At 65.5% G+C, this 56,981-nt stretch carries 53 protein-coding genes and 2 pseudogenes (2 of these 55 cut by a window edge); 31 read left to right on the forward strand and 24 right to left on the reverse strand.

Going from position 1 to position 56,981, the window contains the following annotated elements; genetic code table 11:
* The 4 genes from BST12_RS08790 to BST12_RS08805 form a co-directional block, all read left to right on the forward strand.
* Positions 1 to 260 carry the final stretch of a class I SAM-dependent methyltransferase gene (locus BST12_RS08790; protein ID WP_083112723.1) on the forward strand. It extends 532 nt beyond the left edge of the window, so only the last 260 of its 792 coding nucleotides appear in the window; its start codon lies beyond the left edge, outside the window; the stop codon is at positions 258 to 260.
* Positions 261 to 328: 68 nt separating this feature from the next.
* Positions 329 to 1,096, forward strand: a complete 768-nt coding sequence (locus BST12_RS08795) for a glycerophosphodiester phosphodiesterase family protein (protein WP_083112807.1) — start codon at positions 329 to 331, stop codon at positions 1,094 to 1,096.
* Between the two features lie 27 nt (positions 1,097 to 1,123).
* Positions 1,124 to 1,909: a DUF1906 domain-containing protein gene (locus tag BST12_RS08800; protein ID WP_083112724.1), complete on the forward strand. Its 786-nt coding sequence runs from the start codon at positions 1,124 to 1,126 to the stop codon at positions 1,907 to 1,909.
* An 11-nt stretch (positions 1,910 to 1,920) separates the two neighbouring features.
* Positions 1,921 to 2,760 (forward strand): alpha/beta fold hydrolase, encoded by an 840-nt coding sequence (locus tag BST12_RS08805; RefSeq protein ID WP_083112725.1) that lies wholly within the window; start codon positions 1,921 to 1,923, stop codon positions 2,758 to 2,760.
* Between the two features lie 274 nt (positions 2,761 to 3,034).
* Here BST12_RS08805 and BST12_RS08810 read toward each other — a convergent pair whose 3' ends face one another.
* Both BST12_RS08810 and BST12_RS08815 read right to left on the reverse strand, forming a co-directional pair.
* Entirely contained in the window at positions 3,035 to 4,495 is a 1,461-nt protein-coding gene (locus BST12_RS08810) for an APC family permease (protein WP_264061253.1), read from the reverse strand.
* 33 nt (positions 4,496 to 4,528) lie between these two features.
* Positions 4,529 to 6,115, reverse strand: coding sequence for a PE family protein (locus BST12_RS08815; RefSeq protein ID WP_083112809.1), 1,587 nt, complete (start codon positions 6,113 to 6,115; stop codon positions 4,529 to 4,531).
* 97 nt (positions 6,116 to 6,212) lie between these two features.
* Here BST12_RS08815 and BST12_RS08820 point away from each other — a divergent pair, with 97 nt between their 5' ends.
* Positions 6,213 to 6,983, forward strand: coding sequence for a hypothetical protein (locus tag BST12_RS08820; protein ID WP_083112726.1), 771 nt, complete (start codon positions 6,213 to 6,215; stop codon positions 6,981 to 6,983).
* Between the two features lie 148 nt (positions 6,984 to 7,131).
* On the forward strand, positions 7,132 to 7,995 hold the full coding sequence (mmaA2, locus tag BST12_RS08825; RefSeq protein WP_083112727.1) for a cyclopropane mycolic acid synthase MmaA2: 864 nt from the start codon (positions 7,132 to 7,134) through the stop codon (positions 7,993 to 7,995).
* Between the two features lie 60 nt (positions 7,996 to 8,055).
* On the opposite strand, the gene katG is transcribed toward mmaA2, so the two are convergent.
* The 3 genes from katG to BST12_RS08840 form a co-directional block, all read right to left on the reverse strand.
* On the reverse strand, positions 8,056 to 10,293 hold the full coding sequence (gene katG, locus BST12_RS08830; RefSeq protein ID WP_083112728.1) for a catalase/peroxidase HPI: 2,238 nt from the start codon (positions 10,291 to 10,293) through the stop codon (positions 8,056 to 8,058).
* A gap of 48 nt (positions 10,294 to 10,341) precedes the next feature.
* Positions 10,342 to 10,746 (reverse strand): Fur family transcriptional regulator, encoded by a 405-nt coding sequence (locus BST12_RS08835; protein WP_276028783.1) that lies wholly within the window; start codon positions 10,744 to 10,746, stop codon positions 10,342 to 10,344.
* 76 nt (positions 10,747 to 10,822) lie between these two features.
* Complete coding sequence (locus tag BST12_RS08840) at positions 10,823 to 12,100, reverse strand: L,D-transpeptidase (RefSeq protein ID WP_083112730.1); 1,278 nt, start codon at positions 12,098 to 12,100, stop codon at positions 10,823 to 10,825.
* A 218-nt stretch (positions 12,101 to 12,318) separates the two neighbouring features.
* Here BST12_RS08840 and BST12_RS08845 point away from each other — a divergent pair, with 218 nt between their 5' ends.
* From BST12_RS08845 to BST12_RS08855, 3 genes are all read left to right on the forward strand, one after another.
* Complete coding sequence (locus BST12_RS08845; protein ID WP_083112731.1) at positions 12,319 to 13,083, forward strand: C39 family peptidase; 765 nt, start codon at positions 12,319 to 12,321, stop codon at positions 13,081 to 13,083.
* 73 nt (positions 13,084 to 13,156) lie between these two features.
* Positions 13,157 to 13,432 (forward strand): hypothetical protein, encoded by a 276-nt coding sequence (locus tag BST12_RS08850; protein ID WP_083112732.1) that lies wholly within the window; start codon positions 13,157 to 13,159, stop codon positions 13,430 to 13,432.
* Between the two features lie 46 nt (positions 13,433 to 13,478).
* Positions 13,479 to 14,150, forward strand: coding sequence for a class I SAM-dependent methyltransferase (locus tag BST12_RS08855; protein WP_083112733.1), 672 nt, complete (start codon positions 13,479 to 13,481; stop codon positions 14,148 to 14,150).
* Here BST12_RS08855 and mmpH read toward each other — a convergent pair.
* The 3 genes from mmpH to manT are packed head-to-tail and all read right to left on the reverse strand — an operon-like array spanning position 14,140 to position 17,211.
* Positions 14,140 to 15,216 carry an MMP endo-(1,4)-3-O-methyl-alpha-D-mannosidase gene (gene mmpH, locus BST12_RS08860; protein WP_083112734.1) on the reverse strand — a complete coding sequence of 359 codons (1,077 nt, stop codon included), beginning with the start codon at positions 15,214 to 15,216 and terminating at the stop codon, positions 14,140 to 14,142. The two genes, BST12_RS08855 and mmpH, sit on opposite strands and share 11 nt — an antisense overlap.
* Complete coding sequence (locus BST12_RS08865; RefSeq protein ID WP_083112735.1) at positions 15,203 to 15,961, reverse strand: class I SAM-dependent methyltransferase; 759 nt, start codon at positions 15,959 to 15,961, stop codon at positions 15,203 to 15,205. Before BST12_RS08865 ends, mmpH begins: the two co-directional genes overlap by 14 nt.
* Entirely contained in the window at positions 15,955 to 17,211 is a 1,257-nt protein-coding gene (manT, locus tag BST12_RS08870; protein WP_083112736.1) for an MMP alpha-(1->4)-mannosyltransferase, read from the reverse strand. Before manT ends, BST12_RS08865 begins: the two co-directional genes overlap by 7 nt.
* A gap of 394 nt (positions 17,212 to 17,605) precedes the next feature.
* On the opposite strand from manT, the gene BST12_RS08875 reads away from it, so the two are divergent.
* Both BST12_RS08875 and BST12_RS08880 read left to right on the forward strand, forming a co-directional pair.
* Positions 17,606 to 18,664, forward strand: a complete 1,059-nt coding sequence (locus BST12_RS08875; protein WP_083112737.1) for an LOG family protein — start codon at positions 17,606 to 17,608, stop codon at positions 18,662 to 18,664.
* 162 nt (positions 18,665 to 18,826) lie between these two features.
* Positions 18,827 to 20,995, forward strand: coding sequence for a PPE domain-containing protein (locus BST12_RS08880; protein ID WP_083112738.1), 2,169 nt, complete (start codon positions 18,827 to 18,829; stop codon positions 20,993 to 20,995).
* A 279-nt stretch (positions 20,996 to 21,274) separates the two neighbouring features.
* Here BST12_RS08880 and BST12_RS08885 read toward each other — a convergent pair whose 3' ends face one another.
* A complete protein-coding gene (locus tag BST12_RS08885) occupies positions 21,275 to 21,643 on the reverse strand; it encodes a DUF732 domain-containing protein (RefSeq protein ID WP_083112739.1) in 369 nt (122 codons plus the stop codon).
* A gap of 265 nt (positions 21,644 to 21,908) precedes the next feature.
* On the opposite strand from BST12_RS08885, the gene BST12_RS08890 reads away from it, so the two are divergent.
* The 3 genes from BST12_RS08890 (at position 21,909) to BST12_RS08900 (ending at position 25,456) form a co-directional block, all read left to right on the forward strand.
* Positions 21,909 to 23,627 carry a PE family protein gene (locus BST12_RS08890; RefSeq protein ID WP_083112740.1) on the forward strand — a complete coding sequence of 573 codons (1,719 nt, stop codon included), beginning with the start codon at positions 21,909 to 21,911 and terminating at the stop codon, positions 23,625 to 23,627.
* A 29-nt stretch (positions 23,628 to 23,656) separates the two neighbouring features.
* Entirely contained in the window at positions 23,657 to 24,529 is an 873-nt protein-coding gene (locus BST12_RS08895) for a hypothetical protein (RefSeq protein ID WP_083112741.1), read from the forward strand.
* Between the two features lie 87 nt (positions 24,530 to 24,616).
* Complete coding sequence (locus BST12_RS08900; protein ID WP_245850179.1) at positions 24,617 to 25,456, forward strand: bile acid:sodium symporter family protein; 840 nt, start codon at positions 24,617 to 24,619, stop codon at positions 25,454 to 25,456.
* A 56-nt stretch (positions 25,457 to 25,512) separates the two neighbouring features.
* Here the strand turns inward: BST12_RS08900 and BST12_RS08905 are convergent, their stop codons facing one another.
* The gene (locus BST12_RS08905) at positions 25,513 to 28,689 is read right to left on the reverse strand and encodes an ATP-binding protein (RefSeq protein ID WP_083112743.1); all 3,177 of its coding nucleotides are present in this window, start codon (positions 28,687 to 28,689) and stop codon (positions 25,513 to 25,515) included.
* A gap of 111 nt (positions 28,690 to 28,800) precedes the next feature.
* Here BST12_RS08905 and BST12_RS08910 point away from each other — a divergent pair, with 111 nt between their 5' ends.
* Positions 28,801 to 30,033, forward strand: a complete 1,233-nt coding sequence (locus BST12_RS08910) for a nucleotide disphospho-sugar-binding domain-containing protein (RefSeq protein WP_083112744.1) — start codon at positions 28,801 to 28,803, stop codon at positions 30,031 to 30,033.
* Positions 30,034 to 30,043: 10 nt separating this feature from the next.
* On the opposite strand, the gene BST12_RS08915 is transcribed toward BST12_RS08910, so the two are convergent.
* Positions 30,044 to 31,129: a PPE family protein gene (locus tag BST12_RS08915; protein ID WP_083112745.1), complete on the reverse strand. Its 1,086-nt coding sequence runs from the start codon at positions 31,127 to 31,129 to the stop codon at positions 30,044 to 30,046.
* Positions 31,130 to 31,418: 289 nt separating this feature from the next.
* On the opposite strand from BST12_RS08915, the gene BST12_RS08920 reads away from it, so the two are divergent.
* A complete protein-coding gene (locus BST12_RS08920; RefSeq protein WP_139801560.1) occupies positions 31,419 to 32,276 on the forward strand; it encodes a L,D-transpeptidase in 858 nt (285 codons plus the stop codon).
* A 67-nt stretch (positions 32,277 to 32,343) separates the two neighbouring features.
* On the opposite strand, the gene BST12_RS08925 is transcribed toward BST12_RS08920, so the two are convergent.
* Positions 32,344 to 32,925 (reverse strand): hypothetical protein, encoded by a 582-nt coding sequence (locus BST12_RS08925; RefSeq protein ID WP_083112747.1) that lies wholly within the window; start codon positions 32,923 to 32,925, stop codon positions 32,344 to 32,346.
* A 249-nt stretch (positions 32,926 to 33,174) separates the two neighbouring features.
* Between BST12_RS08925 and BST12_RS08930 the strand changes: the two genes are divergently transcribed.
* Positions 33,175 to 33,504, forward strand: coding sequence for a DUF1330 domain-containing protein (locus BST12_RS08930; protein ID WP_083112748.1), 330 nt, complete (start codon positions 33,175 to 33,177; stop codon positions 33,502 to 33,504).
* Between the two features lie 77 nt (positions 33,505 to 33,581).
* Here BST12_RS08930 and BST12_RS30675 read toward each other — a convergent pair whose 3' ends face one another.
* A complete protein-coding gene (locus BST12_RS30675) occupies positions 33,582 to 33,917 on the reverse strand; it encodes an NHL repeat-containing protein (protein WP_139801561.1) in 336 nt (111 codons plus the stop codon).
* Between BST12_RS30675 and BST12_RS30680 the strand changes: the two genes are divergently transcribed.
* A complete protein-coding gene (locus BST12_RS30680; RefSeq protein WP_139801562.1) occupies positions 33,917 to 34,519 on the forward strand; it encodes a hypothetical protein in 603 nt (200 codons plus the stop codon). The two genes, BST12_RS30675 and BST12_RS30680, sit on opposite strands and share 1 nt — an antisense overlap.
* On the opposite strand, the gene BST12_RS30685 is transcribed toward BST12_RS30680, so the two are convergent.
* From BST12_RS30685 to BST12_RS34825, 3 genes and pseudogenes are all read right to left on the reverse strand, one after another.
* A complete protein-coding gene (locus tag BST12_RS30685; protein ID WP_211281241.1) occupies positions 34,516 to 35,142 on the reverse strand; it encodes a GH12 family glycosyl hydrolase domain-containing protein in 627 nt (208 codons plus the stop codon). The genes BST12_RS30680 and BST12_RS30685 overlap by 4 nt on opposite strands.
* Positions 35,143 to 35,340: 198 nt before the next feature.
* Positions 35,341 to 35,988 (reverse strand): annotated as a pseudogene (locus BST12_RS34200) (cellulose binding domain-containing protein); the annotation flags it as partial.
* A pseudogene (locus BST12_RS34825) lies at positions 35,983 to 36,996 on the reverse strand (PE domain-containing protein); the annotation flags it as partial. The pseudogenes BST12_RS34200 and BST12_RS34825, both read right to left, overlap by 6 nt.
* 417 nt (positions 36,997 to 37,413) lie before the next feature.
* Here BST12_RS34825 and BST12_RS08950 point away from each other — a divergent pair.
* Positions 37,414 to 38,040, forward strand: a complete 627-nt coding sequence (locus tag BST12_RS08950; protein ID WP_083112752.1) for a hypothetical protein — start codon at positions 37,414 to 37,416, stop codon at positions 38,038 to 38,040.
* Entirely contained in the window at positions 38,037 to 40,895 is a 2,859-nt protein-coding gene (locus BST12_RS08955) for a DUF4349 domain-containing protein (protein WP_083112753.1), read from the forward strand. Before BST12_RS08950 ends, BST12_RS08955 begins: the two co-directional genes overlap by 4 nt.
* Here the strand turns inward: BST12_RS08955 and BST12_RS08960 are convergent.
* Positions 40,875 to 41,639: a sensor domain-containing protein gene (locus tag BST12_RS08960; RefSeq protein WP_083112754.1), complete on the reverse strand. Its 765-nt coding sequence runs from the start codon at positions 41,637 to 41,639 to the stop codon at positions 40,875 to 40,877. The genes BST12_RS08955 and BST12_RS08960 overlap by 21 nt on opposite strands.
* A gap of 128 nt (positions 41,640 to 41,767) precedes the next feature.
* On the opposite strand from BST12_RS08960, the gene BST12_RS33275 reads away from it, so the two are divergent.
* The 3 genes from BST12_RS33275 to BST12_RS08975 all read left to right on the forward strand — a co-directional run bounded on the left by BST12_RS33275 (position 41,768) and on the right by BST12_RS08975 (position 43,744).
* The gene (locus tag BST12_RS33275) at positions 41,768 to 42,040 is read left to right on the forward strand and encodes a hypothetical protein (RefSeq protein WP_083112755.1); all 273 of its coding nucleotides are present in this window, start codon (positions 41,768 to 41,770) and stop codon (positions 42,038 to 42,040) included.
* Positions 42,041 to 42,179: 139 nt separating this feature from the next.
* Positions 42,180 to 43,112: an SAM-dependent methyltransferase gene (locus BST12_RS08970; RefSeq protein WP_083112756.1), complete on the forward strand. Its 933-nt coding sequence runs from the start codon at positions 42,180 to 42,182 to the stop codon at positions 43,110 to 43,112.
* On the forward strand, positions 43,109 to 43,744 hold the full coding sequence (locus BST12_RS08975) for a class I SAM-dependent methyltransferase (RefSeq protein WP_083112757.1): 636 nt from the start codon (positions 43,109 to 43,111) through the stop codon (positions 43,742 to 43,744). Before BST12_RS08970 ends, BST12_RS08975 begins: the two co-directional genes overlap by 4 nt.
* Positions 43,745 to 43,887: 143 nt before the next feature.
* Here BST12_RS08975 and BST12_RS08980 read toward each other — a convergent pair whose 3' ends face one another.
* Genes BST12_RS08980 through BST12_RS08990 form a run of 3 tightly spaced genes read right to left on the reverse strand, consistent with a single transcriptional unit; the run spans position 43,888 to position 45,348 of the window.
* Complete coding sequence (locus BST12_RS08980; RefSeq protein ID WP_083112758.1) at positions 43,888 to 44,619, reverse strand: esterase; 732 nt, start codon at positions 44,617 to 44,619, stop codon at positions 43,888 to 43,890.
* Between the two features lies 1 nt (position 44,620).
* The gene (locus BST12_RS08985) at positions 44,621 to 45,007 is read right to left on the reverse strand and encodes an NHL repeat-containing protein (RefSeq protein ID WP_139801563.1); all 387 of its coding nucleotides are present in this window, start codon (positions 45,005 to 45,007) and stop codon (positions 44,621 to 44,623) included.
* A gap of 17 nt (positions 45,008 to 45,024) precedes the next feature.
* Positions 45,025 to 45,348, reverse strand: a complete 324-nt coding sequence (locus BST12_RS08990; RefSeq protein WP_083112760.1) for a hypothetical protein — start codon at positions 45,346 to 45,348, stop codon at positions 45,025 to 45,027.
* Positions 45,349 to 45,485: 137 nt separating this feature from the next.
* On the opposite strand from BST12_RS08990, the gene BST12_RS08995 reads away from it, so the two are divergent.
* Positions 45,486 to 46,862, forward strand: coding sequence for a serine/threonine-protein kinase (locus tag BST12_RS08995; RefSeq protein ID WP_083112761.1), 1,377 nt, complete (start codon positions 45,486 to 45,488; stop codon positions 46,860 to 46,862).
* Positions 46,859 to 47,995 (forward strand): BTAD domain-containing putative transcriptional regulator, encoded by a 1,137-nt coding sequence (locus BST12_RS09000; protein ID WP_083112810.1) that lies wholly within the window; start codon positions 46,859 to 46,861, stop codon positions 47,993 to 47,995. The genes BST12_RS08995 and BST12_RS09000 overlap by 4 nt, the downstream gene beginning before the upstream one ends.
* Positions 47,996 to 48,007: 12 nt before the next feature.
* Here BST12_RS09000 and BST12_RS09005 read toward each other — a convergent pair whose 3' ends face one another.
* Positions 48,008 to 49,882: a serine/threonine-protein kinase gene (locus tag BST12_RS09005; protein ID WP_083112762.1), complete on the reverse strand. Its 1,875-nt coding sequence runs from the start codon at positions 49,880 to 49,882 to the stop codon at positions 48,008 to 48,010.
* A 234-nt stretch (positions 49,883 to 50,116) separates the two neighbouring features.
* On the opposite strand from BST12_RS09005, the gene BST12_RS09010 reads away from it, so the two are divergent.
* The 3 genes from BST12_RS09010 (at position 50,117) to BST12_RS33280 (ending at position 52,929) form a co-directional block, all read left to right on the forward strand.
* Positions 50,117 to 50,548, forward strand: coding sequence for a nitroreductase family deazaflavin-dependent oxidoreductase (locus tag BST12_RS09010; protein WP_083112763.1), 432 nt, complete (start codon positions 50,117 to 50,119; stop codon positions 50,546 to 50,548).
* 100 nt (positions 50,549 to 50,648) lie between these two features.
* Entirely contained in the window at positions 50,649 to 52,589 is a 1,941-nt protein-coding gene (gene htpG / locus BST12_RS09015) for a molecular chaperone HtpG (RefSeq protein WP_083112764.1), read from the forward strand.
* A gap of 70 nt (positions 52,590 to 52,659) precedes the next feature.
* Positions 52,660 to 52,929, forward strand: coding sequence for a hypothetical protein (locus BST12_RS33280; protein WP_083112765.1), 270 nt, complete (start codon positions 52,660 to 52,662; stop codon positions 52,927 to 52,929).
* Here BST12_RS33280 and BST12_RS09025 read toward each other — a convergent pair.
* Entirely contained in the window at positions 52,895 to 53,863 is a 969-nt protein-coding gene (locus BST12_RS09025) for an aldo/keto reductase (protein ID WP_083112766.1), read from the reverse strand. The genes BST12_RS33280 and BST12_RS09025 overlap by 35 nt on opposite strands.
* 120 nt (positions 53,864 to 53,983) lie before the next feature.
* Between BST12_RS09025 and BST12_RS34830 the strand changes: the two genes are divergently transcribed.
* Entirely contained in the window at positions 53,984 to 54,439 is a 456-nt protein-coding gene (locus tag BST12_RS34830; RefSeq protein WP_083112767.1) for an STAS domain-containing protein, read from the forward strand.
* Here the strand turns inward: BST12_RS34830 and BST12_RS09035 are convergent, their stop codons facing one another.
* On the reverse strand, positions 54,440 to 54,748 hold the full coding sequence (locus BST12_RS09035; RefSeq protein WP_083112768.1) for a hypothetical protein: 309 nt from the start codon (positions 54,746 to 54,748) through the stop codon (positions 54,440 to 54,442).
* 170 nt (positions 54,749 to 54,918) lie between these two features.
* On the opposite strand from BST12_RS09035, the gene BST12_RS09040 reads away from it, so the two are divergent.
* Positions 54,919 to 55,479: a hemerythrin domain-containing protein gene (locus BST12_RS09040; protein WP_083112769.1), complete on the forward strand. Its 561-nt coding sequence runs from the start codon at positions 54,919 to 54,921 to the stop codon at positions 55,477 to 55,479.
* Positions 55,480 to 55,500: 21 nt separating this feature from the next.
* Here BST12_RS09040 and BST12_RS09045 read toward each other — a convergent pair whose 3' ends face one another.
* Positions 55,501 to 56,103 (reverse strand): PAS and ANTAR domain-containing protein, encoded by a 603-nt coding sequence (locus tag BST12_RS09045; protein WP_245850163.1) that lies wholly within the window; start codon positions 56,101 to 56,103, stop codon positions 55,501 to 55,503.
* A gap of 139 nt (positions 56,104 to 56,242) precedes the next feature.
* Between BST12_RS09045 and BST12_RS09050 the strand changes: the two genes are divergently transcribed.
* Positions 56,243 to 56,981: the 5' portion of an SDR family oxidoreductase gene (locus BST12_RS09050; RefSeq protein ID WP_083112771.1), read on the forward strand. The gene runs 47 nt beyond the window's last position; only the first 739 of its 786 coding nucleotides appear in the window; its start codon is at positions 56,243 to 56,245; its stop codon lies beyond the right edge, outside the window.

Genomic DNA, 56,981 nt, shown 5'->3' on the forward strand with positions numbered 1-56,981 from the left:
TCAAGCGGCGCACGCCGCTGCGGCTGACGTTGTCGGCGCTACTGCTGCTGCCGCCGCAGCTGCTGTTCGCGTTGGCTTCGCCGTCGATGCGGCTCGTCATACATGACGGTGTCATCAGCGCGTTGCGTGCCTACAGTGCGTCGGCGTTCGAAGCGTTAGGCCGCGCCGTCGATCCTGCGATGAACGTCGATATCCGGCCGGCGGGGATCCGGTTCCCGCCCTCGATCGCTGTCGTGTTCTCCCGTCCACAGCGAATCTAGGCATTGCGGCGACATCGCCGCGACCGCATTGACATACTTGGCCAATGGTCGACCGCGACGCAGCAGGCATGGAGTTTCTTCGCGGAGCCGGGCGAATTGCCATGGCACACAGAGGATTTACCGCGTTCAAGGTACCAATGAACAGCATGGCCGCGTTCCGGGAAGCCGCCAACCTCGGACTCCGCTACATCGAGACCGACGTGCGGGGCACTCGGGACGGAGTGGCAGTGATCCTGCACGACCGGATGCTGCGGCCCACCTGGGGCGTCTCCGGCGCGATCGACCAGTTGAACTGGTCAAGTGTACGGCGCGCCGATCTCGGTGGGGGAGAGTCGATCCCGACCCTGGAAGAGCTGCTCGCCACGTTTCCCGATATGCGAATCAACATCGATATCAAAGCCGAGCCGGCCATCGAACCGACCGTCGATGTCATCGAACGGCTCAACGCACACAACCGCGTGCTCGTCACGTCGTTTTCCGATCGCCGCCGACGGCGTGCGCTGCGGCTGCTGTCCAAGCCGGTCGCCACTTCGGCCGGTACCGGAGCGTTCGTCGGGTGCCTGGCGGCGAAAACACCCGCCAGCCGGGCCTACGCGTGGCGGGTGCTGCGCGACAGCGATTGCCTGCAACTGCCGCCGCGGTTGGGCCGGGTGCGGGTCATCTCGCCGGGGCTGGTTCGTGCCGCACATGCTTCGGGGCGCCAGGTGCACGCCTGGACGGTCGATGACCCCGAGGTCATGCACATGCTGCTCGATATGGGCGTCGACGGCATCATCACCGATCGCTCCGATCTGCTCCGGGATGTGCTGATCGCCCGTAACGAGTGGTGGGCCTGAGACCCGGGCCCTTGCTACCATCGCGCCGTGCACGATTCGGCTGCACGGGGTGGACGCGTTTCCCGGCGCGATGCCCTCAAGTACGCCCTCACGCCGGTCCTCCTCGGCTCAGCGCCGCTGGCCTTCGACGGGAGCCGGGCAGCCGCCGACGATATGCGGCTGATCGACTTCGCCGAGCGCAGGATCGCGCCGGATGAAATCAAGGCGGCCGGCTACGACGGCGTCGTCAACTACGTGTCCGAATCGCGGCCCGGCGCCGACTTCGAGGCGAAGCCCATCACCCGCCAGTACGCGGACGCGCTGCGCGCGGCGGGTCTGCACATCGTCAGCAATTTCCAGTACGGCAAGCCCGGGTGGTCCGCGCCGTCGGACTTCACCCGCGGCTACGACGGCGGTGTCGCCGACGCCCAGACGGCGCTGCGGCTGCATGCAGCGGCGGGCGGTTCGGGTTCGGCCCCGATCTTCTTCAGTGTCGACGACAACATCGACCTCAACACCTGGAACGGCACTGCCCTCGACTGGTTTCGCGGCATCAACTCGGTACTGGGCGTGGCGCGAACCGGCATCTACGGGCATTCCCAGGCCTGCACGTGGGCGATCAAGGACGACGTGATCGGCCACTCGAGCACCCCCGGGCATCGCTGGGCCTGGCAGACCCGGTCGTGGTCCAACGGTCAGCGCGAGCCCGCCGCGGTGCTCTACCAGGAGGTCGTCAACACCGCGGCCAACCCGGGCCCGCTGCTGGGCGGGATACACGTCGATGTCGACGAGGTTCTGGCCGCCGATTTCGGCCAGTGGGATCTCGATCGCTGATCTCAACGGCGATGGATCAGGTTCATTGGACGCCGTCTGGGGTGCGGTTGCGCCGACGAGCGGGCCGTCCCGGAAGGCTGAACTGGCTGTTCCTGCCCGGGGGCCCGGGCATCGGTTCGGAGAGCCTGCACGAACTGGTGGACACCGTCGAGGTGGCGGGCAATTGCTGGCTCGTCGACCTGCCCGGTGACGGCTCGAATGTCGACGCTCCGGGCGCACCGGCCGATCCCTACCGAATGTGGCCGCAGGTGCTGCTCGAGGCGGCCGACGCCGTCGAATGTCCGGTATATGTCGGGCACTCCACCGGCGGCGAGTATCTGCTGTCCACTCCGGCGCTGGCCGCGCGGCTGGCGGGGCTGGCACTGATCAGCAGCGCCCCAGACGCGTCATGGCTGCCGGTGTGGCAGGAGACGATGCGCAAGGACCCCTTGCCGGCCGTCGAGCACGCGGGCACCCGCTACGAATCCGACCCGACGAATGACAACCTGCGCGCCGTCGCTGTCGCTTCGGCGCCGTGGAACTTCACCGATCATGGCGTCGCGCGGGGCACAGACCTGCTGGCACGCATGCCCTATAACAAGGACGCCGAGCGCTGGTCCGACGCGAATTTCGACCATGACTACGAATTAGCTTGGTGGCCAATGGTATTGCCGACGTTGATTGTGAGCGGAGCCGCAGACCGTGTGGTGACCCAGGCGCTGTGGGAAGCCCCGCGCTTCTGGGCGCGCAACGTGATCAGGCGGGTGATCGCCGACGCCGGCCATTTTCCCTGGATCGAACAGCCGGCCGCGGTGCGGGATGCGTTTGCTGAACTCGCGCAACGAATTTCGGCGCAAGCAGACCCGCGCTGACAACGACACGGTCAAGGAAAGACATCGGAGAGTAACGATTTGAGCCGCGCGCTGGATTTGGCGCCGGAGCAAATGCCAGTGTGATGCCTGTGAGTGTTGATGTTGGCGAGCCGGCACTGGGCTCGCGCCCGCACTGGCCGGATCAGTGGCTGGATAGACCACCCCAGCGCTGTGCCCGTGGCCACTGGTTGCTGCCGGGACACATGATCGTCGGCACCATCTCGTGCTCCTGCGGCACGCATATCTGCTGGGAATGCGAGTGCGGCGCCGCCACCTATGGGCCGGCGTTGGTCGAGTCGTGCAGTGTGGTCGGCGATCTGGTGTCGACCCGGCGCTTAAGCTGACTGCCCCGGCGTGCCCGGTAGTAGTGCAGGTAGGTCAGCGCCGGCACGACGATGAAGGTGATGGCGATCAACGTGATCGAGAAGTAGTTGGGCCTGCCTCGCGACGAGAACAGCGACCCGTAGTCGAAGGACACCGCAAGCCCGATCGAGATCACGAACGCCACTACCGGTAAAACCTTGTCGGTGAACCTGTTTCGCGGTATTTCGGCGTAGTCGTCGCGGTGCGAACGCGCCAGCGCGATCAGAGCGATGGGCACGATGATGAACTGGACGAATCGGGCGATCACCGCCAGGCCGGTCAGGTTCAAACTGTCGAATCGAAGCGCCAGCGGAAACGCGAGGGCCAGCGACGCGGTGATTGCGAAGGCGACCATCGGCACACCGAACCGATTCTTGCGCGCCAGGTAGGTGGGCAGCACGCGTCCATCGGCCAAAGCGGTCCAAAGCCGTGGTGCGCCAAACGAAGCCGCCACATTGATGCCGAACATGGAAACCAGCGCCCCGATGACGACGACGGTACGGAAGGTGTCGTTTCCGATGCCCGCTGCCAGCTTTACCGTGTCGGGGGAGGCCACGATCTTCTCCGCCCCCAGCAGCATCGCCACCACCAAAGCCAGTACGTAGATTGCGCCCACCGAAAAGATCGCCAGGGGAATGGCTCTGGGCAGATTGCGCTCCGGATTATGCATCTCCTCGGCGGCGTTCGCGATCGACTCAAAACCGGTGAACGCGTACAAAGCCGCGATGGTGGCAAGGGCCAGGCTGGACGCGGTACTCGTACCCATCTGCGCAACTCCGAGCAATGAATACGCCGCCGGATGGTAGGCCGACCGAGCCGTTCCGTAGTTGTTGACATGCTGCGTGACGATGATCCACAGCCCCCCGGCGATGAAGATCGACAGGGCGAATACCTTTCCCAACGTCGATATCCCGTTGGCCCACTTGATGACTCGGTTACCGAACAGGTTTATGGCCAGAAGCACGGCGATGAAGCCGAGAAACGTCAGCGTCTTGACACTCAGCACGTGATCTTCGTCGGCCCAATGCTTGTCGGGGAAGGCCACCCGCAACAGCGTCGAGACGAACAGCGACGCCAGCACTCCCCAAGCGATGGACGCGGTAATCGCGTGGGTGACACCGACATAGATGCCGATACGGCGCCCGAATGCGGCAGTCGTATAGGCGTAGGAGGCGCCGTTGGTTTTCACGTACTGCGCCGAGGTTGCGAACACCAGGGCCATGACGCCCGCGAAGAGGCCGGCCAGAACGTATGCGAGGGGCGCGAACGGTCCGGCCAGCTTGATCACCGCACCCGGGGTCAGAAAGATTCCCGCTCCGATGATCGCGTTGATCCCGAGCATGACCACGCTTCGGAAACCGAGCTTGCTAATCGCGCATCCTCCTGCCCGCGGGTGTTCGACCGGCTACCGCGCTCCGTTGGGACCGCTCTGTCCGAAGATCTGCCCGGCGGTTCCGCCGTCACCCACCTTGCCCTCGGTGGTGCCGGTTCCGGCATTGCCCCCGCCACCACCGTTGCCGACGAGTCGGGCGTTGCCGCCGTTGCCGCCGTCGCCGCCGGTGCCGGTCACCGCCATCCCGCCGGAGCCGCCCTCGCCGCCGTTGCCGAACAGTCCCGCGATCCCGCCGGAGCCGCCCGAACCGCCGTCGCCGGGCGCGGCAAACCCTCCCGACCCGCCGAATCCGCCGTTGCCGCCGTCGCCGTACAACATGCCTGCGCTTCCGCCGGCACCACCGGCACCGCCGGCGGTGCCGCTCGCGCCGCCGTGCCCACCGTCGCCACCCGCGCCGAACAGGATTGCGGCGTTCCCGCCCGCACCCCCCGGTCCGGCTTTGATATGGCCGATCCCGCCGGCTCCGCCGGTTCCGCCGTCGCCGTACAGGAGTCCGGCGCTTCCCCCGACACCGCCGACCCCTCCATTGGCACCACTCGTCCCGCCTTCGAGATGGCCGGCGCCGCCGGCACCTCCGGTACCACCGGCCCCGAAGAGCCAGCCTGCGTGCCCACCCGCGCCGCCGGCTCCGCCGTTTTCGCCCCCGGTCGCCCCGTCGCCACCTGAGCCGCCGGTGCCGAAGAGCAGACCGGCCCGGCCCCCTGCGCCGCCCGCTCCGCCGTCGACGCGGCCGGAGCCGCCGTCACCGCCGTCGGCACCGGCGCCGTAGAGCAAGCCGCCGTGACCACCGGCGCCACCGGCCCCGCCGATGTTGTTGACGCCGAGGCCACCGTCTCCGCCGACGCCTCCGGCGCCGAACACCCCACCTGCGCCGCCGAGACCGCCGGATCCAGCGACACCGTCGACGCCCAGCCCGCCGATGCCGCCACGCCCGCCACTGCCGAATAACGCGGCTGACCCGCCTGCCCCGCCGGCACCGCCGTCGACCTGTCCGGTGCCGCCGATACCCCCGGAGCCGCCATTGCCGAACAGCCAGCTCGACCCGCCGGCGCCGCCGGCCCCACCTTTGGTCAAGGAGGACCCGCCGGCACCGCCGGCTCCACCCTTTCCGAATAGGCCCGCGTCCCCGCCCCGGCCACCGGCCTGCCCGGGCCCTCCAGAGCCGCCGGCCCCACCGGCGCCAAACAGCAACCCGCCGGCACCACCATCGGCTCCGGTGCCCGGCGCACCATTTACGCCGTTGCCGATCAGTGGACGTCCCAGCAGCGCTTGGCAGGGAACGTTGACGGCATCCAGCAAGCCCTGCATCGTCACGGCGTTGGACGCCTCGGCGCCGGCGTACGTGTGAGAACCCGCGGCCAACGCCGCCACGAACTGTTGATGGAACACGCTCGCCTGGGCGCTCAGCACCTGATATTGCTCAGCGTGAGCACGGAAAACGTCCGCGACGGCAGCCGACACTTCATCGGCGCCGGCGGCCACCAGCACCATCGTGGGCGCTGCGGCCGCGCTGGCGGCTGTGGTGACCGCTATGCCGATTTCGGACAGTTCCGAACATGCCGCAGCCAGGCTCGCCGGTATCGCGATCACGTACGACATCGGCATTCCTCCTACTACGACCGCACGACCGCGGCAGGTAAACCGATATTCTGCGGCACCCTGGGCAACGGCGTGGGCACAACGAGATCATGGCGTCATGGCCGATGACGAACTCGACAGCTTGTACTGGGCGCCGCTGGATGCTTTCACGGCGGAGCGAAAGCGATTGGCCGCAGAAGCCAAAGAACGCGGCGACGTCGACACCGCTCAAGCGATATCGGCGGCGCGCAAACCCACCGCCGCTGCCTGGATCGTCAATCGGCTGGCACTTGCCCATCGCGACGCCCGGCAGCGGCTCCTTGACCTGGGAGAACGCCTGCGCGCCGCGCACGCTGCGATGGACGGCGAGCAGATCCGGAACCTGTCGGTCGAGCAACACGCGCTGATCAATGAACTCGTCCGGGATGCGCTCGATGCGGCCGAAGTGGGTAAGCCGTCGGCAGCGGTACGCGACGACATAACCAGCACATTGCAAGCCGCGGTCGCCGACCCCGAGGTCGCAGACCGGCTGGGCCGGCTGGCCAAACCCGAGCACTGGTCGGGCTTTGGCGGATTCGGCTTCGGCGACGGCGAAACAAATGTGGACAAGAAGGCCGACAAACCCGACCAGCAACTAAAAGAGTTGAACGCGGCGGTGGCCGCCGCCGAGCGCGCCACGGCCGACGCAGATGCGGCGCTTTCGGAGCGCGAAGCCGAACGCGATGCCGCTGCGCGCCACCGCGACGAGGCTCTGGCCGGCCTGCGCCAGGCTGAGCGGTCGCTCAAACGCAGCGAAACCAGCTATGCCCAAGCACGGGAAGCCAGCCGGTCCGCGGCGGAAGTGCTCCACGAAGCAAAAGCACGGTTGCAGCGGTTACACCGTCGATAGGGACCGGATCTCGTTGTGGTACTTAGCATTTCGCGCCTCTGGAGTGATTGCTTTCCCGACGGGATTCACGGTTGGCAACGCTGACCCGATAGCATGCTCGATTGATGCATGAGGAAACATTTCTCAGGTTCAGAAAGGCGCAGGGGTCATGGCTGATGAATTAGTACCGCACTTCGATGATGTGCAGGCGCACTACGACCTATCCGACGACTTCTTCCGCCTGTTCCTGGACCCGACCCAGACCTACAGTTGCGCGTACTTCGAGCGCGACGACATGACGCTCGAAGAAGCCCAGATCGCCAAGATCGACCTGGCGCTGGGCAAGCTGGGCCTGCAACCGGGCATGACGCTGCTGGACGTGGGCTGCGGCTGGGGCGCCACCGCGCGCCGGGCCATCGAGAAGTACGACGTCAACGTCGTCGGCCTGACGCTGTCGAAGAACCAGGCCGCCCACGTGCAGAAGATCTTCGACGGGCTGGACACTTCGCGCAGCCGGCGGGTGGAACTCAAAGGCTGGGAGCAATTCGACGAGCCCGTCGACCGCATCGTGTCCGTCGGCGCCTTCGAACATTTCGGCCACGACCGGCACGCCGACTTCTTCGCACGCGCGTACAAGATCCTGCCGGCCGACGGCGTGATGCTGCTGCACACCATCACCGGCCTGACGATGCCGCAGATGACCGAGAGAGGTTTGCCGCTCACCTTGTGGCTGGCCCGCTTCCTGAAGTTCATCGCGACCGAGATCTTCCCGGGCGGCCATCCGCCCACGATCGAGATGGTCGAGGAGAAGTCCGCGGAGGCGGGTTTCACCCTGAGCCGCAACCAGTCACTGCAGCTGCATTACGCGCGGACTCTCGACCTGTGGGCCGACGCCCTGGAAGCACACAAGGACGAGGCGATCGAGATCCAGTCCGACGAGGTCTACGAGCGCTATATGAAGTACCTGACCGGGTGCGCCAAGTTGTTCCGGGAGGGCTACATCGACGTCAATCAGTTCACGCTCGAGAAGTAGCGCGAAGTAAAACGACACCCCGCGAGCCGGCGGCCCGCGGGGTGTCGCATCGTGTGGGTGTTACTTGATGTCGAACCGGTCGTTGTTCATGACCTTGACCCAGGCAGCGACGAAGTCCTCGACGAACTTGCCCTTACTGTCGTCCTGCGCATAGAACTCGACCAAGCCCCGCAGCACCGAGTTTGAGCCGAATACCAGGTCGTTGGCGGTAGCCGTCCACTTCAGCTGACCCGAGGAGCGGTCGAAACCTTCGTAGACGTTCTCGGCAGTGCCCGACGCCTTCCACTCCGTACCCATGTCGAGCAGGTTGACGAAGAAGTCGTTGGTCAACGCGCCCGGCTTGTCGGTGAACACGCCGTGCTTGCTGCCGCCGTGGTTGGCGCCCAGCGCACGCAGGCCGCCGACCAGCACCGTCAGTTCCGGGGCGCTCACACCGAGTAGGTATGCCCGCTCCACCAGCAACTGCTCCAGCGGGGCCTTCTCACCCGGACGCACATAGTTGCGGAACCCGTCGGCGCGCGGCTCGAGGACCGCGAACGACTCCACGTCGGTGTTCTCCTGCGTGGCGTCGGTACGCCCGGGGGCGAAGTGCACCGAGATCTCGTAGCCGGCGTCCTTGGCTGCCTTCTCGACCGCGGCCGACCCGGCCAACACGATCAGGTCGGCCAGCGAGACCTTCTTGCCGCCGGAAGCGGAGCTGTTGAAGTCCTGCTGGATGCCTTCCAGGACCGGCAGCACCTTGTCCAGCTCGGAGGGCTCGTTGACCTCCCAGCTCTTCTGCGGCTCGAGACGCAGCCGGCCACCGTTGGCACCGCCGCGCTTGTCGGTGTTGCGGTAGCTGCCCGCAGCCGACCAGGCCGTCTTGACCAGCTGAGGAACCGACAGGCCGGACCCGAGCACCTTGCTCTTCAGTGCCGCGATGTCCTGCTCGTCGATCAACTCGTGGTCGACGGCGGGGACTGGGTCCTGCCACAGCTGCGGCTCGGGAATCCATGGCCCCAGGTAGCGGCTGATCGGACCCATGTCGCGGTGCAGCAACTTGTACCAGGCCTTGGCGAACGCCTCGGTGAGCTCCTCGGGGTGGTCCAGCCACCGCCGGGTGATCGGGCCGTAGATCGCGTCCTCGCGCAGCGAAATGTCGGTGACCAACATCGTCGGCGCGCGGCCCGGCCCGCCGAACGGGTCCGGGATGGTGCCCGCACCGGCGCCGTCCTTCGCGGTGAACTGCCAGGCTCCGCCGGGGCTCTTGGTGAGCTCCCACTCGTAGCCGTACAGCGTCTCCAGGAAGGTGTTGTCCCACTTCGTCGGGGTGGGTGTCCAGACCACTTCCAGGCCGCTGGTGATGGCGTCCTTGCCGACGCCGCTGCCATAGGTGCTCTTCCAGCCCAGCCCCTGTTGTTCGATCGGGGCGGCCTCTGGCTCAGGACCGACCGGGTCCGCGCTGGCGCCGTGGGTCTTGCCGAAGCTGTGGCCGCCGACGATCAGCGCAGCGGTTTCCTCGTCGTTCATCGCCATCCGGCCGAACGTCTCGCGGATGTCCACCGCCGCGGCCACCGGATCCGGTTTACCTTCGGGGCCTTCGGGATTCACGTAGATCAGACCCATGGTGGTCGCGCCGTAGGGCTGCGCGAGGTCCCGCTTGCCCGAGTAGCGCTTGTTGGTGCCCAACCACTCGTCCTCTTCACCGAAGAGGATTTCCTCGGGCTCCCACACGTCTTCGCGGCCGAACGCGAAGCCGAAGGTCTTGAAGCCCATCGACTCCAGCGCCACGTTGCCGGCGAGGATGATCAGGTCCGCCCAGGACAGCTTGCTGCCGTACTTCTTCTTGATCGGCCACAGCAGCCGGCGGGCCTTGTCCAGGCTCGCGTTGTCCGGCCAGCTGTTGAGCGGGGCGAAGCGCTGCATGCCCTGCCCGCCGCCGCCGCGGCCGTCATGAATGCGGTAGGTGCCCGCGGCGTGCCAGCTCATCCGGATGAACAGGCCGCCGTAGTGGCCGTAGTCGGCGGGCCACCAGTCCTGCGAGGTGGTCATCAGCGAGACCATGTCGGCCTTGAGTGCGTCGACATCGAGCTTGGCGAACTCCGCGGCATAGTCGAAGCCCTCGCCGAGCGGGTTGGACTGCGGCGAGTGCGGGTGCAGTTTGGCCACGTCGACCTGGTCGGGCCACCAGTCCTGATTCGTCAAGGGCGCGTGCGACTTTGGCGTAGGGGAGGGGATCGCCGGGTTTTCGCTTTCGCTGGTGCTGGCCGTCTTCGTATCGGGGTGGGGTGGGCGGCTGTCGGATGTATCAGAGGACACAGCATTCCTTCCGGGTGTTAGTGAATCAGGCTGTGATCACGGCTGTGATCAGGCAACGGGTGTCGAGCAATCGGGGCATAGGCCCCAATAGATAACTTCGGCCTCGTCGAGGACGAAGCCATCCAAAATGTTGTTCTCGTCCGACGGGGTCAGGCACGGCGCCTCACCGACCGCACAGTCGACGTCGCCAATTACTCCGCAGGACCGGCACACGACGTGATGGTGATTATCACCGACCCTGGACTCGTAGCGAGCGACCATCCCCAATGGCTGGATCCGCCGAACCAGACCGACCGCGGTCAGTGCGTTGAGCACGTCGTAGACGGCCTGGCGCGAAACGTCGGGCAAGCCGGTCCGCACCGTCGAGAAAATCGTCTCGGTGTCGGCATGCGGATTGGCGTACACGGCTTCCAACACGGCGACCCTGGGCCGGGTCACCCGTAGATCGGCCATCCGCAGCTTTTCGGTGAAGTCCGCCGTAGAGGGCACCCCGCCACTATTACGCTCTTTTCTGGAATCAGTCAAGAGTTTACGGGGCGGGCTTCAACGCGCTGCCGTCGCGCCACTGGTCCCAGCTCAGGGTCCAGTCGCCATTCTGGGTAATCTTCAGCGGCGGGCCGCCGGTGTTGCGGACTTCGACGACATCACCCGGAACAGAGAAGTCGTAGAACCATTTTGCGTTGTCGCCGTTGAGGTTCAGGCAGCCGTGCGAGGTGTCGGTGTGGCCCTGGGCCCACACCGTGGCATCGAGCTGGTGCAGATATATGCCATCGGTGCTGATCCGGGTGGCGTAGTTGATGGTCTCGCGGTAGCCGAGGCGCGAATTCTTGGGCAACCCGAATGTGGAGGAGTCCATGACGACCGGGTTGCCCTTGTCCAGGACGGTGTAGACACCCGGCGGCGTCCAGAACGACAGCGTCTGCGATCCGACCGTTTCGGTGCCGCCCATTCCCATGGAGGTCGGCATGGTGCGCACCAGATTCCCGTTGTCGTAGACGCTGACCATCTTGGTGGCATCGTCGGCGATGGCGATGTGGGCGTTCCCGATCCGGAACGACACCCTGTTGTCTTCCTGGCCGAATAGTCCGTCGCCCATTGATATTCCGTAGATTTTGGCTTCGGCGACGACGGTCGTGGCCGGTGCGTAGTAATGCTCGGGTCGCCAGTGCGCGTTCTGGCTGTCGACCCAGAACCAGGATCCAGGCACCCGCGGGTCAGTGGTCACGGTCAGCCTGCGCTCGGCGGCGGCCCGGTCGGTGATCTGCTCGTCGAAGTGGGCCACCACCACCGTTCCGACGCCATAGGTGCCGCCGTCTCGCAGCGGCGATTCCGAGGTGGTGGTGAATGAGACCTTGGTCTGATTGGATGGCCGCAGCGTGGAGAACGACGACTCTTCCGTGGCGGCAACGCCATTGGGTCCGCGGCTGGTCACCGAAAGCGTGTAGGTGCGCCCATAGCCCAGTGCGGTGGTGGTCTTCCACACCGTGTTGTCGGGGGTCATCACGCCCTCGACCGGTTTGCCGGCGTCATTCAACATGCGGACTTCCAGCAGCGTCCCGGCATCGGCTTTCGCCATTACCGGCGCAACCGGGTCGACGTCATGCGCGTTGGGCCCCGGCGTGATCGTCACTCGGGCCGGACCGGACTGCGCGGTCCGGTGGCAGTTGCCATTCGGGCAATGCGTCAGTGCGGCAAGCTGAACCGCGCCCACGACTCCCAGCACCACAAGGGCACCAAAGAGAAGGCGGCGCAGCCATCGAACGTGGCTTCGGCGGCGCGGCAGCGAGGCATCAGGGTCAGGTGTCATCGCCCTTCGGGTAGCCCGCGGACCGCGCGCCGAAACCGTCCGGTGCCGCTGGCCGCCGCAGAAGGCTGAAATATGTTGCCGCTCTGGGCAATCCGTTCGGATAGCACTCGTGGCCGACTGTCAAGCAGCTATCTGCCCTGACCTTGCCCGATTGAGCGCCGCGCGAAGTGCCTGCAGGGGATTGTCAAGGCCAGGCGATTGGGTCTTCACTAACCAGCATGTTCACCTTCGCGATCGCGTCGGCGACGCGCACTGCCGTGGCGTACGCGACCATCGGTCTGGCCGGCGCCTGCCTCACCTCGGCATGCACTGCGGTAACCCATTCGGCGCCCTCGCCGACTCCGTCGACGACAACTAGCGCCCCCTCCAGCAGTGCGACGTCGCCGTCGGATTCGCCCGCAGCCACCAGCGGGGTGTACGGCAACCCGGCCGCGGCCGCAAAGTATTGGCAACAGCAGTCGCTCGAGGACAACTGCGGGCTGGTCTCGGTCGCCGACGTGGTCGGTGAGACCACCGGACGCATTCTGACCGAGCAGCAGGTCATCACACTGGCCGAGAACACCCCTTCCCAAACCAACCCCGGACCCATCTATGCCCCCCGAAACGACCCAAGCCACACCAATGGCAATGGCGGCATCGAAATGGGGGACATCGTCGTGCTGCTCGACCATTACGGCATCAAATCCGTCATGACCGATAACACGCATGCCGATCAGACGGGTATGACCGCGCTGCAGCACTACCTCGCCGATAATCGCAAGGTCATCGCGTGGGTCAACTCCGCGATCATCTGGAATACCAGCGACCAGCGCACCAGCGCCGACCACTTTTTGGTCGTCACCGGCCTGGACACCGACAACCAGATCGTCGACCTCAACGACCCCGGCGCCGACCACGCTGACGAGCAGGTATCGGTCGTCACCTTCACGAATGCGTGGAAAACCGGAGGCGATTCGATCGTCGTCACGGCGGCCGCGGCGTGAACCCGGTCGAAGCGTTTGGAATTCGGCGTCATGGTGTACAGACAGTTACCACTTCGACCCAGGGAGGCCCACGATGAAGCGAATTGCGCCCGCTATTGCGATCGCCGCGCTGCTATTCACCGGATGTTCGGCCTCAAAGGTCATCAACACCGGTGGCGACACAAAGTGCAAAGACTTCACCACGCAGGACGAGAAAAAGCAGAGCGACGAGATCAGCAAGATGCTCAAGGACAAGAACGGCAGCGATCCCAACAATGTGGAGATTTCGGCAACACGCGCCTCGGTAACGCTCTACTGCCAATCGGTAGGCAAGCCGGACAGCAAGATTTCTGAGGCGCCGCACGGCTAAGCGAGGTCCCGCCGGCGCCGGCAGGGCGACCGGATAGGTTGAGCCGATGAGCGCCGACGCCAGTTCGACCGAGCGGTTGTTCGCGCTGGCTGAACAGGTGACAGGTTTCATGCCGGCCGACGAGGGGCGCAGTCTCTACGACGCCGCGCGACGGTATCTCGATGGTGGAGTGGCGGTCGAAATCGGTACGTACTGCGGCAAATCAACGCTGCTGCTGGGCGCGGCGGCGCAGGAAACCGCCAGCGTGCTCTACACCGTCGACCACCATCACGGGTCCGAGGAGCACCAGGTGGGCTGGGAATACCACGACGCCACATTGGTCGACGAGGTCACCGGATTGTTCGACACACTGCCGATGTTTCGTCGCACGCTCGACGCGGCCGGACTGGACGATCACGTGGTCGCCGTCGTCGGCAAGTCACCCGTGGTTGCTCGGGCATGGCGGTCGCCGCTGCAGTTGCTGTTCATCGACGGCGGCCACAGCGAGACGGCCGCCCAGCAGGACTTCGACGGATGGGCGAAATGGGTGGCCGGTGGCGGGGCGCTCGTCATCCACGACGTGTTCCCCGACCCTAAGGACGGCGGTCGGCCGCCTTACCAGATCTATTGCCGGGCAATTGATTCCGGTCAATTCCGTGAGGTGGCGGTCACCGGTTCGCTGCGGGTGCTCGAACGCACCGGCGGGCAGGCCGGCGAGCCGGTCGAGGTCACCGGCTAGGCCCGGCCGCGATGCATTCGCAGTCGAAGTCGGTCTGCAGGCCCACCGGTAGGCCGTCGCCGCGGAAGATTCCGCTGCCGGGCGTCGTATCGGACAGCGCGTCTGCCGCCAGAATCATCGCCGCGCCCGTCCAGGTGGTGCGCTCTTCGGGCCAACGCTTTCCGTCGGCGAACACCAAACCCGTCCAGTAGGAGCCGTCGCCGTCGCGCAGGTGCTGCATCGCTCCGAATTGCTGGCGCGCGGCCGATCGGTGCCCGATGGCGTCCAGTGCCATCACCAGTTCGCAGGTTTCGGCGCCGGTCACCCAGGGCCGGTCGACCACACACCGGATCCCGATACCGTCGACCACAAAGTCGTTCCAGCGCTGTTTGATTCGCGCGGCGGCCGCCGGGCCGCGCAGCGCGCTGCCCAGGATGGGGTAGTACCAGTCCATCGAGTAGCGGTCTTTTTCGGTGAATGCCTCGGGGTGGGCGGTGATCGCGTGGCCGAGCCGGCCCAGCGCCAATTCCCACTCCGGTTGCGGTTCGCCGACGAGTTCGGCCAGCGCCAGCGCGCACCGGATGCTGTGGTAGATGCTGGCGTTGCCGGTCACCAACGCCTCTGGCAGCATCCCGGTTTCGCTTCGCGCCCAACAGATTTCGCCGTAGCCCACTTGCAGGTCGATGACGAAGTCGATCGCTTTGTGCACCACCGGCCACATGACCGCAGCGAAAGACCGGTCGCCGGTGACCAGCACGTGGTGCCAGACACCGGTGGCGATGTAGGCGCAGAAGTTGCTGTCGCTGTTGACGTCTTCGATAACGCCCGCGCGCAGCTGGATGGGCCAGGATCCGTCGGCCCGCTGAGTGCGCCGGCTCCAGTCGAACGCCGCCCGCGCGTGTTCCAGGAGTCCGGCCGAGGTGAGCGCCATCGCGCATTCCACGTGATCCCACGGATCGGTGTGACCGCCGTCAAACCACGGGATGGCACCCGACGATTCCTGCGCGAGAGCGATGGACGCCGCGGTCTGCCGGCATTGTTCGGACGTGAGGGCGCCGGGTACCGTCGGCGGATCAACCCGATGCAACTGAATACCCTTGTACTGCTTGGCTTTTTACCGCTTGTGGCTTGGTGAAGTACATCGCCACACTCTTGCCCACCAGCGGATTGAGCAGCGTCTCGGCCAGCTGGGTTATCTTCGGCCGGCGCATCAGATCCCACACCAGAAGCCGGTGATAGGCGGCCACCATCCGATGATCGGCATTGGACACACCGACCGCACATTTCAGCCACCAGAACGGCGAATGCAGTGCGTGCGCGTGATGCGTGTGCGTCAATTCCATTCCACCGCCGGTGATTTTGTCCCGCAGCGCACTGGCGCGGTAGATCCGGACGTGGCCGCCCTCGTTGCTGTGGTATTCCTCGGACAGCATCCAGCACACCCGCTCGGGCAGCCACCGCGGCACGCTGACCGCCAGCGTGCCACCGACTTTGAGCACCCGGATCAACTCCGCGATGGCAGCGTCGTCCTGCGGCACGTGTTCCAGGATCTCGGAGGCGATCACGCAGTCGAAGGTCTCGTCGGCGTAGGGCAGTCTCAGCGCATCGCCGAGTACAGCTTTGGCCGATGCCGTGGCCGGCGCCTCACCGGTCTGCGCCATCGCCCGCAACATGGTGTCCACCGAACGCAATTCGGCGCCGTCGCGATCGAAGGCGACGACGTCGGCGCCGCGCCGATACGCTTCGAAAGCATGGCGGCCGGCGCCGCACCCCACGTCGATGACCTTGGTCGACGGCCCGATACCCAGCCGGTCGAAATCGACTGTCAGCATTGCGTTTCGCCCAAGTTAGCGGCCTTGCGCGCGATCGCCCGTTCATAGACCCGCACGGTTTGCGCCGCTACGGCTTCCCAGCTGAAAACGTTGACGGCGCGGGCTCTTCCGGCGCTGCCCAGCCGGCGGCGCTTCTCCGGCGAATCCAGCAGATCGCCGAGGGCGGCGCTCAGCGCGTCGACGTCGCCCGGCGGCACCAACTCCGCACAGGCGCCGTCGGTGCCCAGGACCTCGGGCAGCGCGCCGGCCCGGCTGGCGACGATCGGGGTGCCACTTGCCATTGCCTCAACCGCGGGCAGCGAAAACCCTTCGTAGAGTGAAGGAATGCAGGCGACCTCGGCCGAGGCGAACAATGCGGCCAGCTCTTCATCGGAGAGCCCGTTGGCGATGTGGACGATGTCGGTGATCCCCAATTCGGCGACGAGCTTCTCGGTGGGACCGTTGGGCTCCACCTTGGCGACCAGCCGCAACTCGAGGTCGCGCTCGACGCGCAGTCGGGCGATCGCGTGCAGCAGGGTGGCCACGCCCTTGAGCGGCGTGTCGGCGCTGGCGATCGCGATGATTCGGCCCGGTTGCCGTGGATGCGATCCGGGTTGGAACAGTCGGGTATTCACTCCCAACGGCACCACGTGCAGTTGCTCGGGCGAGACGGCGAAGTCGGAGACGATGTCGACCGCCGACGACGAGGAAACGGTCAGCAGATCGGGGATCTGACGGGCCACCTGTTTCTGCATGCTGGAGAAGCCATACCAACGGTGCACCAACGGTTTTCGCCACCACCGCGCGGCCGCGAGGTCGAGCAGACGATCGCGGGTGATGGGGTGGTGCACGGTGGCTACCACCGGAATCCCCAGCTCGGCGATGCCGAGCAGGCCGGTGCCCAGGCTTTGGTTGTCGTGGACGAGGTCGAAGTCGGCGACCCGCTCGGCGAGTAGCCGGGCGACCCGCATGGTGAATGTCCGCGGCTCGGGAAAACCCGCGGTCCACATGGTGAGGAGTTCCAGCACGTCGATGGAATCTCGGATCTCGCTCGGGCGCGGGACTCGGAAGGGGTCGGGTTCGCGATACAGATCGAGGCTGGGCACTTCGGTCAACCGCACCCGCGGATCGAGCGACTCGGGGTAGGGCTGACCGGAAAACACCTCGACGTCGTGTCCGAGGTCCACCAGCCCGCGGCTGAGATGGCGCACATAGACGCCCTGTCCACCGCAATGGGTCTTGCTCCGGTAGGACAGCAGGGCGATGCGCATACTCAACTCTTCTCCGCTGGGGAACGACGGCGGAAGCACGGCTGAAATCCATCCCGGTGACCGGACCCGCGAACACCGTGACAGCAAAACTGGACACCTGTCCAGACTATAGTTCGATCAGCTAACCGACGCAACGCGACCTCGCTGGCGACGTTCTCCGGGCTCGGACTCCACCACGGCGACCAGCACCCCTTCCACGGCGATCGCGCCCATCACTGCATCGCCGCAGGCGACGACACGACGAATAATCGACGATTACCACAAGGGCCGGCTCGCCCCTGCAATCTCTGATACCCGCACCGGCCAAAAGTCATACAGACCGCGTGACGCCGACGAGCGGGCCGAATTACTCTGTCGCGCCAATCCGTTGTGACACAATGCAGCCGGATGCCACATGCCGATTCTTGAAGTCCCGTTCCAGCCGCTGCGCAGCTCGCTCTACACGTCGATGGAGCTGCTGAGCGGCTTCGCCACGGACCGGCCGGACAGCTTCGCTGAAACCGTGGACTTTCGGTCCTATCGATATTTCACCGCCCACGGCGGAGCCTGTCCCACCGATCCCTACGCCGGAATGATGCAGGCGCTGCACGACCACTCGATCATGCGCGCGCTCACCCTTTTCTTGCATAGTGTTGATGCGCCCACCGTCGCCATCATGGGCGGCCATGACGAGATTCGCGGATCGGCGAACTATTCATCCGTAGTCGACATCGCCCGGGCCCTGACACAGCGCGGCTGCCTGGTCGCCAGCGGAGGCGGACCCGGAGCGATGGAAGCCACCCACTTGGGCGCGTTGCTGGCCGGCGCGCCGGACGACGATCTGACCCACGCACTCAAACAATTGCATTCGCGCGCCACGCTGCCCGAGGGTGCGTCGGCGGTGGTCTCCTGTACGGGTGAGGTCGATATCGCGATGGTGCGCCGGCTGCATGATTGGGTCAAACCCGCTTACGAGATCGCGCAAACGTTCATCGACCGCGGCGGGCGCAGCATCGCGCTGCCCACCTGGTATTACGGCGGTGAGCCGCTTTCGCCGCTGGCAACGCATGTCGCGAAGTACTTCCAGAACAGCATCCGGGAAGACATCCTGCTTTCATTGGCCGCCAACGGCATCATCTACACCCCTGGAGCAGCGGGCACGTTGCAAGAGGTGTTTCAGAATGCGGCGCAAAATTTCTATCCGCGAAACGACCAGGCGTTCGCCCCGATGATCTTTCTGGGCGAAGAATTCTGGACCGAGGAACTGCCGGTTCTCCCCGTGCTTGATGCCTTGTTCGTCGGGCGGGCGAAGCTGTCACGCCCGGAATTCGAGCGGCTGGTGCGGATCGTCGACACGGCCGAACAGGCAGTCGGCGCGTTGCTGGAGCATCAACCGTCCACGGCGAAAATGATGAACCGCATGCACGCCGTGGGGTTTGGACCGCTGATGGCGGCTACCCGGCCACTGGCCTGACATCTGCGAGAAGTGTTGACGCTGAATCATTTTCTGCACGGTGCTTTGTGGCCCAACAGCACAAAACGGGCCACGTCCACAGGGACTGCCGGGTACAGTTTGTTCGGCCACCGCCGCTATGCGCGGGGTAGTGATGAGCGCCGACGCGGAGGGTGGGGCACGATGAATTTTGCGGTGTTGCCGCCTGAGATCAATTCGGCGCGAATGTTCACCGGTGCGGGATCGGGACCGCTGTTGGCCGCCGCAGCGGCCTGGGATGGGTTAGCGGGGGAGCTGAATTCGGCGGCAGCCTCGTTCGAGTCGGTGACTTTCGGGCTGGCAGGCATGTCGTGGCAGGGCCCGGCCGCGGCGGCTATGACGGCCACGGCGGCTCCCTATGCGACATGGTTGGCCGCGGCCGCCACCCAAGCCGAAACTACGGCCGGTCAGGCGCAGGCGGCGGCTTCGGCATTCGAAGCCGCGTGGGCGGCCACGGTGCATCCGGCGTCACTGGCCCTCAACAGGTCGGACCTCGTCTCGTTGATCCGCTCAAACCTGTTGGGACTCAACGCTCCAGCGATTGCGGCGGTCGAGGGCCAATACGAACAGATGTGGGCCCAGGACGTCGCGGCGATGTCCGGCTACTACAGCGGGGCCGCCGCGGCGGCCGCCCAGCTGACGCCGTGGCAGCAGGCCGCGCAAAGCCTGCCCGGCCTGCAGGGCATCAATCTGGGCATTGGCAACATCGGCAACTTCAACGTCGGCAGTGGCAACACCGGCAGCTTCAACCTGGGCTCGGGCAATGGCGGGCCCGCCGGCGGCGGCGACAACAACGTGGGATTCGGCAACTTCGGCTCCTTCAACATCGGCGCCGGCAACGGAAACGCCGCCTTGGGCTTCCCCGGCGCGCCCTACCCCGGGGCGGCCAGCTACAACGTCGGCACCGGCAATATCGGCCAGTTCAACTTCGGCTTGGGCAACGTCGGCACCGGCAACATCGGCTTCAGCAACGGCAATGTGGCCAGAGCCATCGACGGCATACAGTCCACATTCAATGTGGGCGTTGGCAATCTGGGCAATTACAACTGGGGGTTCGGCAACCTCGGCGACGGCAACGTCGGCATCGGCAATGTCGGCAGCAACAACATCGGCATCGGGCTCACCGGCAACAACCAGATGGGCATCGGCGGGCTGAACGCGAACAATGTCGGGTGGAACGCCGGCCTGGGGAATAATGGCAGCTTCAACTTCGGTTTCGCGAACGCCGGCGACGGCAATGTCGGCCTGGCCAACACCGGCCACGGGAATATCGGCATCGGCCTCACCGGCAACAACCAGATTGGCTTCGGCGGGTGGAACTCCGGTAGCGGGAACACCGGCTTGTTCAACTCCGGAACCGACAACTCCGGCATTTTCAACTCCGGCACCCACAACTGGGGCATAGCCAATACGGGCACAAACAACTTCGGTCTGTTCAATTCGGGTAACACCGACACCGGAATCGGGAACACCGGCAGCACCAATACCGGCTTCTGGAACGCGGGCGCCTATAACACCGGCTCCCTCAACACGGGCAGCACCAATATGGGTGTGGTGAACGCGGGAAATGGCAACCTGGGCGCCTTCAATTCCGGCGGCACCTCGCTGTTCGGCCACAATGTGGGATTCTTCAACGCCGGCAATCACAACGTCGGCTCCTTCAACGCGGGCTTCGGCAATGTGGGCTGGTCCAATGCCGGTATCGGCAACACGGGCGCTTTCAATAGCGGCGGCAATGGCACCGATCCCGTATTCGGCCCGGGAATCATCGGACAGGCGGGCAACACCGGCTTCTTCAACTCGGGCTTCACCAATACGGGTCTTTTCAATTCAGGCAACACCAACACCGGTCTGTGGAACGCCGGTGACGTCAACACCGGCTTGGGCGGCACCGGCAGCCACAGCGGGAACTCCGGCTTCGGAAACTCCGGCACCGGCAATTCCGGTTTTTTCAACACCGGCAACTTCAGCTCGGGCTTCACCAATTCGGCCAGTGGCGGATATAGCTCGGGGTGGGGAAACTCCGGCGGTGGTGAGGACAACGTCGGCTTCTTCAACGCCAGTGGTGGGGGAACCGACACCGGCTTCTTCAACCATGGTGCCGATGGCTTACAGGTGGGCTTCTTGAATTCGGGCAACCACGTCATCGGCCTGATGAACTCGGGCTACTACAACACCGGTTTCTTCAACTCGGCCGAGCACAGCTCGGGTGTGGGTAACACCGGCGGGATGAACAACTCGGGTTTCGGGAATTCGGGTGGCTCGGACTCGGGTGGATTCAACTCCGGGTCGGGGGAATCGGGTTTCTTCTAGGCGGGTAAATAGCCGGTTGCCGCCCTTCTTTTCCGTAATGCAGTTTGGAGGCCGCTCGGACCCTACGGAAGCCTTCAACGCCAACAAGAATTTGCGCGGAGGGCATGGCCGGCAGACGCCTGACCAGATCGCCCAGGACATTCACACCACGTTGGGCGCAAAGGGCATCTCGTTTGCCGACGTCTCACTTCCATGGTCAGTACTGAAACGTCAAGTATCGCAACATTTTTGAGCGGCGCGGGCTAAGTCCGCGCCGCTCACTCGTGACACGTAGTGCGGTCAGGCCGCGCTGATCGTGACCGTGCCGTCGGCGTTGTGGTGCATGTACTGCGGGCAGTAGGACTGCACCGAGTCGACGACGAACACCAGCGAGTTCTGCTTGCTCATGCCGGGGTTGTCCTTGACCAGCTGCGCGCTGATTGCGCTGGGCTTGGTGCCCTCGCCGAGCGCGACGCAGACCTTGTGGCCCACCTTGATGGCGGCCTGCGGGTTGCTGACGCTGATCCCTTGCTGCTGCAGGGTGGCGACGAACTGGTCGTCGACGGAGCTGGCGTTGGCGGTGCCGAACGAGAGCAGGGTGGCCAGGCCGGCGGTCCCGGCGACGAGGGCGGTGCCGGCGACGGACTTGGTGATGCGGGTGTTGAACATTCGGTGGTTTCCTTCAAAGCGTTGGGGAGTTGCTGGTGAGGTAACAATCGGCCCGCCGCCTCCGCGGATTCTTAACAAATCCTTTGAACGGGCCTTTGAACGGGCGTGGTGTCCGCGCGCAGGCCCCCAAAAGCGGCAAGTATGGCGATGCCCGTGCGTTGCTCGGGCCTTGCCGGTTACCGATACGTGAAAACGCAGCTGCCAAGACGGGCATCTCGTTACGCTTAGGCGCACACTGGTCGGCGATTGAGGGGGAAGGGGCGGAGTGTCACTTCTGGTCGTGGCTCCCGAATATCTGATGTCGGCGGCATCGGATTTGGAGAGCATCGGATCGGCACTCGCTGCGGCGAACGCGGCGGCCGCCGCGCCGACTACCAGCATCGCGGCCGCGGCCACCGACGAGATTTCGACCGCACTGTCCCAGCTTTTCGCCGGGTTCGGGCAGGAGTATCAGGCCCTCAGCATCCAGGTCAATGCCTTCCAGCAGCAATTTGTGCAGTCCTTGAACTCGGCCGTCGGGTCCTATCTGGCGACCGAGATAGCGGTCACGGCACCGTTGCTGGCCGCGATAAATGCACCGACCGAGACCTTGCTCGGGCGTCCGCTGATCGGCAACGGAGCCAACGGCACTGCGGCCAGCCCGAATGGCCAGCCCGGTGGGCTGTTGTACGGCAACGGAGGGGCCGGTGGAAACGGCGGAGCTGCTGTGGCCGGCCTCAACGGCAGTAACCCCGGACAGGGTGGCAATGGCGGCAGTGCCACCCTGTTGGGCTCCGGCGGGCACGGCGGTCAAGGCGGTGCCGGACTCGCCGGTGTCGACAGCGTCAATCCCACGTCGACCGCTAACCCCAATGCCGGTACCACCCCTGCCGACATCGGGAGCCCAACCCAGCCCGTCGGCAGCCCCACAACGGCCACCGATGGCGGCGTCGGTCCCACCGGAAGCGCTGGGCAGGACGGCGGAGCCGGCGGCGCTGGCGGCTCCGTCTTCTCGACGGCTAACAATCCGCTGGGCGGCAACGGCGGCGACGGGGGCGCGCCCGGCACCGGAGGCGCCAACGGTGGTGCCGGCGGCGACGGCGGTGTCGCGTACACGACCCTGGCTAACAGCACGGCCAGCGGCGGCAACGCCGGCAACGGAGCCAATGGCAGCGGGCCGGGCGGTGCCGGCGGGGCCGGCGGCGTCGGCGGCTCCGCGCAAATCGCCGAGGGTTCCCAGGGAGGTACCGCCTATACCGGGGTGGGCGGTAAGGGCGGTAATGGCGCCCAAAGCAACATCGCCGGCGGCACGGGCGGTACTGGCGGCGCGGGCGGTAACGGCGGAAACGCCGGGCTGCTGATCGGCAATGGCGGCGCCGGCGGTGTCGGCGGTGTCGGCGGTGTCGGCGGGGCCGGTGCCCCCGGCGGTGCGGGCGGTGTCGGCGGGTTCGGAGGTGAGGCCGTCAGTGATTCCAACGCGTATGGCTACCCGCAGGGTCTGTCCACTGTCTCTGGTGGTCACGGCGGTAATGGCGGAGACTCCCTTTCCACCGGCGGCACCGGTGGTGTCGGCGGGGCCGGCGGAAACGGGGGGTCGGCCGGGGCTCTGCTGGGCTTCGGCGGCGCCGGCGGCGATGCCGGAGCCGGTGGCGTCGGCGGCATCGGCGGCACTGGTGGCGCTGGTGGCGCCGGGGGCCAGGGCGGCTTGTCCGTCGCCCCAACCGGCATCGCCGGCGACGGCGGCGACGGTGGTCTGGGCGGCGCCGGCGGTGACGGCGGTACCGGTGGCGTCAGCGGCGCCGGTGGAACGGGCGGCCGCGGCGGCTTGCTCGGGGCCTTCGGCAAGGACGGCGTCGCCGGGCCGCCCGGTGCCGGCGGTACCGGTGGCAACGGCGGCGCGGCCGGCGCCGGCGGTAACCCCGGCATCGCCGCGTCAGGAAGCAACGGGTCAGCAGGCCATAGCGGAACCGCGGGCGCCAGCGGCGGCCCGGGTCAGCCCGGCTGAACCTGAGACAGACGAAGGGCAGGGCGGCTATGAGCGCCACCAACCGCGTGGTGGCGGCAACGTCGGCCCGCGCCCTGCTCCTCGTCCGAAACGCTCTAACCAGCAACGCCGCGGATCCGCAGCAACCATCAGCAGCTACCGCCCGCCGTCCCGATGCCGGGCGCATCGTCGCCAGCCAACGCCTGCAACCGGCGACACTTCCGCCCGTGCAGCGCTCGGAACTGGTCGACCGGCTCTACGGCATCTACCGCGAGACCGTAGGCGGCTTCACCCGCGGGGAATTCCAGGGACTGATCTTTGGCGCCGACGACACGCGCCTCGCGCTGTTCTACGGTGCGGGCGGTGAATTGGTGGGTTTTTCCTTCGCCGGCATCGACCGGATGCAACACGCGGGCCGCAGCCACGCGGTGTTTTCCGCCGGCGCCTACTTCCGGCTGGGTTATCGCGGCGGAAAACCGGCCGAGTTGTTCGGACTTCGCCAAGCGCTGCGCTTCAAGTTCCACGAACCGCGTACCCCGCTCGCCTTGATGACCCGCGCATCTTCACCGGCGGTCTATCGTCTGCTCGCCACCACGATGCCCCGGATCTATCCCAGCCGCAGGCGCCGCACGCCGGCCGATATCGAGGCACTGGTGACTGCCCTCAGCGCGCAATGGCACCGGTGGTACTACATCCCCGTTGGCGAAGGCCCCTGGATCGTGCGGTCCCGCGCCACGCCCCATGACGTGTCGCGGATGCACCGACTCGAACACGACCCCGACGTGCGTTTCTACACCGAACTCAACCCGCGCTTTGCGGCGGGGGAGGCATTGGTGGTGTGGACGCCGCTGAACGCGGCGAACATCGCGGGCGGCTTCTGGCGCCTCCTGCGGGCGCGATTCGGCAGCCGGAAGCGCGCCTAGGCCCGACCGCGCTTGTGCTGCAAAGGAAAGCACCGATGTGGCCCGTGCCGGCCTCGCGCGCGGCATGGCAGGCTGTGCGTCGTGACAATGGCAGACGCGGCAAAGCTCGCTTTTCAGATAAGCCTGTTCGTCGTGATCCTGGGATACGGGTTGTCGGCGGACTTTGCCGACGTCGGCTATGTGCTGCGACGGCGCGCACTGTTGGCGCGTTCGCTGCTCGCAGTGCTCGTTGTTGCGCCCGCGATCGCGGTGCTGCTGGTGCAGGTGGTGGACCTGCGGCCTGAGGTGGCCATCGCGCTTGTGACGCTGGCGATCTCGCCCCTGCCGCCACTGCTGCCCCGGCGCGGAGAGAAGGCCGGGGGAGAGGTTCAATTCGGGCTTGGTCTGGTCATCGTGCTGGCGGTGCTCGCCGTGCCAGCACTTGCCGTAGCGGCCACGTTGCTGGGCAACGTGTTCGGGCGACAGTATGTGGTCAGCCCGTGGGCAATCGGAAAGCTGATGCTGGTATCGGTGTTAGCGCCGCTGGTGGTTGGGATGGCGATCGGCAAGTTCTGGCCGGCAGCGGCCAAGCGTATCGCGGGTCCGATCGAACGCGCCCAGCGCTGGGCGTTGCCAGTGGCGATGATCGTGCTGTTGATCGCCGCCGCACCACGGATGTGGAAGCTCGTAGGCGATTCGACACTCGTCGCGATGGTGATATTCGTTGCGGCCGCCTTCATTGCCGGGCACCTGTTGGGCGGGCCCGACCGTCAGTTCTCGGCGGTGTTGGCTTTCGCGAGCGGTTGCCGCCACCCGGCAACCGCCTTGACAATCGCGTCGGCGAACTTTCCCAATGCCGACGAACACGGGGCCGTCGCCTGGTACGGCGTGGTGACCGCCATTATCGGCGTCGCTTACACACGTTGGATACGGCGCAAGGCCGGTTAGCGAAGCGCCTTCCCGCGACGGGACTGGATGCCCGGGCAACGGGCAACCGCGACATTTCAGTCGTCGGCGAGCGCGGTCGCCAGGTGGCCTTGGAAACCCAGCGCCTGCGCCAGGGCGAGGTACCGATCGGCGTGGCTCCGATAACCGCGCGCGTCGTCCCGCGCCTGCGCCAGCAGCGCGCGCATTTTCAGCAATGGCAGTTGGAAGATCACGAGATCCGGCTCGGTTGGAGCGGTGGCCAATGTGTGGATCGCGCGCTGCGCTTCGGCCAGGTCGGTATCCCGGCATCGCTTCAGCAGCGATTCCACCAGAACGCTTGTCGCTGAACCCAAATGCCACAACACGCCGCTTTCCAACTGCGCCGCGATCACGCGGCGCGAGAGTTCGATCGCGCCGGCGAAATCTTCCATCCGGGCCCTCTCTGCCGCGACATGCAGGTCGATGATGGGTATTGCACTCATCATGAATCGCCCGTCCGACGCCGCAGATCGTGTTTCGGCGAGCAGATCGAAACCGGCTGAACGCTCGCCGCCGTCGATCGAGACCAACACAATGCCCTGTGTTAGTTGAGCCATGTGTAGGGCGAAGTCTTCACTGCAGCGCTGGGCGATGCCCAGCGCGTTCTGGGTATCAGTCAGGGCCGCTGCGTCTGCCGGCAAGGCTCCGACGGGGATGCCCAACATGTATTTGAACATGATCATCGAGACATAGGTAGTCGGATCGACGCGCGAGAATTCGATCGCCTGGTCGAGGTCGATCTTCCAGTCAGGCTGTCCCATTGCGCATCTCGCTGTTGCGCGCATGGCCGCCGCGAAGGCCAGCGGTGAGCCGGTGAGGATGTTGCCCTTGGTGGGATCGCCGCCGGCCAGATCGATTACCCGCTGGGCCAGCTCGACGGCGGCAGTCATCTCGCAGGCTTCGTGCTTGGCGTGAATCGCAGGATAGAGCAAGCCGACGACCAGTTCCGGCTCGCCGATCGCATCGAGTAGTGCAAGGTATTCCGTTGTAAGGCACAGCGATTCGCGGTTGCGGCCGTGGTGTGTCTGCTCCACCAACAGGCCCGCCATTCCCATGGCCAGTGGAACCCGGGTCTCGGGTTGGGTGCACAGGTCGCGCAGTTCGTCGAAGCCGTCGGCAACTCCGCCGCCGGCCCGCCAGGTGCTTCCACAGAGCAGGGCGCGCGGAGCGGCCCGCATCAGCGTCCGGTGTGGCTCATCGGCCGGCAGCTGGTCGGCTAGTTGCCGTGCCAGAAGCCAGCTGGTGCGGGCCGCATTGATGTCACGGTTGGCGAACCAGGTGCCGGCACACATGTGCCAGCCGAACGCCTCGCGGAGGTCTCCGGCGGCCTCGAGGTGAGCCGCGATCGACGCGGCGTTCTCATTCAGGGTTGCGGCATTGCATCGCTGGAGCGCGGCAGCCAGGTGCCGATGTAGTTGTGCGCGTGCCAGTTTGAGCTGGGATTCGTAGGCGACGGTCTGAACGAGCGGATGCCGAAACGCATACTCGGCACGCGGCGTGAACATCACCTGGTCGATGAGCTCAGAATGGACCAATTCAGCCAGCGCAGCCTGGCGCACGTCGTCGGCATCCTCGAGCAGGACGGCCAACAGATCGGTGCCGAAGCGCGATCCGATGACCGTTGCGGCGTTGAGTGTCCGTTTGGCCGGGGCACTTAGTCGATCGATGCGTGCGCCGATCGTGGCCTGCAGGGTTGGTGGGACGCTGACGTCGTCAACCTCTTGCTGGCGTTGGTATGCGCCACGTTCGCCGACGATGACTCGTCGTTCAGCGTATTCGCGCACGATCTCCTGGACGTAGAACGGATTTCCGGCGCAGCGTTCGATGATGCGTCCCGCAAGGTCGCTGAGCGAGGGATGCGAGCCGAGGAGCTCAACTGTGATCGTCGATGCCTGTGAGTCATCAAGAGGTTCAAGGGCGAATACCCGGAAGCCGGCTGGGCGTGACAAGGCGCCTTCGTACTCCGGCCGGTAAGTCACCACGATCATCGACCGGGTTTCGGTAACTATGGTCATGAAATCGGCGAGCATCGACTCACTGGCTTCGTCGATCCAGTGGGCGTCCTCGATGATGTACAGGGTGGGCGTATCGCTTGCCACCGCCGCGGTTTGCAGCAGCGATGTCAGGCGTCGCCGTCTGGCGTCCGCGGAGACGTTGGGAGTGGCCTCCGTCGGATCCCGGATTCCGACCAGGTCGTCGAGCAACAGCAGGTCCTCGGAATCGGCCCCGGCGAGTTGGGCTCGCAATGCCGCGCGGGCAGTTGGGTAATCGAGTTCGTTCAGCCGCAATCGGTCGCGCACCAACCGGGCGATCGCGGTGAACGCGATCGCTCTGGCATGCGACTCGCAGAATGTCGAAAAGACCGCTACGCCACGGGCTTGTGCCACCTTGATCAACTCGCGGCAGATGCGGCTCTTGCCGATGCCGGGTGGCGCGGTGACACCGACGACGCATCCCTGCCCGTTGATCGTATCGTTGAGAATCGCTGTGAGGGACTCGATTTCACCGTCCCGGCCGACAAGTGTCGATTCGATTCGGGCGGCCAGCGTTCTCTTGGAGGCCATCGCTTGCAGGCTTCGTGCCGCGACCGGCTCGGCTGCACCCTTGATGGTGACCAGTTGCCAGGGCCCCAGTACGGTGACATGTTCGACGAGTCGAGCGGTGGCTTCGCTGAGCATGACACCACCCTGTGGCGCAACCGCTTCCATTCGCTGCGCCATCCCGACCTGCGCCCCGATAGCCGTGTAATTCGAAGGGCTGGAACCGATTTGGCCGACCACCACATCGCCGGAATTCAATCCGACCCGAAGGGCCAGCGCCACGCCGTCCCGACGCTGGACGTCGTGTGCCAACCCCGCCACCTCCGTTTGAATCTCCAAGGCCGCCACACAGGCGCGAATTGCGTGGTCCTCCAAAGCGATCGGCGCGCCGAACAGGGCCATGATGCCGTCGCCGGTGAATTTATCGACCGTGCCGCCGTAGCGTTGGATTACGGCGCCGCATCTGTTGAAGAGGTCACCCATGACTTCGCGCAGCCGTTCGGAATCGACTGCCGCGGCCAAGTCCATCGAGCGCACCACATCGGCGAACAGGACCGTGACCTGCTTGTGCTCGGCTTGCGTGGTGACGACCTCGACTGGGGACCCGCAAGCGTCGCAGAAGCGGGCGCCGGCGCGCGGCTCGGTACCGCATCTTTGGCACGTTGACCCCGTCATCTGGGTTTTCCTGCATCTCTAGGCGGCCGCTGGTCAAGCTTAGAGCGCAAACTCGGCGTCGATAAACTATTCGGTCATGCCTGACAGGGCGATTGCCGGAATGGCTGATTGATGGCCACGATCCTGGCGTACACGTCCCCGGCTCGCGGGAATCTCTATCCGATGCTCGCGTTGCTGATCGAACTCCGGCGGCGCGGTCATCGCATCGTGTTGAAGACCCTCGCCGCGGGCGTCTCGACCGGCTGCGAGCTGGGGTTTGAGGCATCAGCAGTGGATCGCCGGATCGAAGCTGCGGTGATGACCGACTGGATGGCGCCCAATGGCCGGACCGCGTTGAAAATGGCCTTCGCCGTTTTCGGGCAGCGGGCGGCATACGAGGTCGAGGATGTGCGCGCGGCCAGCGACACCGTACGGCCCGACGTATTGATGGTGGACGCGAACTGTTGGGGAGCGGCGGCGGCGGCGGAGGCCGGCTCGTTGCCGTGGGTGTCGTTCTGGGCGTTCACTCCTTTCCTGCGCTCGCGCGGTGCGCCGCCGTTCGGACCCGGTGTGCGTCCGTGGCCCGGCCCGTTGGGCCGGTTGCGGGATGCGGCGCTTCGTCCGCTGGTAACGACGCCATTCGAGAAGGCGCTCCTCGGCCCGCTCAAAGCGGTTCGTCAGGACGCCGGTGCGACGGCCGTTGGCAACGTCGACGAATTGCTGAGGCGCGCACCACTGATGCTCGTCGCCACCGGCGAGCCGTTCGAATATCCGCACCCGGACTGGGGGGACTCCGTCGCGTTGATCGGGCCGTGCGACTTCGATCCTCCTGCGCCGGCACCCGAGTGGCTCGAAACCATCGACCGCCCCATCGTGTTGGTCACAACCTCGTCTGATCGTCAGGCCGACGACCGATTGCCGATTATCGCGATGGCAGCCTTGGCCGAAGAACCGGTGCATGTCGTTGCGACATACCCGTCGGGGATGCCCGGCGATATTGCGGTGCCCGCCAATGCGACTGTGCGGGAGTTCGTGCCGCACGGACTGGTGCTGGACAGGGCGGTGGTGGCCATCACACATGGCGGAATGGGCAGCACGCAGAAAGCGCTTTCGCGCGGCGTGCCGGTGTGCGTCGTGCCCTTCGGCCGGGATCAGTTCGAGGTCGCCAGACGAGTTGTGGCTTCCCGCAGCGGAACTCGGCTACCCGCCAGGAAGCTCACCGCGGAGAGGTTGAAAGACCAAGTATTGCAGGCGATGTCGATGTCTGACGGAGCGCAGCGAGTCGCCGAGGGCTTCCGGAGTACTGGCGGCGTCGCTCGCGGCGCCGACCTGATCGAGCGACGGCTTATCGGTGTCGGTTCCTGACACGTTCAGATCAGAAGAGACCTTGCTTGGGCATGACGGTCGGCTTCACTCCGTACCGCGGTCCGGCGCCGACGCCGTTACCGGGTGGCACCATTGCGGGCGCAGGCGGTATCGCTGGGATCGATTCGTCCGCTTCGGGAACTGTCCAGCCGGTGCCGTCTAGAGAAGCGTTGTCGGCAACGGTCGTCGGCGCCGCGCTGTACCAAATTGCCGGCACCGACAGGTATCCAACCGAGGATGCATTGCCCAGACTTGCCACCGCCGGTGTTCGGCCGATGGGGGGCACCGCCGCGGCGCCGGCGGCAGTGCTGCTGGCGGTGCCCTCGGCGTCGTCCTTCGCCGGCGCGGCGAGCCCCATGAAGCCCGTGCCAAAGTCGGCCCACATAGCTTTGTTGTGATTGACGCCCTCCAACAGCGGAATGTCGGAAGCATCCAGACCGGAGAACAGCCTTACCGCGTCCAGGGCCGCCGCATCGGGTGCCGAGGCGACCGGGGACGCGAGGCTCATCACCACATCGGGCGCCCTGGCGATCAATTCGCCAAACCCCACCTCCTGCGCGGAGCCTGACGCGGCGTTCAGCTGCGGCGGTCTGGTCAGTGGGTTCAGTCTTCCGGCAACCGCGGAGGATGCCGCGTAGCCGTACATCACCGACGCGTCCTGGGCCCACATTTCGCCGTAGCGCGCCTCGGTGACTGAGATAGCAGTTACGTTTTCACCAAGGACGTCGGTCGCGATCAGTTGGGCCAACCGGGCTCTGTTGGCGGCGATCTCGGCCGGTGGGACCGTCATCGCGAAAGCTGTCTCAAAGGCGGCAGCAGACGCCATGGCCTGCGCCGCTGCGACCGCCGAAGATTCGGCGGTGCAAGTCAGCCACACCACCAGGGGCTGCGCCGCGGCGGTCATCGACAGCGCCGCGGGACCCATCCAATGCTCGGAAGCCAGACCGGCAATGACCGATTCGAACGAGGACGCTGCACGGCTCAACTCGGCAGCTACGCCGTTCCACGCACTCGCGGCTGCCAATAGCGGCGCCGCGCCTGCACCGGCGTACATGCACGCCGAATTGACCTCCGGAGGTAGAGCCCCAAAATCCACCGAATACGACCTCGAGCACCAACTATGCGACGCGGCGGCGCCAACCGCGTCGTTGTTGCCGTGTACCCAAAGACGGTAAAGACCGCTCGCGATGCGGTCCAGCCGGTGACGGTGTCGGCGAGTGATTCATTGAGTCTTCATATCGTTTCCTGACCGAGTCAGTCGTAACCAAATCGCGGCGAAGACTTGACCGAGCTGCTCGCGCGCGCTGCGCAGCCCTGGATAGGAGCGCCCCTAACATCGTCAAGCGACAACGACGATTTGGTCATCTCAAAGGGTGATGGAAACGATGCGGGCATCCGTTCGATCGGTTTTGATAGCGATCGTGATCGCTGCGACAGTGGTCACTGAGCCAGCTGGTGTGCGCCTGGCGGCCATGAGTGCGCCGCAGGGATCTTTCGCCATCGCATCGGTCTTGCCCGGGTCCGGCTCGCTAGTGGGTGTGGCTCATCCGGTGGTGGTGACGTTGCGCAGGCCGATAGCCGACCTGGCTGATCGCCAGGCGGCCGAGCGCTCCCTAGCGGTCAGATCAACGCCGGTAATGACCGGCAGGTACGAATGGCTCGATAACAACGTTGTGCAATGGGTTCCCGATAGATTCTGGCCCGCGCACAGCACGGTGGCGCTTTCGGTCGGCGGACTGCGCACCGACTTCAAGACGGGTCCAGTGGTCCTCGGTGTTGCCGACATCTCGAATCACACTTTCACCGTGAGCATCGATGGAGTCCAGGCAGAACCACCACCTGCGCTGCCGGCGCCGCACCACCGGCCGCACTTCGGAGAGGAAGGTGTCATGCCTGCCACGATGGGCAAGCCGGAATTCGAGACGCCCGTCGGAACCTACAGCGTGCTCGCGAAAGACCGCTCGGTGACTATGGATTCGAGCAGTGTCGGCATTCCGGTCGACGACCCCGAGGGGTATCGGCTCTCGGTCGATTACGCCGTCCGAATCACCAGCCGCGGTCTGTATGTGCACTCAGCTCCGTGGGCGGTGCAAGCAATGGGGGTCGAAAATGTCAGCCACGGCTGCATCAGCTTGAGCCCCGCCGACGCCGAGTGGTACTTCGACACGGTCAAGGTTGGTGACCCGGTCGTGGTGCGGGAAGGGGTTCCGCGAGAAGAGAAGTCGGCTGATCGGGTCAGCTGAACGGACTGCAACGGAAGGCAACGGAAGGCGAAGTACTACTCAGGGCGCTGGCGTCAGGGCGCTGTCGTCAGGGCGCTGGCGGCGGGCCGGGCAGAACCACCGGGTCAGCCGTCAGGGCCGGCCCCGGATTAATTGGCACACCCTTACCCGCACCGGCCTGCTTCAGTAGCGGCGCGCTGGCCGGTGCCGCCTCAAGCGGCGCACCCGCTATCACCGGCGCGCCCAGCGGCAGCGGAGCGCCGATGGGTACCGGAACGGCCGCTGGTATCGGAGCGGCAGCCGGTAGGGGAGCCGGCACCGGAGCCGCCGCGGGCACCGGAGCACCGAGCGGCACCGGAACGGCCGCTGGCACCGCGGCGGGCGCCGCCGCCGCGACAGGTGGACCCGGCAGGATCGCCGGCACCGGCGCGGCTTCGGCTACCGGCGCCGCGACTGCCGCCATCTGGTCGATGCAGCCCGGGGTTCCGGCAGCCGCGGCGCCGACCGGGGCCGTGCCCGCCGGAGCTGCCGCCCCACTCATCTGAGAAATGCACGTGGGCCCGCCCAAAGGCAGCGGGGCAGCTCCCGCGCCGGGGCTGAGTGCCAAAGCCGCTCCACACAACCCAGCGCCGGCAAGCACCGTGATGCCGCATAGGTCAAACGCTTTCAACGGGCACTTCCTTGTCGTCGTGCTCACGAAGGATTTCCGCCGTCAAACGGGTCCGGCGGGAATTGGAACGATATCGCTATCGCGCAGGCGTTCTCTAGAAGAGGTGCTGAACTAGTTGTGGAACCGATACCGAGCAGGGTCGCGTCGTAACCGAGTCTTTTCCAAAAGATGAACGACCCAAGTGGGAGGACGCCGTCTTGCCGAGAACGAACCGCCTGGCGTCGTTGGTGGGATCGCTTCGAACCCTCAATGACCCTCAAGACGGAGTTCGTGGTCCATTCCTTCGTGAACGCGTCGGCACAACTGCTCAACCCGCAGTACGGGCGGGAAGTCGCTCCCCACCTCGAACGGGTCGGAGCCCACATCGTTTATGGCGGCGTCGCGCCCTACCCCTCACCCGCAGCGTTTTTCGAGATGGTGAGCAGCGTTGACTACGCCGAGGTGCATGAGCACCGAGCCGCGGCATTAACTCGCGGCGACCTGATCCACGTCGACATGGTCGCTCGTCGAATAGTCGCTCGTCCCAGTAGGCTTGCCGCTGCCTGTGCTTGGACTCGGTCGTGGCGTCGCTATGGATGACCGTCAAGGTCGAGTAGAGCCGCCACGAGCTATCGCGATGGACTCGTTGAGAGCTCAAGGGGGACAAGGGTTACAACTCATCTGCTGAGCGTTAATTTCACCACCTGGCCAAAGCTGCCGCTGTCCAGGACGTACAAGTTGCCCGCACCATCCACCGTCACGTCTTGCGGACCGTTGAGGACGTTGACGGGCAACACAATTGGCGGCGACGTCCCGGCTGCCAATTCCAGCAGCCGTATAGTGTCGACGTCTACGACATACAGGTTTCCAGCGGTGTCCATACCCAGGGTGTGCAGGCCGGTCAGTGGCACCTCGGTCTGAGCACCGGATCCGGCGCCCAACTTCACCACCCGGCACTCGGCGTCGTCGTTGACATAGACGTTGCCGGCGGTCGGCAACGGCGGAATCGCCAATGGCCCAGGCGATCCGGCCGAGCTCGGCCTCGGCGGCAACGGCGGTAACGGCGGTAACGGAGGCACCGGGGCGGCGGGCGGCAACGGCGAGGTCGGCAACGCCGGCGGCGCCGGGGTCGCTGGGCACGGTTGGCCACGGCGGCAACGGCGGTGCCGGTGGCGGCGGCGGTAACGGCGGTGCCGGTGGCAGCGGCGGTGCCGGTGGCAACAGCGGGCTCTCCGGCCATGCCGGCATCGGCGGCGCCGCCGGTGTCGGTGGCGGCTTTGGCTCCGGCGCACAAGGCGGACAAGGCGGATCGAACGGACACTTCGGTCTGCCCAATTCTCAGGCCGCAGCACCGGGGGCGCTCGGTGCGTCCGGGGTGCTCGGGATCAACGGGACGCGCGCCGACACCGGCGGCACCGCCGGCGTCAACAGTCTGCCTCCCGCGATCCGGCCCTTTGCGCCGTTCATCGCCAACACCATTGCGAACCCGCCTGTCATCGGAACGGCGTTGCCCGCAACAGGTTACGGGTATCCGATCATAGGCGGACTCGAGGAGCTGGGCAGGGAAATCGGCGCCAAGCTCGACGAGTTCCCGCTGCCCGGGAGTCAGCCCTAGCTGACGCCGTTGACGTTCGCGGAGAACGAATTGACCCCCGCGCCCACGCTGCCGCTCCACGGCTCGAACCCGGCTTGGATGCTGGTCAGATACCACGAATCAGTCACCGGTTCAATGGTTTCCGTATGGTCGATGAAGCCCATCACGTCGAAATCGTTCCAGGTGGTGATCGGTGTGTTCGCGACGTAGGAGACGACGTTGTTCTGGCCGTTGCTGCCCTTCCAGACGGTGAAGTTCTGCCCGTCAATGGTGGCGTTGCCGACCACCGAGCCGACGGGCTGGATGGGTCCGGTGTGGTTGAACCAGATCATCAGCTCTTGCTGGTTGACCCCGGTGGTGATGGGTGTGGGGTTCATCCAGATGTCGTAGGAGGCGTCATAGATGCCGCTGGTGGGGTAGGTGTAACTGATGCTGCTGGTGGCGTTTTGGATCTGGCCCAGCTGAATCGGCAGATTGGTTCCGGGCGAAGCGGTGCCGTAGTGCACGCCGTCGTAGATCGACGGATATCCCAGCGGAGCACCGTTGGTCGGCGCGGAGCCGTTTTCAGTGGTGATGGTAAACCCGGTCGGGGTGACGGTAATCGACTGTCCGCCAGGGTTATTCCAAGCGTTGTTCTGAACCACGTAAGCATTGCCGATCGTCGTCGTTCCGTACTGGGACGTAATCAGCGTCCCGCCGGTACCGGTCCCCGTGCCGGTTCCCGTACCCGTGCCGGTCCCAGTGCCTGTGCCGGTACCTGTGCCGGTGCCGGTGCCAGTGCCAGTGCCGGTGCCTGTGCCGGTGCCTGTGCCGGTACCTGTGCCGGTTCCGGTGCCGCCGCCGGTGGCGGGTTGGCCGTTCAGCAGCAGGTTCGTCGGTGCCGAGTAGGCACCGGTCTGCGCGGCCTGGAAACCGATGGTGATCGAGCTGCCAGGTGCGATGGTGCTGTTATAGCTCTCGGGGGTCAGGGTGTACTGGGTGCCTGTATGGGCAAGGTGCGAACTCCACGCATTGGTGATGGATTCGTTTGCGGGCAAATCGAATTGCATCTGCCAGTTGTTAACTGGTGTCGTGCCAGTGTTGGTGATCGTGTAATCGGCAACGAAGCCGCTATCCCATTGCGACCGTGGCGTGTACGTCGCGGTGAGGCCGGAGCCTGTGCCAGTCCCGGTACCTGTGCCTGTGCCTGTGCCTGTGCCTGTGCCTGTGCCTGTGCCTGTGCCGGTGCCTGTGCCGGTGCCTGTGCCGGTGCCAGTGCCTGTGCCTGTGCCTGTGCCTGTGCCTGTGCCTGTGCCTGTGCCTGTGCCAGTGCCTGTGCCAGTGCCTGTACCCGTCCCCGTGCCGGTACCCGTACCCGTCCCCGTGCCGGTACCCGTACCCGTACCCGTCCCCGTGCCGGTACCCGTCCCCGTCCCCGTGCCGGTACCGGTCCCGCTGCCCGTGCCAGTGCCGCCGGTGTCACCACCGACAGGCTGGCCGTTCACTAGCACATGTGTTGGCGCTGAATAGGTCCCGTTCTGCGAAGCTTGGAACCCAACGGTGACCGAGTTCCCCGGCGCGATCGTGCTGTTGTAACTCTCGGGAGTCACGGTGTACTGCGTGCCAGACTGGTGTACCTGACCGTTCCACAGATTCGTGACGGATTCGTTTGCGGGCAAATCGAATTGGAGCTGCCAGTTGGTCAGCGGAGTGGTTCCCGTGTTGGTGATCTTGTAGTTTGCGACGAACCCGTTGTTCCACTGCGACGACGTCGAATACGTCGCCGTCGCGCTTGTGCTCCCGGCGCCCCCGCTGCCTGCCGTGGCGGCGGTTGTGGCGGCAGACGTTGTCGCACTGAGTGTCGACGCGGACGTTCCCGCAGCAGTCGTCCCCGCAGCGGAGGTCCCCGCAGCAGTCGTCCCCGAAGCAGACGTTCCGGAAGCAGACGTCCCGGAAGCAGTTGTATTGGTGGAGTTGGTATTACCCGCAATGTTCGACGTGTTTGCGGTGCTCGAGCCAGCCGTCGCTGCGCTGGTAGTGCTGGTGCTGGCGGTGGGCTTCACGTCGCTGGCTGACGCAGGAGTTGTTGTGCTTGCCGCAGTGGGGTTGGCAGGATTGTTGCCGCTACCCGCCGTGCTGGTCGCCTTTTCCGTCGTGGTCTGGGTGCCCCCGGAGGCACCAGCGGTGCCGGTGCCACCGGCACCGAAGAACCGCGCCAGAGTTTGTAACGGTGCCGCGTTGACCACCTCCGCGATCTCATACAAGCCCGCACCCGTGGTCAAGGCCTGGACAAACCGGGAGTGAAACGCCGCCGCCTGGGCGCTCAAAGCTTGAAATTCTTGACCGTATTGGCCAAACAACGCCGCGATGGACGCCGACACCTCGTCGGCTGCCGCCACCGCGATTCCCGTTGTCGGGTTCGCCGCGGCCGCGGTGGCCGCCCTCAGTGTCGAACCGATGCCGGAGATATCCGTCGCCCCCGCGACCAGCGCCTCAGGTGCTGCCACCACATACGACATACCGACCCCTTCCTTCACGACCCCATTAATAACGAACCGATAACAAACGCATAACGGGCCAATAATTACCGCTCATCACGCGCGGATCACATACGTATCACGGTGTTATTACTGAACTGCCATAGAATCCTCAAAATCGATGCAAATTGAATTCATACCGGCGATGTGACGAGCCCCTGGTTCATCAGTGGTAGCTTCTCCTAAACCCGTTACCGCTCTTGGGATTCGACGTCTTCACCGGCGCGCTGATGGTGTACGAGTTCAGCCCCGCGGCCTAGTGGAGAAGCAATGGCAGCGTCTCCGAACCGAAGGTGAGCGCGCCGTGACCGTCTTTGGTTGGGCCGAAATCGACGAGACGTCCCGGCGCCCCAAAAACTATGTTGACAGTGTCATAGTTACAGTGTCACTATCGAAACCGTGGCCCAGGCGTGGACGTTGGACGAGCTGGTACGACGTGTAGCCGTCGCGCTGGCCGATCCTGCGTACCCGGGTGCGCCCAACGGGCGAGTGCGAGAACTGCCCAATCGGCGGGTCGTGCGCTGGTACACGACCACCGGTCTCGTCGACCGGCCCACCATGCAGGGGCGCACGGCGCTCTACGGAACGCGTCAACTGCTGCAGATCATCGCTGTCAAACGCCGTCAGGCCGAAGGCCGCTCGCTTGCCGAAATCCAATCCGAACTGGCCGGGGCGACGGACAAGACGCTGCGCCGCGTCGCCGCCGTTTCCGATGAACTCCTGGCCGCCGAGCCGGCCGAGGCACTGCCATCGGTCGACACCTCGCAGCCGGCGCCCAGTAAGGAACGTCGCGGCGGCCGCAGCCGTTTTTGGGCGGACCCGCCCGCCGCGGCGGCGGTCAACGGCCACGGCGCTGACACTGTCACGACACTGGCTGCGGTGAACCTGCCCGGTGGCGCACTGCTTTTGCTGCCCGCTCGCCCCGACGAGGACGACATCGACGCGATCCACGCGGCTGCCCGGCCATTACTCGCACTGATGGCCGAACGCGGCCTGCTATCTCCCGACGAACGGAGCCAACCATGACCGTCCGCATCACGTCGATGACCGACGAGGAGACGAGTCGCGCAGCCGCCACCGAGGACCGGGCGGCGCTGGGTGCGCTGCGAACCGAGCGGGGAAACCTGCCGCTGGATCGTATCCACCTGCGGGCGAACATTATTGGGCTGACCAGCCACGTCGAGCTGACACAGGACTTCGTCAACGGCTTTGACGTACCTCTGGAAGCCGGCTACGTGTTCCCACTGCCAGATTGCAGCGCAGTCACCCGGATGCGAATTACCGCCGGTGCTCGCGTCGTCGAGGCGGCACTGCAGGAGCGAGAGGCCGCACGTCATGCCTACGACGAGGCGAACGAGTCGGGCCGGCACGCATCCATCGCAGAAGAGGAGCGGCCCGACGTATTCACCATGCGGGTCGGCAACATCTTGCCCGGTGAAAAGGTAAGTATTGCAATAACACTCGTTAATCCATTGGCCTATGCGGATGGCCAGGCGACACTCCGTTTCCCGCTTGTGGTTGCCCCGCGCTATATCCCGGGCAGCCCGCTGCCGGGCGCTGCTGTCGGCGACGGCTACGCCGACGACACCGACGCGGCTCCCGACGCGTCGCGCATCACCCCTCCGCTGCTGCTGCCCGGTTTCAAGAACCCGGTTCCGCTGACCATCGACGTGGGTATCGACCCCGCCGGCCTCACCCTCTCGGAGGTGCGCTCCAACCTGCCCATGGTGCACACCGACGACGGCCGTATCCAGGTACAACGCGGCGAGCGCGCCGATCGGGATTTCGTGTTGCGACTGGACTACGGCGCCGACGGCCTCACCGACTCGCTCGTCTTGGTTCCCGACGCCGGCGGCGCCGGGGGAACCTATCAGCTCACCGTTGTCCCGCCGGTCTCAACCACGCCGCCGCGCCCGCGGGACGTGGTGCTGCTGCTGGACAGCTCGAGCAGCATGGACGGCTGGAAGATAGTGGCCGCCCGGCGCGCGGCGGCGCGCATCGTCGACACGCTCAGCGACGACGACCGATTTGCGGTGCTGACATTCGACGACCGGATCGAACGTCCCGCCGGTTTGCCCGACGGGTTGGCCGAGGCCAGTGACCGCAACCGGTACCGCGCTGTCGAGCACCTCGCCCGCGTCGAAGCACACGGCGACACCGAACTGTTCTCGCCGTTGCGGCGGGCACTCGACCTATTGGGTGGGGCAGAGGACCGCGACGCCGCCATCGTGATCGTCACTGACGGGCAGGTTGGCAACGAAGACCAGCTGCTGCGCGGATTGTCCAGCGACCTGAGCCGGATTCGATTGCACGCCATCGGCATTGACCAGGCCGTCAATGCCGGACTCCTGGGCCGCCTCGCCAGCATCGGTGGCGGGCAGTGCGAGCTGGTGGAAAGCGAAGACCGCCTCGACGAGGCGATGGGAGGCATCCAGCGCCGCATCGGCTGCCCGCTCGCCCACTCGCTGTCAGTCCATGCCGAGGGATTGGCGATTGTCGAGGACACCGCAAGTCCGGCCCGGTTGCCCAACCTTGTTGCTGGGGTCCCGCTGGTGCTGACTGGACGGTATCGAGGGGCCGCAACCGGCTCACTCACGCTGCGCGGCAATACCCCTGCGGGGGAAGAATGGTCGACCACCGTCGCCGGTCAACGCCGCGACGCCCCGGCGGTGACCGCGCAGTGGGCCCGTATGCATTTGCGTGATCTCGAGGACCGCTATGCCTTAACAGGCACCGACGAGTCGGCGAAGCGAATCGTCGACACGTCGTTGCGATTCGGTGTGCTGTGCAGGTTCACCGCATATCTGGCCGTCGACAGCCGCGTCGTCAGCAAGGGCGAACTGCAGCACCGCGTGCTGCAGCCCGTCGAACTACCGGCCGGATGGGACCAATACCCAACCAACCACGATGCGGCCCCGAAACACCCGCGCGAAGCCAAAACAGTCAAGCTGCGCAACGTCATTGCTCTAGTGTTGGCCACTGCGTTGCTGGTCGGCTGCGGCTGGATCTGGTCGCTCGGCAAGGTCGGCCCCGCTGCCACGCACGATGGCGTGGTAGCCGGCAAGTTGACCGAGCCGGCCGACGCCGGCCTGCCGCGAACCAGAGGCGGCATTTCCGAAAGTCCGCCGTCGCCACCGGGAATCACCGACGAAATCGCGAAAGCGCCACTGCCGCAAACCCCTCCGGCTACCGTCGCACGCGACGTCATCACGACGGGATCGCTGCAGTTGGTCGTCACCGAGCCGGCACAGGTAGCGGACCGGCTTGTCTCCGCGGCCACCGAGGCCGGCGGGCGGGTGGACTCCCGGTCGGAGCGATCCGGTTCTCCTCTGCAATCCGGGTCGCCGGTGGTTGATCTCGTCTTGCGCATTCCCTCCGACAAGCTCGACGGAGTCCTGGCCGAGACGAAGAAGCTCGGCGTGGTCACGTCGATGTCGATCGGCCACACCGACGTCACGTCGCAGCGCGTCGACCTCGATGCCCGCATCGAGGCACTACAGACTTCGGTCAATCGACTGCTGCAGCTGATGAGCCGGGCGGATAACACCGCAGACCTGCTCGCCGCCGAGTCTTCGCTGACTCAGCGACAGGCCGAGTTGGACTCCCTACGGGCCCAACGCGCTACCCTGGGCGACCAGGTCACCTATGCCACCATCAACGTCAACATCTCCGCACAACCGACGGTGACGCCGCGCACCGGTTTCCTTGGTTCGCTCGAACATGGTTGGCACTCAGTGCTTTCCACCGCCCACGGCGCACTGCTGACGATTGGCTTCCTGATTCCCTGGCTTCCGGTGCTGACCGTTCTCGTGCTGGCCCTCGTCGTGGTATTGCGCCGCAGGGGCCACGTGACGCGGTCGTCACGCGGTCGACTTGAGTAGCTCGTCAATCTTCTTGATTCGCTTGGCCACCAGCGCACCGATATCGATGGAGCGGTCCGGCGAACAGGTGACGAGTTCCGAGGCCACATTGGCCTTCGCGATGACGGCAAACTCGCAAACCCATTGCTGGCCAGCAAGATTCGTCATCCACTGGGCGGCCTCGGGCGGGCTGGGAGCCAGCGGCGCCGGGTTCACGGTCATTTTCCGGCCGTCGTCGCCCCAAGCGGTCACCGGATGCTGGCAACTGGACACGCTGCTGCGAACCGAGGCGAGAAAACCCGCGGCGTCGAAGCTACTCGGATAGGTAGCCGACACCTCCAGTAGCTGATGCTGGTTGGTTTGGTGGTCCTGTTGAGTGCGGGCTTCGCGTCCGGTATAGGTCGGCGGAAAGAGCGGAAACCGGCCGAAAGCCACCACGCCATGGCATCCGGCCGGGTCGGCTCCGATAAACAGCGCGGACTGCATGTCGTCTTCAACCAGCGGTTTATCCGGCAGTACCGAGAACGATGCCGACGGCGTCAGCAGGTCGTCTAGTTGCGACGGGCGGATGGGGCCACCGGAACCCGGGCGACTCGACGCCGCCTTCGGGCTGCCGGCGACAACCGTGCTGCACCCGCCAAGCGCCACGCACAGCGCCGCACCGTAAACCGCACTCCTGAGCGCCCGGCGCGACGACCTTGCCGGAAACTCGCCGGTGCCGGAGTCGCTGCGCGGTCGAATCCGTCCCGCGGGTGTGGCGCTCATCGTCAGATCTTGTCAAACGTCTGCTGCCGCGGTTGCCGGGTGCTTCGACCAATTGCCAGCGAGCAGGTCGCGCCGGGAGGAAAATCGACACCACCAAGGGACATCAATGGGGATGGATGAGGTCTGCAATGAGTGATCTTCTACGGCGTTGTGCAATCGGGGCGTTCGCTGTTGCGCTGGCGGGACTGCCGGTAACCGCGGTAGCCGCGCCGGCGATCGGCCGGGCCGACGACGATTGTGCGCCCGGTTGGGCCTGGAGCGTCGAGCTGAATCAATGCGTGTTCGTGCTGCCTGCGGCAAACGGCCCCGGCGGCCCCGGCGGCCCCGGCGGTCCGGGCGGCCCGGGTGGTCCGGGCGGGCCGGGTGGCCCCGGCGGTCCGGGCGGTCCGGGTCGGCATTAGCCGTCTAGCTGCGGTGATGCGGCGATAAGTACTGTGGGAACTCTGACCGGCCGAGCGGCGTTGAAGAGTTGTTATACTGACTAAGTATCCCCGCTCTGCCTTCCCGCAGGCTTCCCGAACTCGACATCGGAGCACCCGCATGCCACGCACAGACAACGACACCTGGGATTTAGCAACCAGTGTGGGCGCCACCGCGACCATGGTCGCCGCGGCCCGAGCCATCGCCACCAAGGCCGACGCCCCGGTGATCACGGACCAATTCGCCGAACCGCTGGTTCGTGCCGTCGGTGTCTATTTCTTCACCCGCTGGATCAACGGCGACCTCCTTGCCGCTGACGTCGACGACGACGAGTCGAGCTGGAAGCTGGCGCACATGCCCGACGCGATGGCCGCCCGGACTCGCTTTTTCGACTCGTTCTTCCAGAGCGCGACGCAAGCCGGAATCCGTCAGGCCGTGATCCTGGCTTCCGGCTTGGATGCCCGCGCCTACCGGTTGGCGTGGCCGGCCGACATGACGGTGTTCGAGATCGACCAGCCGGAGGTGATCGCGTTCAAGACGGCCACCCTGCAGGGTCTGGGTGCGGCCCCCACGGCAGAGCTGCGCACCGTTGCCATCGATTTGCGTAACGATTGGCCACAAGCCTTGATCGACAATGGTTTTGACCCCGCGCGCCCCACCGCGTGGATCGCCGAGGGCCTCTTCGGTTATCTGCCGCCGGAAGCTCAGGACCGCCTGTTGGACAACGTCACCAAGCTCAGCGCCCAGGGCAGCCGGCTGGCGGTGGAGGCGATCCCGAACCAGCCGCAGCAGGACACCGAGCGCGCACGGGAGATGATGCGCAGGGCCACCGCGCGATGGCGCGAGCACGGCTTCGAGCTGGACTGGCAAGAGCTCGGTTTCGAAGGCGAGCGCAACGATGTTGCCGCCTATCTGGATGGTCTGGGCTGGCGATCATCCGGTGTGCCCATGAGTGAATTGCTCGCCGAGCACGGCCTGGAACCGGTCCCGCAGAGCAACGACTCGGTGACCATGGCCGACACCATCTACTACGCCGCGACGCTAGGCGGATGACCGCGCCGCAACGCCGCGTTCTCAACGACGCGGTAACCGGGTTGTGGAGCATTCTGTCCCCGGCGTATGACCTGCCGTCCTTGCAACGATGGGTGTACCGGCCCCCGCACGACGAAGTGATCGCGCTCCTGCGCGCCCACCAAGCGCGCAAGATTGCCGATATCGCCTGTGGCACTGGTGTTCTCAGTGACCGGATTGAGCGCGAACTGGATCCCCAGGCAGTGTACGGCGTCGACATGTCCGACGGCATGCTCAGCCAGGCCCGCGCCAGATCAGCTCGGGTGCAATGGCTCAAGGGCCCGGCGGAGCAATTGCCGTTTGATGACGGGACGCTCGACGCGGTCGTGACGACGTCGGCATTTCACTTCTTCGACCAGCCCGCGGCGTTGCGGGAGTTCCATCGAGTGCTGGCCCCTGGCGGACTGGCGGCTGTCGCAGCCCTGAGCACCCGGCAACCGCTGCTGCAGCTGCCTTCGGTCAACCGGTGGAAACCGCAGCACAACGCCTCGCCGGCCGAGATGCGCTCCCTGTTCGAAGACGTGGGATTCACGATCAGCGATCAGCACCGCATCAAGCGTCCGATATGGACTCAACTGATCTCCGACCTGATAACCGTCGGCACCAAGCAGTGAGAGCCGACTAGACGGGTAAGCCCCGTCGGCCGCCGCACGCGCATAGCCGATCCGGCCTCCCCTCGCCACGAGCAAACGAACTTTGTTTGCCGGTGCACAGGCCTCAAGTGTCTATGTTGGTCCCCTCCCGCTCAAGCGAAGATTCAGGCGAGCAGCGACGCAAGCTCGGTGCGGGGTACGGCAACCCGGTGCGGGCCGTTGTTGTCGGTCACCACTTGGTTTTGGCCGAAGAAGAAGATGACCGCATTGTCGGTGAGCGCAAAGTTCTGGTACGTCTCCTCAGTGAGATCACCAGGTGCCGCGTGCAATTGGCGCTCGACGATCGGGTTGAGCACCTCAAGCGGGTGGGTCCCCGGCCGGAAAAGCGTCTCGAATGTGATCGGCGAGCGCTTGGCGAGGTCGAAGTTGAACCCCGCGAACGTGGTGTTCGGGTGGCCTTCGTTGGCCAGGCCGGTGTCGTCGTCGATGTGCAGCACCAGGCTTTGGGTTCCCGAGTCCGGCGTTCCGGAACGGTACGTCTTTGCGGTAACGACATATTCATATGGACGGCCACGCTTCTGCCGGGGTCCGATTGTGGTCACCCAGTCGATGAATCCGGCACGGCCGTGGTCCAGGAAACCGGTCACCGGCCGCAGGTCGGGGTAGTCGAGGGGGAAGCCGATGTCGATCTTGTAGGTGGCGGTGACGCTGCGGACGTGGCAGATCTGGTCCGGGCCGACAGTTCCATTGAGGTCGGTGCATGCCGACTGTCCCTGTGCCGCAGGTGTTGTGGTGGTCACCGCAGGCGCCGGGTGGGTGACCGTTGACGTGCCGCAGGCTGCCACGCCGGCGATTGCGACGGTGGCAATGATGACGATCAGCGCTATCCGCTTCATGTCACTGCACCGGCAGCTTGAGAACGCGAAAGTGCATGCCGTCGTCGACGTACACGTTGCCCTTGTTGTCGACCGCCAGGCTGAAGGGCTCTTTGAGGTCGGTGAATGGCAGCAACGTGGGTTTTGCAGCCCCCACTGCCATTTCCCACACCTGGCCGTAGTGCAGATCGAGGGGATACACGTCGCCCGCGCTGTCCACCGTCACCCCGGCGAGGTGATTGATGAAATCGCCGAACGGCAGCACGACCTGACGGCCGTAGCTCACCGGATGCGCGGTGCGCGGCGCGGGGGCAGTCGGGCGCTGTGACGCCGAGGTGGTGGAGGTACCCGAGCATCCCGCAGTCAACAGCGTGGCGGCAACGGCGAAAACGATAAAAAGGTGCTTCATCGCTGCAGTCCTCAAGATCAGGCCGGCGGATAGCACTTGCCGGCCGGCCACTGCCAGAGGTCCCGAACCTCCTGCGGGATCGAGCAGGGCTCTGCGCCGGCCGCCCGATAGGTGGGATTGGTCTCGCTCGGCATGTATGCGTAATAGGTCCGCCCCGGCGCCAAGCCGGTGAACTCGGCGGCGGGCCGTCCGGTGAGAGTGGCCCCGGCCTGCATCAGCTCGGCGCGCACACCATCGGTCACCTGCAGATTCGCCGCCGGGTCGGCGTGCGCGGGGGCGGCCATAGCGATCGCTGCCGCGGCGGCTGCCAGCCAACTCGCGGTGGTCTTTGTCGCTGTCATGTCGGGTCGCTTTCTAGTGGAAGGTTCGTGATGGCCGGGCCCCAGCGACCGGTCACGCAGAGCGTCCGATGCGTGCCTTGCGCGATTCTTGCGTGGTCTTGCGTGCGTTGCTGTGCTGCGGGGGAGATACTGCGGCGGTGGACGCGCGCGTCGGGACGACGTTCGGCAAGTACAACATCACGCGCCTGCTCGGCAAAGGCGGCGGCGGAGCGGTGTACGAGGCCTATGACACCGGGAAACGACGAAGCGTCGCACTGAAGATCCTTGCCGACGAGTTCTCCCGGGACGACACCTTCCGCACCAGATTCCAGCGCGAGTCCCAGGCCGCGGCGATCCTGCAAGAACCCCACGTCATCCCGATCCACGACTGGGGCGAGATCGACGGCAGCCTCTACATCGACATGCGTCTGGTGCAGGGACAGACATTGCTCGAGCTGGTCGACGAAGGTCCGCTGGTACCGGAACGGGCGGTGAACATCATCGGTCAGGTGAGTGCCGCGCTGGATGCGGCACATGCCGAAGGGCTGATCCATCGCGACGTCAAGCCGCAGAACATCATCGTCACCCCTGCCGACTTCGTGTATCTGGTCGACTTCGGCATCGCCGAGGTCAAGGGCGACAGCCGGCTGACGACGGTGGGTACTCAGATCGGCACCTTGAATTACATGGCGCCCGAACGGTTTAACGACTCGGTGGCCACACCGGCGGTGGATGTGTACTCGCTGGCATGCGTCCTGTATGAACTACTGACCGGGGAACCCCCCTTTTCCGGCGCCAACCTCGAGCACTTGGTGGCCGCGCACATCGCCCTGCCGCCACCGCGGCCGAGCGCAACCAACTCCGACGTTCCCGCCGCCCTCGATGCAGTGATCGCCCGCGGCATGGCCAAGGACCCAGGCGAGCGGTACGCGACGGCGGGAGCTCTCGGCCGGGCGGCCAGGCGCGCCCTGGGCGGCGAGACGACGTCGCCGCTTGGTTCGCCCGGACGCGACACCCGACCGCTGACCGCCGTCGCGAAACCCGCCGATGCACCCAAGCGCAAGCGCGGCCGGCTGCTGCCGACGCTGATCGTGATCGCGACGGTTTTGGTGCTTACCGGCATCGGGGTGGCGATGTTCCTGCTCGTCCCCGGGCGCAACGTGCACACCGGGCAGCCGGCAAGCCCGTCCGCGCGGCCGGCACTGATCACCGGGGCCGATCTGAGCAGCCTTCATCAGACCTGCGATCAGGGCTTCTCGTTGCCGACGGCCACCGGATTCGCCACCCATGCCGGACGCGGGACGCCGGAAACCTCATGCCTTTTCGCCGACAGCGTGCTGACGTCGTACTGGGCGGAATACGGCAACGCCAGTCCGTTGCCGCGGGCGGTTTCGGCGCCGGGCGCGGTGGATTGCAGGACGGTGCCCGGGGCGCTGTGCAACGGCTCGAACTTTCTCATGCACTGCCGGCAATTCCCGGGGGACAGCTGGATCACTTGCATCGGCGGCAACAGCGCGCGGGTCTACTTGTGGTGACGCCGGACCGGGGCGGCCGGCACGCGCTGGAATTCGGGGTATTGGGACCGCTACAGCTCAGTGTCGACGGCACCGACGTGCCATTGGGCGCAGCCAAGCAGCGTGCGGTGTTGGCCATGCTGTTGATCAATCGAAATCGCACCGTCTCGATCGACGCGTTGATCGATGCGGCATGGCAGCAGCAGCCGCCACCGGAGGCCCGGGGCAGCCTGCACGCCCACATATCCCGGCTGCGCCGGATGATGGGCAGCGGCGCCGCCGTCCTCGTCAGCGCCCATCCGGGATATCGGCTGAACGTGGCCGACGAGCAGTGCGACATCGGCCGCTTCGCCAGCACACAGAAGGCCGGAATCCAGGCTGCCGCCGCGGGCCGGTTCGACGACGCAAGTAGCCACCTGTCAACCGCGCTGGCCGAGTGGCGCGGTCCGGTACTGGAAGACCTGCGCGACTTCGAATTCGTCGAAGCGTTCGCCGCCGCACTGGCCGAGGACAAGCTGGTTGCGCTCACCGCTCGCGCTGAAGCCGAAATAGCGTGCGGCCGAGCGCATTCCATAGCTGGTGAGCTGGAAGCGCTGGTGGCCGAGCACCCTTACCGGGAGCCGCTGTGGGCGCAGCTGATCACCGCCTACTACCTGACCGAGCGCCAATATGATGCGCTGGAAACCTATGGCCGGCTCAGGGCCACGCTCGCCGACGATCTGGGCATCGACCCGGGACCCACGCTGCAAACCCTGCATCAGCGAATGCTTCGCCAAGAGCCGCTGGACATCAAGCAGGCCGCCCGCGCCACGGCCAAACGAGCCGCGCAAACCCTGCAGCGGCGCCCGAAAGTCACCGCGGAATCGCCCGTCGCACAGCTGCGCGACGCTGCCGGGCGTTGTCATCCGCTGAGCGGCCCGGCCACCCGGATCGGTCGCCTCGCCGACAACGACATCGTCCTCGACGACGACACGGTCAGCCGCTACCACGCGGTGATCGTCGACACCGGAACCAGTTTCGTCGTCACCGACCTCCATTCGGCCAACGGAGTCGACGTAGCCGGCCAACGGATTGCGCCCAGCGCGACGCTGGCCGATGGTGACCTCATCCGCATCTGCGATCACGAATTCACCTTCGAAATCGGTGTGGGCTGAGGTTCGCCAGCGTTAATCGCGTATGCGCGAATAGATTTCGTCGAATTCTACATTCACGGCGCAGGTTCCGGTCTGTTGGTGGGTGCCGTGCCCGCTGAGCTGCGGGATGGGATTTTCCGGCGGTTGCGGCAACGGGTAGTCGCCGGTCGTTTTCACCATCAACGCGGTGCAGCCCGCGATGTTCTCATCGTGCGCGACGTCCAAAACCCAACTGGCGCCGTCGAATACCAACGGCGTGTCGTTTGACGGCGAGTGAAAGTAGCTCATGCACCGATCGGCGCTGCGCAGGCAATCGGTGATGACCGCATAGTCCATCTCTTGTTTCGCGATCGCGTTGGAGAACGTTCGGGTGACGTGGTAGCTGCCGTGCAGCGCCTCGGCCGGAGATACCACCCGCCGCGGTTGCTTGTCCGGGTCGGGCAGGCTGTTGATGTCGACATCGCCGGTCCGGGTGAAGGTCACGCTGCGCTTCTGATTGCAGGCGTTGCGGGCCGCGGCGCGGTATTCGCCGGTCAAAGTGCCCTCGGGGCCCGGCTGCAGGGAGAACACCTGCCAGAATTCGGAGGCCATGCCGCGGCATCTGTCGGTGCCGAGGGCCACCGCCACCCAGCGGCCATCCACCTTGTCGAACACCATCGTCGAAGCGAGGCGCAGCTCGCCGCTCACCCGTGACGCGGTGGCCACGCATCCGGCGGGTGTGCACGACGAGCGGATGGCGTAGATGGCCGTCGTCGGTGTCGCACCAGGCGTGGGGGCATTGTCGAGATTGGTTCCGGTGCCGAAGTTGGCGCGGAACATGCCGGTGAACGGACCGGCGTCGCGCTCCGGGCTGCCTGCCGTGCCCGTCGGCCGTGCCGCGGCGGGACCGGATTGCCGCTGTCCGGTGAGCTTTACCGCCGCGACGACCCCGACGGCCACGACCAGCAACACGATGGCCGCCAGCGCGCCGATCAGCACCCGGCGCCGGCGCCCCGGTGGCTCGCCGAGCTGAGGCAGTGCCGCCGGCATCGTCGCGTTCAGCGCGGTGGCATCGCGCGGGTAGCTGACGACGGTGAGGCGCTCGGCCAGTTGCTGGGCAAACTCCTGGCAGCTGCCGAACCGATCGGCCGGGCGCTTGGCCATCGCGGTGGCGAACACCGGATCCAGCCCGGCCAATTCAGGCCGGTGTGCGGCGAGCGAGGGTGGCGGGGCGGTGATGTGTTGACTGATCACCAGCCCCAGATTCGATTTCCCGTACGGCGCGACGCCGGTTAATAGATGAAAAGCTGTGCACGCCAACGCATATTGGTCGGCGCGGCCGTCCATCGGGTCGCCCGTCAACTGCTCGGGTGCGGCGTAGGCTGCCGTGCCGACGGTGAAGTTGGTCGCGGTCAGTCCCGACGCGTCGTCGATGCGGCGCGCAAGGCCGAAGTCGGCCAGAAAGACCCGGGCCGGCTGCCCGTCGGGCTGGGTCAACAAGATGTTGGCCGGTTTGATGTCGCGGTGCAACAGCCCGCGATGGTGGGCATAGTCCAGGGCCGAGGCGACTGCGGTGATGATGGTGACCACTTGATCGACGGGCATGCCGCCGGGGAAATGCTCGCGCAGCAGCTGGTCAGCGTCCGTGCCGGCCACATAGTCCATCGAGATCCAGAACTGGCCATCGTGTTCGCCGCGGTCGTGAATGCCCACGACGTGCGGGTGAGACAGGCTGGCCGCCAGGTCGGCCTCCCGCAGAAACCGCGCCCGGAACTCCGGATCGCCGGTGACGTCGGCCGGCAGCACCTTCAGTGCGTCCTGGCGCGGCAACCGCGGATGAGACGCCAGGTACACCGTGCCCATTCCGCCCGCACCCAGTACCCGCAGGATCGTGTATCCGGCGAACACCTGCCCAACCTCGAGCACCATTGGCAAATCGTAAGCTGCCGCGCCGGGGGATAGACGTGTCTTAGCTGAATACCTTGGGTGGTTGCCGCTAATCGCCGGTGCGCGTGAATGTTTCGTCGAAGTCACTGTCGAGGGCGCACGGCTCGCTCTGTACTTGGTGTCCCCGCCCGCTCGGCAGGGTGATCGGATTCTGGGGCGGCAACGTCCCTCGTTTACTTCAGCTCGTCGACCCGGATTTCATGCCAAGATGGGCCGATGGGTGACGAGGCGATGCGCGAAGAGCGCGAATTCAACGAGCGCAACATCGAGGAGTTCCGCAGCAACGACGGCAAGGTGGGCGGGCAGTTCGAGGGCTTTCCGCTGCTGCTGTTGACGTCGACCGGCGCCAAGAGCGGCGCCAAGCGGGTCAACCCGGTCGCCTACTTCGACGTCGACGGCAAGATCTACATCGTCGGCTCGGCGGCCGGGCGGGAGAACAACCCCGCGTGGGTGCACAACATCCGCGCCCATCCCGGCGTGACCGTCGAGATCGGCAGCCAAGATCCAAGGCCGGCCACGGCTCGCGAATTGCCGCGCGACGAAAGAGATTCGGTTTACCGGATCGTCGTCGAGCGTGCCCCGGGGTTCGGCGAATACCAGGAGCGCACCGACCGGGTCATCCCCGTCTTCGAGTTGATGGCGACCTGACACCCGCCGTGGGCCTCGCGGGCACTGAATCTCAGGTAGGTCCGCCGAAATACGATCCCTGCCGCAAGGGCCGAATCGCGCCTCGCTAAATTCTTGCGTTATGAACACGCATGTCGAGCAGTTGGAGTTCCAGGCCGAGGCCCGTCAGCTGTTGGATTTGATGGTCCATTCGGTCTACTCGAATAAGGATTCTTTTCTGCGGGAGTTGATCTCCAACGCATCCGATGCCCTGGACAAGCTGCGGCTGGAAGCGTTGCGCAACAAAGAGCTCAATGTCGACACCTCCGATCTGCACGTCCAGATCGACGTCGACAAAGAAGCAAGAACTCTCACCATTCGCGACAACGGCATCGGCATGACGCGCGACGAGGTCGTCGACCTGATCGGCACCTTGGCCAAGTCGGGTACCGCCGAGCTGCGCCAGCAGCTGCGCGAAGCCAAGGGAGACGGCGCCTCCGAGGAATTGATCGGTCAGTTCGGTATCGGCTTCTACTCGGCCTTCATGGTGGCCGACAAGGTCGAACTGCTCACCCACAAGGCCGGCGAGAGCGAGGCCACCCGGTGGGAATCCAGCGGCGAGGGCACCTACACCATCGAGTCAGTCGAAGACGCCCCGCAGGGTACGTCGGTAACCCTGCACCTCAAGCCCGAAGACGTCGAGGACGAGCTGCACGACTACACCTCAGAGTGGAAGATCAAAAACCTGGTCAAGCAGTACTCCGACTTCATCGCCTGGCCCATCCGGATGGATGTGGAGCGGCGCACCCCACCGCCCGCCCCCGAGGAAGGCGAGGAGCCGGGCGAAGAAACGGTCACCATCGAGACCGAGACCCTCAACTCGATGAAGGCGCTGTGGGCCAGGCCCAAGGACGAGGTCTCCGAAGAGGAGTACAAGGAGTTCTACAAGCACATCGCGCACGCCTGGGACGACCCGCTCGAGGTCATCGCAATGAAGGCCGAGGGCACCTTCGAATACCAGGCATTGCTGTTCATCCCGTCGCACGCCCCGTTCGACCTGTTCAACCGCGACGCCAAGATCGGCGTCCAGCTGTATGTCAAACGCGTATTCATCATGGGCGACTGCGACCAGCTGATGCCCGAATACCTGCGCTTCATCAAGGGCGTCGTCGACGCCCAGGACCTTTCGCTCAACGTTTCCCGCGAAATCCTGCAGCAGGACCGGCAGATCAACGCGATCCGCCGTCGCCTCACCAAGAAGGTGCTGTCGGTGATCAAGGAGATACAGACCGAGCGCCCCGAGGATTACCGCACCTTCTGGACCCAGTTCGGCAAGGTCGTCAAGGAGGGCCTGCTGTCGGACATCGACAACCAGGAGGCATTGCTTCGGGTCTCGTCGTTCGCCTCCACCCACAGCGAAGAAGAACCCACCACCTTGGCCGAGTACGTCGAGCGGATGAAGGAGGGCCAGACGCAGATCTTCTACGCCACCGGCGAGAGCCGCCAGCAACTGGTGAAGTCGCCGCATCTGGAGGCGTTCAAGGCCAAGGGCTACGAGGTGCTGTTGCTGACCGACCCGGTCGACGAGGTGTGGGTTGGAACGGTGACCGAATTCGACGGCAAGCCGCTGCAGTCGGTGGCCAAGGGCGAGGTGGATCTGGACTCCGAGGAAGACCAGTCCGAGGCCGAGCGCGAGGAGCGGCAGAAAGAATTCGCCGACCTGCTGGCCTGGCTGAAGGAGACGCTGAGTGAGCACGTCAAGGAAGTCCGGTTGTCCACCCGGCTGACCGATTCACCGGCGTGCTTGATCACCGACGCGTTTGGGATGACGCCGGCGCTCGCTCGCATTTACCGGGCTTCCGGCCAGGAGGTGCCGATCGGCAAGCGAATCCTCGAGCTCAACCCGAACCACCGGCTCGTCACCGGATTGCGCCAAGCGCACCACGAGCGCAGCGAAGATCCTGCGGTCGCGGAAACAGCCGAATTGCTTTACGGCACAGCGCTTCTCGCCGAAGGCGGGGTGCTCGAGGACCCGGCGCGGTTCGCCGAGCTGCTCGCCGACCGATTGGCACGCACGGTTTAATGCCTGTCCATTGACCGCCACCTGCGCCTAAACGCGGTTGAAAGCCCACCGGGGTGGCTAATCACACGAAATGCCTGAGTTTCGAGTTATTGCTCCGCAGGGCAAAATTGTCGCGACGAAAAGTTTCGACAATGCGGAGGCCGCGTACTCCTGGTTTATCCGGTCGGTCGGTGACAATTCCGAGTTGGGTTGGCGCATGGAGGTCAACGACGAGGGGGAGTGGGCTTTCTTCGACGACACCGGAGGCTTCACCGCCCCGGGGAGTAGCCATCGGTATGTGGTGAAGCGTCCGGCGCAACGTCGCGTCAGCGGCGCAGCTTCTCGCGGACCATGTCAGTGAGGAAGCGCCCCGTCGATACCGGCCGGAATGCGCGCGCCGCGGTCGTGAGCGCGTCGCGGGATTCGGCACTGAGTTCGATGTCGGCGGCGGCGACGTTGAACTCGAGCTGCTCGACACTGGACGCTCCGGGAATGGCGACCACGCCGGGCAGGCCGATCAGCCAGGCCAACGCGACCTGCGCCGGTTTCGCGTCGACCTCGGCGGCAACCGAGCGCAACGTCTGCAACAGCGGTTCGATGCGGCGCAGGTTCTCGGTACCGAACAACGAGTTGAGCGCGCGAACGCCACCGGGCCGGTTGTCGACGCCGTATTTACCGCCCAGCAAGCCCTGCGCCAGCGGGCTGTAGGCGATGATGATGCGGTTCTCGCTTTCGGCGAACGGAACCAGCCGATCGAGCGCCTGTGGGTGGGCCAGTGAGAAATGCACCTGGTTGCTCACCACCGGAAGGCCCAGCGCGACATCGGCGCGCTGCCATCGGGACAGCGAGTAGTTCGAGACGCCGGCCGCGCCGATATCGCCGCTGTCGAGCAGGTCGCGCATTCCCGGCATGATTACCGAATCGGGGACCACCGGGTTGGACTGGTGGATCTGGTAGAGCGGGATGCGGTCGAGTTGCAGCCGCCGGGCGCTGGCGCGTTCGCGCTGTTTGATCACCGCCGGAAACGGCGCTACCGGGAAGACCTTGCTGGCCACGGCCACCTCGGAGCGTTGGTCGCCGAGCGCCTCGCCCAGAATCCGTTCGCTTTTGCCCAATCCGTACACCTCAGCGGTGTCGAACAGGGTGACCCCCAGGCCGAGAGCGCGCTGCACGATGTCACGCGCGGCGCCGGAAGCGTAGCGGTCCCCGTAGCCCCACTCCCGAGAACCGAACTGCCAGGTGCCCAGCCCGATGCGGCTGACTTTTCCAACTCCGTCGACCTCGACAAATTTCATGTTCACCACCGTACTGATATGCCCGATTGCGGTATCCGGCGAGCGTGGGCAGGACTACACTTTCTGCAGGTTGAGTCCACAGCTGGCATTGGCACCACCACTTTTGATGGGCGCAATCACATGACCTTTTTTCACGAGAAACCCCCAGCCGGCCACGCTGAACATGCCCGGCCGCGGCATGCGATCGACTGTGCCGGGGCTCGCGTCCGAGTTCACGCGCGCAGCCTGGCTACCCTGTTGCGCATCACGGGCGAGGTCGACGCGTCGAACGCCGGCCAAGTGTCCCAAGCGATTCGGCGCTTTTCCCAGCTGGACACACCGCTGATCGTTGACCTGAGTTGCGTCGATTTCCTTGGTATTGCGGGCTTTCGGGTCTTGTCCGGCCTCAACTGTGTAGTGGTCGACGGTCCCGCGTTGAGCCGGCTGACGCGCGTCATCACCGATCATGGTTTGGCCATCGTCAATTCGGTTCCCGAAGCGCTGCAACTCGTCGACCAGGACATTCGCACGCGCCGTCAGATGCTGTCTGGACCCGATCGTCCGCACGTAGCGCGGCACCGGACACGGTCCGCGTGATCAGCTGCTAGGCGGCGGGGCCTCATCGGAATGGGCTTCATGCCAACGTAATTCCGCTTTGCGGACCCGACGATGCGTATGTCTGAGCCAAAACAGGCCGGCGCCGACGGCCGCCACCGCGACAATCACGGCGACCACGCCGACGACAACCTCTCTCGTGGCCAACGCGAACAAACCCACGATGAGCGCGATGACACCGACCACCACACTTGCCACGCCGCCCGCGTTGGCGCCGTCGATCAGGGATTCACCGGCATGCTGACGGGTGGTGCGGTGGTGATCGACTGGGTCGCTTTTGAGGTGATCCACGTCGCTCCTTGTGATAGATGTTCGAGCCGTACTCCTACCCTGTTGGCCGAACCGCTAAACGCCGCACGCCGCGTTTGGCACTCGCGTCGGTCGGGTAGCCGCCCATCAGCGCGCAATGAACCAGCCCGGCGCGCTTGAAGAACAATCAAAGGTCAAAAGGGAGGACAACTATGGCTTCCAACGCCATCCAGTCGCCCAACGATGTGGTCGACTTCCTGGTTAGCCAGCACGAGCAGATCAAAGCGCTGTTCGAAGAGACGCTGTCGGCATCCGGCAAGCAACGCGAAGATGCCTTCGTGGAACTTCGACGTCTGCTCGCCGTCCACGAAACCGTGGAAGAGGAGATCGTGCACCCTCGCGTCAAGCGAAAGATCGCTGACGGCAAAGCAGTTGTCGAAAAGCGGCTCGAAGAAGAGCATGAAGCCAAAACGGTTCTCAAGGATCTGGAACGCCTCGATGTGGACAGCGCGGAATTCACCTCGCAACTGGAGGAGCTTCGCGATGCGGTCCTCGATCACGCCGAGCACGAAGAAAAGGACGAATTCACCAAGCTGGTAGAGCAATTGAGCAGCGATGAACTCGAAAAGATGGGTCGAGCCGCCAAACTCGCCGAAGTGATCGCCCCCACCCGGCCACACGCCGGAGTCGAATCTCAGATGGCGAATCTGGTTGCGGGCCCGTTCGCGGCGATGATGGATCGCGCGCGAGACGCCATCATGGGCAAAGGCTGAGCAGCTACCTGGCTCATCTGCCTACTGGGCGCGGCTGACCATGTCGAGTAGGCGGTCGCGGTCGGCGATATCGGAGGCCAGGCATTCGGCGATGGTGCGCAGCTTGATGTTGAGGTCTTGTGACAGCTTGGTCAGCAGTTGGAAGGCGTCGCTGGCGTCGACCTGAAAGCGCAGCATCACCATCCCGAGGGCCTGGTCGATCACCGCGCGCCGTGCCGCGACCGCGGTCATCGCCTCGGAAAGGCGTTGCTGGACATCGGTATTGAGCTGTTTGGTGATGTCGACATAAAAGCCGGAGGTGCCGGCGGGGACGCCGTCCTCGTCGTAGAACAGGTCACCCACCACGATCACAATGTGCTCGTCGCCGCCGGTGTCGATGATCCGGTGCCGGCCGCTGAACGGCACCCCAAAGCGGCGGACCTGCTGGATCAATTCGGCTACCGTCGGCCGGTCGTCGGGATGTTTGTGTGACAAAACCAATGCGGTGGTCGGCGTGACGGTGCCCGGTTCGTAGCCGTGCATATGGGCGACCTCGTCAGACCATTCCCAATGGTCATCGCGGGCCACGTAGCGAAAGCCGCCTACCAGGGACCACTGCTGTCGACGTTGCGATTTGTCGCGCACGTTCTCAACGTATCCGGAGCTCGCCGCATGGGCTTCCGCCACGCCCATTACTTCGCAAACCGGACAAGCAGCCGAAGCGGCGCAAATCGCAGCGCGTAGCCTCGACCGGGGCACACTTGCGTTCGGCTGGAGGACGGATATGTCGCGAACGGTAGTCGTCGGCGCATCAAGCGGGCTGGGCCGCTGTATCGGTGTCGGCCTGGCGCGGCGCGGCGCTCGAGTCGCCATGCTGGCCCGCCGTCAGGAACGCACCGAGGCCGCAGCGCAGGAAGCGGGACCAGGAGCCGTCGCCATCGCGTGTGACGTCACCGATGAGGCATCGTGCCGTTCTGCCATCAATGCCGCAGCCGATGCTCTAGGCGGCATCGACAACGTCGTCTATGCGCCGGCGATCAGCCCACTGGTCGCCATGGCCGACACCGACGCGGAAACCTGGCGGCGCGTCTTCGATACCAACGTCATCGGTGCCTCGCTGGTCACGGCCGCCGCACTGCCGCACCTGAGCGCCCGGGGCAAGGTGGTTTACCTGTCTTCCGACGCCGGCAGCTTCGGGCCGCCGTGGCCGGGGCTGGGTGCGTATGGCGTCAGCAAGGCGGCGCTGGAGCGGCTTGTCGAGGCCTGGCGAGCCGAACACCCCGATATCGGCTTCACCTGCCTGATCGTGGGGGAGTGCGCGGGCGGCGAAGGTGATGCGGCCACCGGGATGAACGTCGGCTGGGACCGTGAGCTGGCCATGAAGGCCTATCCGCTGTGGGTGTCGCGCGGCTGCATGCCCGGCAAGCTGATGCCGGTGGAGGACCTGGTCGAGGTGGTGCGCACGATCCTGAGCACCGACGCGGCGACGTCGATGCCGGTCGTGATCGCCCGGGGCGCGCCGT

The organism is Mycobacterium angelicum (assembly GCF_002086155.1).
Classification (GTDB): Bacteria; Actinomycetota; Actinomycetes; order Mycobacteriales; family Mycobacteriaceae; genus Mycobacterium; species Mycobacterium angelicum.

Coding starts and splice junctions, on each gene's coding strand:
- BST12_RS08795 (WP_083112807.1), top strand. CDS start 329: ATGGAGTTTCTTCGCGGAGCCGGGCGAATTGCCATGGCACACAGAGGA.
- BST12_RS08805 (WP_083112725.1), top strand. CDS start 1,921: ATGGATCAGGTTCATTGGACGCCGTCTGGGGTGCGGTTGCGCCGACGA.
- BST12_RS08815 (WP_083112809.1), bottom strand. CDS start 6,115: ATGTCGTACGTGATCGCGATACCGGCGAGCCTGGCTGCGGCATGTTCG.
- BST12_RS08820 (WP_083112726.1), top strand. CDS start 6,213: ATGGCCGATGACGAACTCGACAGCTTGTACTGGGCGCCGCTGGATGCT.
- mmaA2 (WP_083112727.1), top strand. CDS start 7,132: ATGGCTGATGAATTAGTACCGCACTTCGATGATGTGCAGGCGCACTAC.
- BST12_RS08835 (WP_276028783.1), bottom strand. CDS start 10,746: ATGGCCGATCTACGGGTGACCCGGCCCAGGGTCGCCGTGTTGGAAGCC.
- BST12_RS08840 (WP_083112730.1), bottom strand. CDS start 12,100: ATGACACCTGACCCTGATGCCTCGCTGCCGCGCCGCCGAAGCCACGTT.
- BST12_RS08845 (WP_083112731.1), top strand. CDS start 12,319: ATGTTCACCTTCGCGATCGCGTCGGCGACGCGCACTGCCGTGGCGTAC.
- BST12_RS08850 (WP_083112732.1), top strand. CDS start 13,157: ATGAAGCGAATTGCGCCCGCTATTGCGATCGCCGCGCTGCTATTCACC.
- BST12_RS08855 (WP_083112733.1), top strand. CDS start 13,479: ATGAGCGCCGACGCCAGTTCGACCGAGCGGTTGTTCGCGCTGGCTGAA.
- BST12_RS08865 (WP_083112735.1), bottom strand. CDS start 15,961: ATGCTGACAGTCGATTTCGACCGGCTGGGTATCGGGCCGTCGACCAAG.
- manT (WP_083112736.1), bottom strand. CDS start 17,211: ATGCGCATCGCCCTGCTGTCCTACCGGAGCAAGACCCATTGCGGTGGA.
- BST12_RS08875 (WP_083112737.1), top strand. CDS start 17,606: ATGCCGATTCTTGAAGTCCCGTTCCAGCCGCTGCGCAGCTCGCTCTAC.
- BST12_RS08880 (WP_083112738.1), top strand. CDS start 18,827: ATGAATTTTGCGGTGTTGCCGCCTGAGATCAATTCGGCGCGAATGTTC.
- BST12_RS08885 (WP_083112739.1), bottom strand. CDS start 21,643: ATGTTCAACACCCGCATCACCAAGTCCGTCGCCGGCACCGCCCTCGTC.
- BST12_RS08895 (WP_083112741.1), top strand. CDS start 23,657: ATGAGCGCCACCAACCGCGTGGTGGCGGCAACGTCGGCCCGCGCCCTG.
- BST12_RS08900 (WP_245850179.1), top strand. CDS start 24,617: ATGGCAGACGCGGCAAAGCTCGCTTTTCAGATAAGCCTGTTCGTCGTG.
- BST12_RS08905 (WP_083112743.1), bottom strand. CDS start 28,689: ATGACGGGGTCAACGTGCCAAAGATGCGGTACCGAGCCGCGCGCCGGC.
- BST12_RS08910 (WP_083112744.1), top strand. CDS start 28,801: ATGGCCACGATCCTGGCGTACACGTCCCCGGCTCGCGGGAATCTCTAT.
- BST12_RS08920 (WP_139801560.1), top strand. CDS start 31,419: ATGCGGGCATCCGTTCGATCGGTTTTGATAGCGATCGTGATCGCTGCG.
- BST12_RS08930 (WP_083112748.1), top strand. CDS start 33,175: ATGACCCTCAAGACGGAGTTCGTGGTCCATTCCTTCGTGAACGCGTCG.
- BST12_RS30680 (WP_139801562.1), top strand. CDS start 33,917: ATGGCCCAGGCGATCCGGCCGAGCTCGGCCTCGGCGGCAACGGCGGTA.
- BST12_RS08955 (WP_083112753.1), top strand. CDS start 38,037: ATGACCGTCCGCATCACGTCGATGACCGACGAGGAGACGAGTCGCGCA.
- BST12_RS08960 (WP_083112754.1), bottom strand. CDS start 41,639: ATGAGCGCCACACCCGCGGGACGGATTCGACCGCGCAGCGACTCCGGC.
- BST12_RS33275 (WP_083112755.1), top strand. CDS start 41,768: ATGAGTGATCTTCTACGGCGTTGTGCAATCGGGGCGTTCGCTGTTGCG.
- BST12_RS08970 (WP_083112756.1), top strand. CDS start 42,180: ATGCCACGCACAGACAACGACACCTGGGATTTAGCAACCAGTGTGGGC.
- BST12_RS08975 (WP_083112757.1), top strand. CDS start 43,109: ATGACCGCGCCGCAACGCCGCGTTCTCAACGACGCGGTAACCGGGTTG.
- BST12_RS08980 (WP_083112758.1), bottom strand. CDS start 44,619: ATGAAGCGGATAGCGCTGATCGTCATCATTGCCACCGTCGCAATCGCC.
- BST12_RS08985 (WP_139801563.1), bottom strand. CDS start 45,007: ATGAAGCACCTTTTTATCGTTTTCGCCGTTGCCGCCACGCTGTTGACT.
- BST12_RS08990 (WP_083112760.1), bottom strand. CDS start 45,348: ATGACAGCGACAAAGACCACCGCGAGTTGGCTGGCAGCCGCCGCGGCA.
- BST12_RS09005 (WP_083112762.1), bottom strand. CDS start 49,882: ATGGTGCTCGAGGTTGGGCAGGTGTTCGCCGGATACACGATCCTGCGG.
- BST12_RS09010 (WP_083112763.1), top strand. CDS start 50,117: ATGGGTGACGAGGCGATGCGCGAAGAGCGCGAATTCAACGAGCGCAAC.
- htpG (WP_083112764.1), top strand. CDS start 50,649: ATGAACACGCATGTCGAGCAGTTGGAGTTCCAGGCCGAGGCCCGTCAG.
- BST12_RS33280 (WP_083112765.1), top strand. CDS start 52,660: ATGCCTGAGTTTCGAGTTATTGCTCCGCAGGGCAAAATTGTCGCGACG.
- BST12_RS09025 (WP_083112766.1), bottom strand. CDS start 53,863: ATGAAATTTGTCGAGGTCGACGGAGTTGGAAAAGTCAGCCGCATCGGG.
- BST12_RS34830 (WP_083112767.1), top strand. CDS start 53,984: ATGACCTTTTTTCACGAGAAACCCCCAGCCGGCCACGCTGAACATGCC.
- BST12_RS09040 (WP_083112769.1), top strand. CDS start 54,919: ATGGCTTCCAACGCCATCCAGTCGCCCAACGATGTGGTCGACTTCCTG.